56 protein-coding genes (2 of these 56 only partly in view) are annotated in these 56233 nt (G+C 62.5%); 29 read left to right on the top strand and 27 right to left on the bottom strand.

What is annotated here, in order from left to right:
- Positions 1-185, top strand: partial view of a universal stress protein gene (locus KHO33_RS06635; RefSeq protein ID WP_054034575.1) — the 3' end only. 283 nt of this gene lie to the left of the window's left edge; only the last 185 of its 468 coding nucleotides appear in the window; its start codon lies beyond the left edge, outside the window; the stop codon is at positions 183-185.
- Positions 186-318: 133 nt separating this feature from the next.
- Here the strand turns inward: KHO33_RS06635 and KHO33_RS06630 are convergent, their stop codons facing one another.
- The 3 genes from KHO33_RS06630 to lexA all read right to left on the bottom strand — a co-directional run bounded on the left by KHO33_RS06630 (position 319) and on the right by lexA (position 2183).
- Positions 319-960: a DUF2939 domain-containing protein gene (locus KHO33_RS06630; protein WP_200564495.1), complete on the bottom strand. Its 642-nt coding sequence runs from the start codon at positions 958-960 to the stop codon at positions 319-321.
- A 162-nt stretch (positions 961-1122) separates the two neighbouring features.
- A complete protein-coding gene (locus KHO33_RS06625; protein ID WP_054034574.1) occupies positions 1123-1473 on the bottom strand; it encodes a hypothetical protein in 351 nt (116 codons plus the stop codon).
- 59 nt (positions 1474-1532) lie between these two features.
- Positions 1533-2183 (bottom strand): transcriptional repressor LexA, encoded by a 651-nt coding sequence (gene lexA / locus KHO33_RS06620; protein WP_054034573.1) that lies wholly within the window; start codon positions 2181-2183, stop codon positions 1533-1535.
- Positions 2184-2498: 315 nt separating this feature from the next.
- Between lexA and KHO33_RS06615 the strand changes: the two genes are divergently transcribed.
- The 7 genes from KHO33_RS06615 to KHO33_RS06585 all read left to right on the top strand — a co-directional run bounded on the left by KHO33_RS06615 (position 2499) and on the right by KHO33_RS06585 (position 9969).
- A complete protein-coding gene (locus tag KHO33_RS06615; protein WP_054034572.1) occupies positions 2499-3548 on the top strand; it encodes a sulfate ABC transporter substrate-binding protein in 1050 nt (349 codons plus the stop codon).
- 152 nt (positions 3549-3700) lie between these two features.
- Positions 3701-4603, top strand: coding sequence for a sulfate ABC transporter permease subunit CysT (gene cysT, locus KHO33_RS06610; protein WP_093632607.1), 903 nt, complete (start codon positions 3701-3703; stop codon positions 4601-4603).
- Complete coding sequence (cysW, locus tag KHO33_RS06605) at positions 4600-5637, top strand: sulfate ABC transporter permease subunit CysW (protein WP_200564496.1); 1038 nt, start codon at positions 4600-4602, stop codon at positions 5635-5637. The genes cysT and cysW overlap by 4 nt, the downstream gene beginning before the upstream one ends.
- Positions 5637-6695 (top strand): sulfate/molybdate ABC transporter ATP-binding protein, encoded by a 1059-nt coding sequence (locus tag KHO33_RS06600; RefSeq protein WP_054034571.1) that lies wholly within the window; start codon positions 5637-5639, stop codon positions 6693-6695. The genes cysW and KHO33_RS06600 overlap by 1 nt, the downstream gene beginning before the upstream one ends.
- A 107-nt stretch (positions 6696-6802) precedes the next feature.
- Entirely contained in the window at positions 6803-7729 is a 927-nt protein-coding gene (locus KHO33_RS06595) for a CysB family HTH-type transcriptional regulator (RefSeq protein ID WP_093632609.1), read from the top strand.
- Positions 7730-7953: 224 nt separating this feature from the next.
- The gene (locus KHO33_RS06590) at positions 7954-8997 is read left to right on the top strand and encodes an asparaginase (RefSeq protein WP_054034690.1); all 1044 of its coding nucleotides are present in this window, start codon (positions 7954-7956) and stop codon (positions 8995-8997) included.
- 159 nt (positions 8998-9156) lie between these two features.
- On the top strand, positions 9157-9969 hold the full coding sequence (locus KHO33_RS06585; protein ID WP_054043730.1) for an IS5 family transposase: 813 nt from the start codon (positions 9157-9159) through the stop codon (positions 9967-9969).
- A 52-nt stretch (positions 9970-10021) separates the two neighbouring features.
- Here KHO33_RS06585 and KHO33_RS06580 read toward each other — a convergent pair whose 3' ends face one another.
- The 4 genes from KHO33_RS06580 to gcl form a co-directional block, all read right to left on the bottom strand.
- Positions 10022-10423, bottom strand: coding sequence for a DUF3597 domain-containing protein (locus tag KHO33_RS06580; protein WP_054034570.1), 402 nt, complete (start codon positions 10421-10423; stop codon positions 10022-10024).
- Between the two features lie 549 nt (positions 10424-10972).
- Positions 10973-11881: a 2-hydroxy-3-oxopropionate reductase gene (locus tag KHO33_RS06575; protein ID WP_054034569.1), complete on the bottom strand. Its 909-nt coding sequence runs from the start codon at positions 11879-11881 to the stop codon at positions 10973-10975.
- 68 nt (positions 11882-11949) lie between these two features.
- Positions 11950-12759 carry a hydroxypyruvate isomerase gene (hyi, locus tag KHO33_RS06570; protein WP_200564497.1) on the bottom strand — a complete coding sequence of 270 codons (810 nt, stop codon included), beginning with the start codon at positions 12757-12759 and terminating at the stop codon, positions 11950-11952.
- 110 nt (positions 12760-12869) lie between these two features.
- Positions 12870-14645 carry a glyoxylate carboligase gene (gene gcl, locus KHO33_RS06565; RefSeq protein ID WP_054034568.1) on the bottom strand — a complete coding sequence of 592 codons (1776 nt, stop codon included), beginning with the start codon at positions 14643-14645 and terminating at the stop codon, positions 12870-12872.
- Between the two features lie 187 nt (positions 14646-14832).
- Between gcl and KHO33_RS06560 the strand changes: the two genes are divergently transcribed.
- From KHO33_RS06560 to KHO33_RS06515, 10 genes are all read left to right on the top strand, one after another.
- A complete protein-coding gene (locus KHO33_RS06560; protein WP_054034567.1) occupies positions 14833-15747 on the top strand; it encodes a LysR family transcriptional regulator in 915 nt (304 codons plus the stop codon).
- A gap of 119 nt (positions 15748-15866) precedes the next feature.
- Complete coding sequence (locus KHO33_RS06555) at positions 15867-16601, top strand: RNA polymerase sigma factor (protein ID WP_054034566.1); 735 nt, start codon at positions 15867-15869, stop codon at positions 16599-16601.
- Entirely contained in the window at positions 16591-17523 is a 933-nt protein-coding gene (locus tag KHO33_RS06550; protein ID WP_054034565.1) for an anti-sigma factor family protein, read from the top strand. The genes KHO33_RS06555 and KHO33_RS06550 overlap by 11 nt, the downstream gene beginning before the upstream one ends.
- A gap of 236 nt (positions 17524-17759) precedes the next feature.
- On the top strand, positions 17760-18134 hold the full coding sequence (gene rpsF, locus KHO33_RS06545) for a 30S ribosomal protein S6 (RefSeq protein WP_006048823.1): 375 nt from the start codon (positions 17760-17762) through the stop codon (positions 18132-18134).
- Positions 18135-18185: 51 nt separating this feature from the next.
- Entirely contained in the window at positions 18186-18485 is a 300-nt protein-coding gene (gene priB, locus KHO33_RS06540) for a primosomal replication protein N (RefSeq protein ID WP_054034564.1), read from the top strand.
- A 2-nt stretch (positions 18486-18487) separates the two neighbouring features.
- Complete coding sequence (gene rpsR / locus KHO33_RS06535) at positions 18488-18763, top strand: 30S ribosomal protein S18 (protein WP_007182109.1); 276 nt, start codon at positions 18488-18490, stop codon at positions 18761-18763.
- 27 nt (positions 18764-18790) lie between these two features.
- On the top strand, positions 18791-19243 hold the full coding sequence (rplI, locus tag KHO33_RS06530; RefSeq protein ID WP_054034563.1) for a 50S ribosomal protein L9: 453 nt from the start codon (positions 18791-18793) through the stop codon (positions 19241-19243).
- Positions 19244-19390: 147 nt separating this feature from the next.
- A complete protein-coding gene (locus KHO33_RS06525) occupies positions 19391-20776 on the top strand; it encodes a replicative DNA helicase (RefSeq protein ID WP_063495982.1) in 1386 nt (461 codons plus the stop codon).
- Between the two features lie 116 nt (positions 20777-20892).
- Positions 20893-21519 carry a DUF47 domain-containing protein gene (locus KHO33_RS06520; protein WP_012432805.1) on the top strand — a complete coding sequence of 209 codons (627 nt, stop codon included), beginning with the start codon at positions 20893-20895 and terminating at the stop codon, positions 21517-21519.
- Entirely contained in the window at positions 21519-22529 is a 1011-nt protein-coding gene (locus KHO33_RS06515) for an inorganic phosphate transporter (RefSeq protein ID WP_200564498.1), read from the top strand. The genes KHO33_RS06520 and KHO33_RS06515 overlap by 1 nt, the downstream gene beginning before the upstream one ends.
- Positions 22530-22650: 121 nt before the next feature.
- Here the strand turns inward: KHO33_RS06515 and KHO33_RS06510 are convergent, their stop codons facing one another.
- The 12 genes from KHO33_RS06510 to KHO33_RS06455 all read right to left on the bottom strand — a co-directional run bounded on the left by KHO33_RS06510 (position 22651) and on the right by KHO33_RS06455 (position 36059).
- Positions 22651-23457, bottom strand: a complete 807-nt coding sequence (locus KHO33_RS06510; protein WP_054034537.1) for an SDR family oxidoreductase — start codon at positions 23455-23457, stop codon at positions 22651-22653.
- A 165-nt stretch (positions 23458-23622) separates the two neighbouring features.
- On the bottom strand, positions 23623-24903 hold the full coding sequence (locus tag KHO33_RS06505; protein WP_200564499.1) for an NlpC/P60 family protein: 1281 nt from the start codon (positions 24901-24903) through the stop codon (positions 23623-23625).
- A 205-nt stretch (positions 24904-25108) separates the two neighbouring features.
- Complete coding sequence (locus KHO33_RS06500) at positions 25109-26998, bottom strand: PhoH family protein (RefSeq protein WP_200564500.1); 1890 nt, start codon at positions 26996-26998, stop codon at positions 25109-25111.
- A gap of 347 nt (positions 26999-27345) precedes the next feature.
- Entirely contained in the window at positions 27346-27807 is a 462-nt protein-coding gene (locus KHO33_RS06495; RefSeq protein ID WP_054034536.1) for a peroxiredoxin, read from the bottom strand.
- Positions 27808-27963: 156 nt separating this feature from the next.
- Positions 27964-28857, bottom strand: coding sequence for a polysaccharide deacetylase family protein (locus tag KHO33_RS06490; protein WP_054034535.1), 894 nt, complete (start codon positions 28855-28857; stop codon positions 27964-27966).
- 10 nt (positions 28858-28867) lie between these two features.
- Positions 28868-29914 carry a bifunctional UDP-4-keto-pentose/UDP-xylose synthase gene (locus KHO33_RS06485; RefSeq protein ID WP_093632622.1) on the bottom strand — a complete coding sequence of 349 codons (1047 nt, stop codon included), beginning with the start codon at positions 29912-29914 and terminating at the stop codon, positions 28868-28870.
- Complete coding sequence (locus KHO33_RS06480) at positions 29911-30858, bottom strand: formyltransferase (protein ID WP_200564501.1); 948 nt, start codon at positions 30856-30858, stop codon at positions 29911-29913. The genes KHO33_RS06485 and KHO33_RS06480 overlap by 4 nt, the downstream gene beginning before the upstream one ends.
- Positions 30855-31898, bottom strand: coding sequence for a glycosyltransferase (locus tag KHO33_RS06475; protein ID WP_054034532.1), 1044 nt, complete (start codon positions 31896-31898; stop codon positions 30855-30857). Before KHO33_RS06475 ends, KHO33_RS06480 begins: the two co-directional genes overlap by 4 nt.
- A 6-nt stretch (positions 31899-31904) precedes the next feature.
- A complete protein-coding gene (locus KHO33_RS06470) occupies positions 31905-33056 on the bottom strand; it encodes a DegT/DnrJ/EryC1/StrS family aminotransferase (RefSeq protein ID WP_054034686.1) in 1152 nt (383 codons plus the stop codon).
- Positions 33057-33312: 256 nt separating this feature from the next.
- On the bottom strand, positions 33313-33684 hold the full coding sequence (locus KHO33_RS06465; RefSeq protein ID WP_054034531.1) for an SMR family transporter: 372 nt from the start codon (positions 33682-33684) through the stop codon (positions 33313-33315).
- Between the two features lie 25 nt (positions 33685-33709).
- A complete protein-coding gene (locus KHO33_RS06460) occupies positions 33710-35473 on the bottom strand; it encodes an ArnT family glycosyltransferase (protein ID WP_054034530.1) in 1764 nt (587 codons plus the stop codon).
- A gap of 211 nt (positions 35474-35684) precedes the next feature.
- Positions 35685-36059: an Mth938-like domain-containing protein gene (locus KHO33_RS06455; RefSeq protein WP_093632627.1), complete on the bottom strand. Its 375-nt coding sequence runs from the start codon at positions 36057-36059 to the stop codon at positions 35685-35687.
- A gap of 422 nt (positions 36060-36481) precedes the next feature.
- Here KHO33_RS06455 and KHO33_RS06450 point away from each other — a divergent pair, with 422 nt between their 5' ends.
- The 6 genes from KHO33_RS06450 (at position 36482) to moaE (ending at position 43147) form a co-directional block, all read left to right on the top strand.
- A complete protein-coding gene (locus tag KHO33_RS06450; protein WP_054034685.1) occupies positions 36482-37729 on the top strand; it encodes a pyridoxal phosphate-dependent aminotransferase in 1248 nt (415 codons plus the stop codon).
- Between the two features lie 76 nt (positions 37730-37805).
- Positions 37806-39137 carry a homoserine dehydrogenase gene (locus tag KHO33_RS06445; RefSeq protein ID WP_200564502.1) on the top strand — a complete coding sequence of 444 codons (1332 nt, stop codon included), beginning with the start codon at positions 37806-37808 and terminating at the stop codon, positions 39135-39137.
- Positions 39138-39144: 7 nt separating this feature from the next.
- Positions 39145-40596, top strand: coding sequence for a threonine synthase (gene thrC, locus KHO33_RS06440; protein WP_200564503.1), 1452 nt, complete (start codon positions 39145-39147; stop codon positions 40594-40596).
- A gap of 482 nt (positions 40597-41078) precedes the next feature.
- The gene (locus tag KHO33_RS06435; protein ID WP_200564588.1) at positions 41079-42317 is read left to right on the top strand and encodes a molybdopterin molybdotransferase MoeA; all 1239 of its coding nucleotides are present in this window, start codon (positions 41079-41081) and stop codon (positions 42315-42317) included.
- A 26-nt stretch (positions 42318-42343) separates the two neighbouring features.
- Positions 42344-42601 carry a molybdopterin converting factor subunit 1 gene (gene moaD / locus KHO33_RS06430; RefSeq protein ID WP_054039444.1) on the top strand — a complete coding sequence of 86 codons (258 nt, stop codon included), beginning with the start codon at positions 42344-42346 and terminating at the stop codon, positions 42599-42601.
- Between the two features lie 69 nt (positions 42602-42670).
- A complete protein-coding gene (gene moaE, locus KHO33_RS06425) occupies positions 42671-43147 on the top strand; it encodes a molybdopterin synthase catalytic subunit MoaE (protein WP_054039446.1) in 477 nt (158 codons plus the stop codon).
- A 150-nt stretch (positions 43148-43297) separates the two neighbouring features.
- On the opposite strand, the gene KHO33_RS06420 is transcribed toward moaE, so the two are convergent.
- Positions 43298-43855 carry a group III truncated hemoglobin gene (locus tag KHO33_RS06420; protein WP_054039448.1) on the bottom strand — a complete coding sequence of 186 codons (558 nt, stop codon included), beginning with the start codon at positions 43853-43855 and terminating at the stop codon, positions 43298-43300.
- Positions 43856-44159: 304 nt separating this feature from the next.
- Here KHO33_RS06420 and KHO33_RS06415 point away from each other — a divergent pair, with 304 nt between their 5' ends.
- Positions 44160-44657, top strand: coding sequence for an Rrf2 family transcriptional regulator (locus KHO33_RS06415; protein ID WP_054039450.1), 498 nt, complete (start codon positions 44160-44162; stop codon positions 44655-44657).
- A 119-nt stretch (positions 44658-44776) separates the two neighbouring features.
- The gene (clpB, locus tag KHO33_RS06410) at positions 44777-47374 is read left to right on the top strand and encodes an ATP-dependent chaperone ClpB (RefSeq protein ID WP_093632636.1); all 2598 of its coding nucleotides are present in this window, start codon (positions 44777-44779) and stop codon (positions 47372-47374) included.
- Positions 47375-47516: 142 nt separating this feature from the next.
- Here clpB and KHO33_RS06405 read toward each other — a convergent pair whose 3' ends face one another.
- Together KHO33_RS06405 and KHO33_RS06400 are read right to left on the bottom strand one after the other, a co-directional pair.
- Positions 47517-48080, bottom strand: coding sequence for a YidB family protein (locus tag KHO33_RS06405; protein ID WP_407946164.1), 564 nt, complete (start codon positions 48078-48080; stop codon positions 47517-47519).
- Positions 48081-48121: 41 nt separating this feature from the next.
- Positions 48122-48715 (bottom strand): ComEA family DNA-binding protein, encoded by a 594-nt coding sequence (locus KHO33_RS06400; protein WP_200564504.1) that lies wholly within the window; start codon positions 48713-48715, stop codon positions 48122-48124.
- On the opposite strand from KHO33_RS06400, the gene KHO33_RS06395 reads away from it, so the two are divergent.
- The 3 genes from KHO33_RS06395 to KHO33_RS06385 all read left to right on the top strand — a co-directional run bounded on the left by KHO33_RS06395 (position 48714) and on the right by KHO33_RS06385 (position 49875).
- Positions 48714-48941: a hypothetical protein gene (locus KHO33_RS06395; RefSeq protein WP_200564505.1), complete on the top strand. Its 228-nt coding sequence runs from the start codon at positions 48714-48716 to the stop codon at positions 48939-48941. The two genes, KHO33_RS06400 and KHO33_RS06395, sit on opposite strands and share 2 nt — an antisense overlap.
- Before the next feature lie 77 nt (positions 48942-49018).
- Positions 49019-49513, top strand: a complete 495-nt coding sequence (locus tag KHO33_RS06390) for a MerR family transcriptional regulator (RefSeq protein ID WP_054039456.1) — start codon at positions 49019-49021, stop codon at positions 49511-49513.
- Positions 49465-49875 (top strand): carboxymuconolactone decarboxylase family protein, encoded by a 411-nt coding sequence (locus KHO33_RS06385; RefSeq protein WP_054039458.1) that lies wholly within the window; start codon positions 49465-49467, stop codon positions 49873-49875. Before KHO33_RS06390 ends, KHO33_RS06385 begins: the two co-directional genes overlap by 49 nt.
- Before the next feature lie 273 nt (positions 49876-50148).
- Here KHO33_RS06385 and KHO33_RS06380 read toward each other — a convergent pair whose 3' ends face one another.
- From KHO33_RS06380 to KHO33_RS06360, 5 genes are all read right to left on the bottom strand, one after another.
- Positions 50149-51528, bottom strand: a complete 1380-nt coding sequence (locus KHO33_RS06380; protein ID WP_200564506.1) for an MATE family efflux transporter — start codon at positions 51526-51528, stop codon at positions 50149-50151.
- A 2-nt stretch (positions 51529-51530) separates the two neighbouring features.
- Positions 51531-53288, bottom strand: coding sequence for an ArnT family glycosyltransferase (locus KHO33_RS06375; RefSeq protein ID WP_200564507.1), 1758 nt, complete (start codon positions 53286-53288; stop codon positions 51531-51533).
- A 317-nt stretch (positions 53289-53605) separates the two neighbouring features.
- Positions 53606-53872, bottom strand: a complete 267-nt coding sequence (locus KHO33_RS06370) for a type B 50S ribosomal protein L31 (protein ID WP_054039460.1) — start codon at positions 53870-53872, stop codon at positions 53606-53608.
- Between the two features lie 260 nt (positions 53873-54132).
- Positions 54133-54966 (bottom strand): M90 family metallopeptidase, encoded by an 834-nt coding sequence (locus KHO33_RS06365; protein ID WP_054039462.1) that lies wholly within the window; start codon positions 54964-54966, stop codon positions 54133-54135.
- Positions 54967-54981: 15 nt separating this feature from the next.
- Positions 54982-56233, bottom strand: partial view of an MFS transporter gene (locus tag KHO33_RS06360; RefSeq protein ID WP_054039464.1) — the 3' portion only. Its footprint extends 305 nt past the window's final position; 1252 of the gene's 1557 nt are visible here — the last part of the coding sequence; its start codon lies off the right edge, out of view; its stop codon occupies positions 54982-54984.

Below are 56233 nucleotides of genomic sequence, written 5' to 3'. Positions count from 1 at the left end.
ACGAGATCGCCAATCTCGCTAACGAATTGCATGTCGACCTCGTGGTGGTCGGCCATCGTTGCCGCACCGGGCTATCACGATGGTGGATGGGCGCGGGCAATACCCCGCTGCTCGATCGGGTCTCGTGCAGCATTCTGGTGGCGTGCTCTTCCGCGCAGGAGCAGCAGCAAGCGGCGGCGGCCTGACGCACGGCGGGGCGAAGCGCGTGGACTGGATTGAATGAGTTGAATGAGCCATGTGGCCGAAGCGATCGCCGCGTTCGCTTCGGCCAAACTGTGATTCGCTCATACGCTCAAGTCGATAGCGAGCGCCGGGCGATCACTCGTTCAGATTAACCGCCGCCAGCTTCCATGTGAACAAGCCTTCGCGCCGCAAGATCGCCGAGTAACGCGCGTCACCAGCACCATGCTGATAGCTGACGACGAACTCATTAAGGCCGCGGTAGCCCGCCGTGGTTTGCGGCGGTTGTGGCGGCGTGGCGCTGTTTCCGTTGTTGCCCGCAACAGCGGGCGCCGGTTCGGGTGCCGCCGCGGTGGCGGCCGGCGGATTTCCGGCGCCAGCCGGAACAGGAGGGCGCTCGCCCGGGTTGCCGCGCGGCGGCATGCCGTTCAGCAATGCCGCGACACCGTCGGGTGTTGCATAAGCGTCGACCAGCGGACCGATCAAGGCCACGCCGATCATCGCGCCAATCGCCGCGAGCGGATTGCCGTTGCCTTGCCCGTCGAGCCGGCGCGTCAGCAGGCCGGTGACCTGCTGCTTCAGGCTCTCGCGCAACGCGGGAAAGTCGACGTATTCATTGACGGTTTGCGCATCACGCGCATCCGCCGCGCGTTTGAGGGTATTCAGCGCCATATAAGGCGACGCGTAACAGAACCCCAACGCGGCAATCACCACAATCACAATCAAGGTGACGATCAGTGGCCGGGCGGCGCTGCGTTTCGTGCGTGTTGAAACTGCCATCGAGTGGGACTCTCCATCAGGTGTGATCTAACGTGGACCGCGGCCACGCAAAAACGATCCCAGGCGATGCGATATCCGAAACGGCGTTAGCGGGTGAACAACATACGCCGGGTGTCGCGCGTCGTGCAGCCGCAATGGAATGCGGTGCACGCGCAATGCAGCTTATGACTCGAACACCGCGCCGTGCACGTTGGCTTCATCGGCGATGCAACGATCGATCATGCGGCACACCGCGTCTACCGTGCCGACCATGATCAGCCGCGACGGTCCGTGATACACGCGTACCGGCGCACGGCGTGCGGGTTCAGCCGTATTCAGCCCCGAATTCAACGACACGCGAGCAAAAGCCGGCAACGAGGACGGCAAGCCCGATACGCCGGCGGCCGCGTCGAACAGCGATAGCGATGGAGTACTGGCGGAGGACGCCTCGATCAGCGAACACGGCACCAGCTTGCGCAGATGACGCAAACGACCGAACTGGCGAAAAGGCAGCAGGCGGGCAAGGCGTTCCATGAGTCTCTCCAGGCGATTCAACGTTGGGGCAGCTTTGGGTTTGGCGTACGAGTGGGCAGTTAGAACTCGCCCGGGCGGATCAGCCCGACGGCGATGCCCTCGAGCGCAAATTCCGCGCTGCCGGTTTCAACGAAGATGTTGTCGTAATCAGGGTTCTCGGCGATCAGCTCGATACCGTTCGGGCGGCGCTTCAAGCGCTTGACCGTCACGTCGTCGCCAAGCCGCGCGATGATGATCTGGCCGTCTTTGGCTTCGCTTTTCTTCTGCACGGCGAGCAGGTCGCCGTCGAAGATGCCCGCGTCGCGCATGGACAGCCCACGTACCTTCAGCAGGTAGTCCGGCTTGCTCGAGAACAGTGCCGGATCGCACGCGTAGTGCTGCGAGATATGTTCCTGCGCGAGGATCGGGCTACCCGCGGCAACGCGGCCGATCAGCGGCAACGACAGTTGCATGATGCTGGCGTGCGGCAGCGTGAACTGGTACGGAGAATCTTCCGATCCGCCCAGCAGGCGAATACCACGCGATGCGCCGGCCGCCAGTTCGATCACGCCCTTGCGGGCGAGGGCGCGCAGATGCTCTTCTGCCGAGTTGGCCGAGCTGAAACCCAGCTCGGCGGCGATCTCCGCGCGGGTGGGCGGAAAGCCGGTGCGTTCGATGGCCCGGCGGATCAGATCGAAAACCTGCTGCTGTCGTGCGGTGAGTTTGGTCATGGCGCCACTGTATGTATGAACAGGTGCCTGTATTTTTATACAGTATTCCGCGCAATTCAAGCTTTACTTTAAGTTCGTGTCCTGGGGTGGCGTTCCAGCGTCGTAAATGGACGCTTTAACACCCGTTTGCGTGCCGCAACGCCTTATCCGGCCGTCATTACCACTTTTGCGTATTAAAGAATGAAGAAACATTATTTTTAATGATGAAAGCTCTTCGATAGACTGCCCTTCGAGTTGGCGCTCATGTGCACGTGACCGCGACGCAAAACAACACCACACGCTGTTTCAGCGGACAACAACGCGGAGAAAGTTGGAATGAACCATCAGGGCACGGGGCTGGCAGGCAAGACCAGAAAACTTATCGCGGCGCTCGCATTCGGCGCAGTCGGTACGATCGCCGCGGTCGGCGTCACGGTTCAGGCACAGGCAGCCGACACGACGCTGCTGAACGTGTCGTACGACCCGACACGCGAGCTGTACCAGGACGTCAACCAGGCATTCGGCAAGGAATGGAAGGCGAAAACGGGCGAGACGATCACCTTCAAGCAGTCGCACGGCGGCTCGGGTGCGCAAGCACGCTCGGTGCTGGACGGTTTGCAGGCGGACGTCGTGACCTTGGCGCTTGCCTATGATATCGACGCGCTGGCCAACAAGGGTTTGCTCGACAAGGGCTGGCAAAAACGTTTGCCGGACAACGCGTCGCCGTACACGTCGACGATCGTGTTTCTGGTACGCAAGGGTAATCCGAAGCACATCAAGGATTGGGACGATCTGATCAAGCCGGGTGTGTCGATCGTGACGCCGAATCCGAAGACGTCGGGTGGCGCGCGCTGGAACTACCTGGCCGCATGGGCCTATGCTGAACATCAGCCGGGCGGCAATGACCAGAAGGCCAAGGAGTTCGTCGGCAAGCTCTATAAGAATGCCGGCGTGCTGGATTCGGGCGCGCGTGGCGCGACCACCAGCTTCGTGCAACGCGGTATCGGCGACGTGCTGATCGCGTGGGAAAACGAGGCGTTCCTCTCCCTGAAGGAATTCGGTCCGGAGAAGTTTGAAATCGTCGTGCCGTCGGTGAGCATTCTGGCCGAGCCGCCGGTTGCGGTGGTGGACAAGGTGGTCGACAAGCACGGCACGCGCAAGGTAGCGGAAGCGTATCTGAACTTCCTGTACAGCGAGGAAGGTCAGGAAATCGCCGCGAAGAACTTCTACCGTCCGCGTTCGAGCAAGGTGCCGGCCGAGCTGACCTCGAAGTTCCCGAAGCTGAAGTTGTACACGGTGGACGATTCGTTCGGCGGCTGGGCGAACGCGCAGAAGACGCACTTTGCCGACGGCGGTGTGTTCGATTCGATCTACTCGCCGCAGTAACGGGTAGTCAGCCGGACCAGATGCACAGTTAGACGCCGCAGTTGAGCGCGTAGTCACACTTCGCCAGAAAGCGCGCCCGCGAGGCGCGCTTTTTGGCCAGCCAGGCGGCCGGAAAAAGAGCCGCCGGCCTCAACCCTGAAAGAGTACTGAGCATGACGACGTTGACCTTCCGAAAACCGAGCGCCTTGCCCGGTTTTGGCCTGACACTCGGCATCACGGTGGCTTATCTGAGCCTCGTGGTGCTGATTCCGCTTGCGGCGACCTTTCTCAAGACCGCGACGCTTGACTGGCCTCAGTTCGTGCGCGCGGTGAGTTCGCCGCGCGTGCTCGCGTCGTATCGCCTGACGTTTTTCTCGGCCCTCGGCGGCGCGCTGATCAACGCGGTGTTCGGCTTTCTGGTCGCGTGGGTGCTGGTGCGTTATACGTTCCCGTTCAAACGTATCGTCGACGCGGTGGTTGATCTGCCGTTCGCCTTGCCGACCTCCGTGGCCGGTATTTCGCTTGCGGCGGTGTATGCGGGCAACGGCTGGATCGGACAGTTTCTCGAACCGCTCGGCATCAAGATCGCTTTCACGCCGGCCGGTGTGCTGATCGCGCTGACCTTTATCGGTTTGCCGTTCGTGGTGCGGACCGTGCAGCCGGTGCTCGAAGAGTTCGAGCGCGAACAGGAAGAGGCGGCTGCGTGCCTCGGCGCGTCGCGTTGGCTGACGTTTCGGCGCGTGGTGTTGCCTGCGGTGTTCCCGGCTTTGCTCACGGGTTTCGCGCTGGCGTTCGCGCGGGCGCTCGGCGAATACGGCTCGGTGATTTTCATCGCCGGTAACGTGCCGATGAAATCGGAAATCACGTCGCTGCTGATCATTACCAAACTCGAACAATACGATTACGCCGGCGCCACCGCGATTGCGGTCGTGATGCTGGTGGTGTCGTTCCTGATGCTGTTGTTGATCAATACGCTGCAGTGGTATCTGCAGCGCCGGACAGGGCGTGGCGGCGCAGGCCCGGCGCCTGCCGCCGCGAGTGTGGCGGCGATCGGCGTCGGCGGAGGTGTGCAATGAGCCGCAACTCTCTGAATGGCGCGGATGCCACGACCGTCGCCGTGGCGCCACGCGCGCCGCTCAATATCGCGCGCCGGCCCGATCCGGTTACTGAACCCCCCGTCGTGCGCTGGATTCTGACCGGCATCGCGTTGCTGTTTCTCGCGCTGTTCCTCGTCGTGCCGCTCGTCGCCGTGTTCTATCAGGCCTTGAGCAAGGGCATTGGCTTCTATCTGGAATCGCTGGTCGATCCGGATGCGTTGTCGGCCATCAAGCTCACCGTGATCACGGCTGCGATCGCCGTGCCGCTGAATCTCGTGTTCGGCCTCGCGGCGTCATGGTGTATCGCCAAGTTCGAGTTCCGTGGCAAGGCATTGTTGACCACGTTGATCGATCTGCCGTTCTCGGTCTCGCCGGTGATCTCCGGTTTGATCTACGTGCTGATGTTCGGCGCGCAAGGCTGGTTCGGCCCGTGGCTGCAGGACCACAACGTGCAGATCATCTTCGCGGTGCCGGGCATCGTGCTGGCGACGATCTTCGTCACGTTCCCATTCGTCGCGCGTGAACTGATTCCGCTGATGCAGGCGCAAGGCAACGACGAAGAAGAAGCTGCGCACGTGCTCGGCGCTTCGGGCTGGCAGATCTTCCGGCGCGTCACGCTGCCGAACGTGAAATGGGGCCTGCTGTACGGCGTGATTCTGTGCAACGCGCGGGCGATGGGCGAGTTCGGCGCGGTGTCGGTGGTGTCCGGCCACATTCGCGGCCAGACCGACACGATGCCGCTGCACGTCGAAATTCTCTATAACGAATACAACTTCTCGGCGGCGTTTGCCGTGGCGTCGGTGCTGGCCTTGCTCGCACTCGTCACGCTCGGCCTGAAGCTGCTCGCCGAGCGCCATATGTCGGCGGAACTGTCGGCCGCGCGCGATGTGCCGGCGTATGCAGGGCCGGTCACGCCGCCGTCCGCTTCACAGTCTGCTTCACAGTCCGCTTCACAGTCCGTCAATGCAACGCATGCATCGCATCAACACGCGCTCAAGCAAGGAGAGCTGTAATGGGTATCACCGTTCGTAACCTGCAAAAGCGCTTTGGCGATTTCGTCGCGCTCGATAACGTATCGCTCGACTTTCCCCCGGGCGAACTGGTTGCGCTGCTCGGGCCTTCGGGTTGTGGCAAGACCACCTTGCTGCGTGTGATTGCCGGCCTCGAATATGCGGATGCCGGCCAGGTCGTGCTGCAAGGCCAGGACGTGGCGACGGTTGGTGCGCGCGAGCGTGAAGTCGGCTTCGTGTTCCAGCATTACGCGCTGTTCCGTCATATGACGGTGTTCGAGAACGTGGCGTTCGGCTTGCGTGTGAAGCCCCGCAAGGAACGGCCTTCGGAAGCGGTGATTCGCGAGAAGGTGCATGAACTGCTGAAGCTCGTGCAACTCGACTGGCTCGCGCAACGCTACCCGTCGGAACTGTCGGGTGGCCAGCGCCAGCGGATTGCGTTGGCGCGTGCGCTGGCTGTCGAACCGAAAGTGCTGCTGCTCGACGAACCGTTCGGCGCGCTGGACGCGAAGGTGCGCAAGGAGTTGCGCAGCTGGCTGCGTCGTTTGCATGACGATCTGCATATCTCGACGATCTTCGTCACGCACGATCAGGAAGAGGCGCTCGAAGTGGCCGACCGTATCGTCGTGTTGAATCGTGGACATGTGGAGCAGGTGGGCAGTCCGCAGGACGTGTACGACCATCCGCAAACTTCGTTCGTCTACGAGTTTCTCGGCGCGGCGAACCGTCTGCATGGCAATGTGGACGCAAGCGGCTTCGTGGTCGACGGCGCGGCGTTGCCGGTCGCGATCACGGCTGGTTTCAGCGGACCGGCGTTCGCGTATGTACGTCCGCACGATCTGCAGTTGTATCCGCAAGCGTCCGGCCATCGCGAAGGCATTGTGGTCGACGTGCGGCGCGTGGTGACGCTCGGCGGCTCGGTGCGTGTCGAACTGGCCGGCCGTGAAGGCAATGTGCTCGAGGCGGAACTCGATCGCGAATCGTGGCGCGATCTGCAACTGTCGATCGGCGACGGCGTGACGGCGGTGCCGCGCGCGTTGCGCGTATTTCCGGCGCAATAGGCGGCGCCACGAGCAGCAACGCAAGCGGCAACACAGGCAGCGCAACAACACTCGGCGTTTCAATCAAACTCTAATAACTCAACTCTGGCTCAACCGGAGACATACAGATGAACTTTCAGCAATTGCGCTTTGTGCGCGAGGCCGTGCGTCAGAACATGAATCTGACTGAGGTGGCGAACGTGTTGTACACGTCGCAGTCGGGTGTGTCGAAACAGATCAAGGATCTGGAAGACGAGCTCGGCGTCGATATTTTCATCCGGCGCGGCAAGCGTCTGACGGGCCTCACCGAGCCGGGCAAGGCGGTGCATCAGTTGATCGAGCGGATGTTGCTCGATGCGGAGAATCTGCGCCGCGTCGCGCGTCAATATGCCGATCAGGACAGCGGCCACCTCGTCGTGGCGACGACTCACACCCAGGCGCGTTACGCGCTGCCGAAGGTGATCCGTCAATTCACCGAGGTGTTCCCGAAGGTGCATCTGGCGCTGCGCCAGGGCAGCCCGCAACAGATTGCGCAGATGATCATCAACGGCGAAGCGGACATCGGTATTTCGACGGAAGCGCTCGACCGCTTTCCCGATATCGTCACGTTCCCGTGCTATTCGTGGCATCACGTCGTGGTCGTGCCGAAGGGGCATCCGCTGGTGGGCCGCGAAAATCTGACGCTCGACGAGATTGCCGAATTCCCGATCGTCACGTACGACCAGGACTTCACGGGCCGCTCGCACATCGACCAGGCGTTCGCGAAAGCGGGTGCGTTGCCTGACGTCGTGTTGACCGCCATCGATGCCGACGTGATCAAGACGTACGTCGAACTCGGCATGGGCATCGGCGTGGTTGCCGCGATGGCCTACGATCCGAAGCGCGACACAGAACTGGTCGCGCTGGATACGCAGCATCTGTTCGAAGCGAGCACGACGCGGGTCGGCCTGCGCAAGGGCGCGTTCCTGCGCGCATACGCGTACCGGCTGATCGAAATGTTCGCGCCGCAGTTGAATGAAGCGGAAATCGCTGCACAGTTGCGCGAAGCGGTTTGAGGGATGCGCCGGATCGTCACGGTTCGGCGCAGGGCACGCGCGGCGCCTCGTGAATTCATTGCGGCACCAAACGTGCGATTTTCAAGCGGGCTGCGGGCGGCCTTGATGTAAACGCCGCGCAAACGCGTGGCGCACGGAGCGCCGGCCTCACCCAGCTCCGAAACGAACGGGTATCCGTTTTTTCACGCATGGCGGCGCGCGGCGCATCGCTTACAATCGCCGCCATGAATACTTTGACTTCTTCCCCCGCCACACCTTCAGGCGAAGGCGCTACGCCGCTGCTGCCGCGCATCGCCGTGCTGGCGACCGGCGGCACGATCGCCGGCGCGGCCGCGGACGCCACCAACACATCAGGCTACCAGGCCGGTGTGGTCGGCGTCGAGCAATTGCTGGCCGTGGTGCCGGCCTTGTCCACGGTGGCGCGCATCGCGCCCGAGCAGATTGCCAGCGTCGACAGTAAAGACATGGAAATGTCACTGTGGACCACGCTCGCGCAGCGCATCAACACGCTGCTCGCCGACGATGACGTCGACGGAGTGGTGGTCACACATGGCACCGATACACTCGAAGAAACCGCCTATCTGCTGCATCTGACGGTCAAGTCGGACAAGCCGGTCGTGCTGACGGCAGCCATGCGCCCGGCGTCGGCGCTGTCCGCCGATGGCCCGCTGAATCTGCTGAACGCCGTGACGGTCGCGGCGCACGCGGGTTCGCGTGGGCAGGGCGTGCTGGTGGCGTTCAACAACAAGATTCACAGCGCACGCGACGTGGTCAAGACGAGCACGTACGCGGTTGACGCCTTCCAGTCTCCGGATATCGGCGCGCTCGGCTGGGTGCAGGACGGCCGCGTCGAATTCCAGCGCAGCGTGGTGCGTCCGCATACGCTCGCGACCGAATTCGTGATCGGCGCGAAGTGGCCGCATGTGGAGATCGTCGTGAGCTACGCGGGCGTTTCGCGCATTGCCGTGGACGCGCTGGTCGCCGCTGGTGTGCGCGGTATTGTCGTGGCGGGCACAGGCAACGGCTCGATTCACGCTTCGGTGCAGCAGGCGCTGGCCGATGCCGCTTCGCAAGGCGTCGTGGTGGTGCGTGCGTCGCGCGTGGGTTCAGGGCATGTGATGCGCAACGGCGCGGCCGCCGACGACGCACTCGGTTTCGTCAGCGCGGGTTCGCTGAATCCGTACAAGGCGCGCGTGCTGCTGATGCTGGCATTGGCCGCGGGCGGCACAGGGCCGGTGGCGTTGCAGAAGACTTTCGATATGTACTGATTGATTGAGCGCGGGCAGCCTGGTTCAAAGTCAGAACCGTGTCCCGCACATGAAGCTTGAATGACAACGCGGCGCCCAGGTCATCGACCCGAGCGCCGCGTTGCCGTTTCAGCTTAGAGCGTGTTAGGCACTTTGTGTGAGACCTGGTATCCTGGCGGGATGAAAAGAGCAGACCGCAAAGGGTATCCGACCGATGTGTCCGACGAAGAATGGAGCTTCGCGGCACCTTATCTGACGCTGATGGACGTCACCGCGCCGCAGCGCAAATACGAACTGCGCGACATGTTTGATGCATTGCGCTGGATGGCTCGGGCCGGCGCGCCCTGGAGGATGCTACCCAATGATTTTCCACCTTGGGAGTTGGTGTATCAGCAGACGCAACGCTGGTTGCAGGCAGGCTGTTTTGAGCACATGGTCAGCGACCTGCGCTCGGTGATACGCGTGGCACAGGGACGGCAGGGACAGCCCAGCGCCGTCATCCTGGATGGCCGCACGATACAGTCGACCTGCGAGAGCGGGCCACGCGCGGGCTATGACGGTTATAAGCGCAAGCGCGGCAGCAAGGTTCACATTGCGGTGGACACCCTGGGACAGTTGCTGGCGGTACATGTGACACCTGCCAATGAACAGGAGCGCGCACAGGTAGCAGAGCTTGCGCGTCAGGTCCAGCAGGTAACGGGACACACGGTCAAGGTGGCATTTGCCGATCAGGGATACACAGGCAAAGAGCCAGCGCAGGCCGCACTCGATGAAGGCATTGAACTGCAGGTGATCAAACTGGAAGAAGCGAAAAAGGGCTTTGTACTGCTGCCCCGGCGGTGGGTGGTCGAGCGCAGCTTTGGCTGGCTCAACCGTTTCCGCCGTCTCGCACGTGATTACGAACGACTACCCGAAACGCTTGCCGGGCTTCATTTCGTGGTCTTCGCAATGCTTATGCTCGTTCACGCAGTGCCAGTTCTTCAAAGTGCCTAACACGCTCTAAGGTTGATCGCTATCGCCGGAAACAGGCGGCGCGGGCAAGCATTTAGGACGCCAGATCCGGAGGCAACTTCCCGCCGTTCGCCGCCAGTGCTTGCATTACCTGTTTGTGCAGCCAGATGTTCATGCTTGCCGAATCGTTCGTGTCGCCGCTGTACTTCAGTTCCTGGGCGAGTTGCTTGCGATGCTCGAGGCTGCTGTCGACGCCGAGCGCTTTCAGCGTGTCGACGATCGACGTGCGCCAGTTCAACGTTTGCCCACTCTCGCTCACGAACTGGTCCATGACGACCGCGACGTCGACGTCAGTCAGCGGCGGCGGTGCCGGCGCAGCGTCTGGTGCGGCAGCTTGTGCCGCTGCCGGATCCGGTGTCGGCTCAACCGCAGGCGCAGGCTGGTCGGGCTTCGCTTTGCCGAAGAGCTTGTTTACGATGTCACCAAAAATGCTCATGCTGAATCCTTTGCAGAGGGGTTACCGGCGCAAGCACATTCCGCTCACGGGTTGAACTCTGGTTGCGAATCGGGCGAATGAAACGAAGCACATGTGCCGCGATGATCGGCAAGCCGCACGTGAACGCTGATACGCCAGCAACCAGACTCAACGAGTGTAGGAGAAAAGCGGGGAGGGATGTGTCAAAAAAGGTCGTGCCGCGGGCGCGGAGTTGCAAGCAAATGCAAGCGGACTTGCGAGCACACGTGGGAGGAGACCTGCAAGGAGAGGTACTGGCAGGCGGCATGCATGATGCAGCCGCTGCGAGAGATTGGCGGAAAACGCATAAATTTGAAATCCGACAGCCGGACACCCGACGACGACGTCTGACCGACCAAGGCTTCCCCGGCGCCGCCGGGTGCCGCTGCGGACCCCACTTGCCGCTCTCAGCCCAGAGCGGCACGATTTGCCCGTTTCGCCATGCATGCCGCACGACGAACCGGGCGCCCCACCTGCGTTGCCACGACGGTCACGTTGAAACCGCAACCGTCACGGCAACCTTGTTGTTGCTTAAGCTGCCTTGGCTTCGCTACCCGGCGCTTGCGCGACTTCGTAGTTCGCCATGATTTCGAGCGCGCGCACCATGGCCGAGTGATCCCATGCCTTGCCGCCATTCGCCGCGCATACGCTGAACAGTTGCTGCGCGCTTGCCGTGTGCGGCAGGGCGATGCCGAGCTTGCGTGCGCCGTCGAGGGCGAGGTTCAGATCCTTCTGGTGCAGTTCGATGCGGAAACCCGGATCGAACTTGCGCTTGGTCATACGCTCGCCATGCACTTCGAGAATGCGCGACGAAGCGAAACCGCCCATCAATGCCTTGCGCACACGCTCCGGATCGGCGCCCGAGCGCGACGCGAACAGCAGGGCTTCGGCCACCGCTTCGATGTTCAGCGCGACGATGATCTGGTTCGCGACCTTGCAGGTTTGACCCGCGCCGTTGTCGCCGATCAGCGAGATATTCTTGCCCATCAGTTCGAACAGCGGCTTAGCCAATGCGAACGCTTTTTCCGGACCGCCGACCATGATCGTCAGCGACGCTTCACGCGCGCCGACTTCGCCCCCCGAAACCGGTGCATCCAGGTAGTCGACGCCCAGCGCGTTGATCTTCTTCGCGAAGGCTTGCGTGTCGAGCGGCGAGATCGAGCTCATGTCGATCACCAGCTTGCCCTGCGTGAGGCCCGCGGCGACGCCGTCGTCCGCGAACAGCACGTTGGCGACGTCAGGCGTGTCCGGCACCATGATGATGACGATGTCGGCAGCTTGTGCGACAGCGGTCGAATTCGCGACCACGGTGGTCGTCTTGCTCAGATCTTCCGGCACCGGATAAGCGCCATTCACGAACAGCGAATGACCGCCCTTGATGAGGTTGCGCGCCATGTGCGCGCCCATGATGCCGAGGCCGATGAAACCGATCTTTGCCATGTGTCTAAATCTCCAGTGTTGTTTGGGGTGATGTGCCTGAGTGATCAATGAGCCGATCGTTAAGTCGATCAGGCAGCGGCGTGGGCTGCGCCGCGGGTTTGCCCGGCCACGCTCTGCACCCAGCCGAGGCCGGCGGCGGTGGTCGTGCGCGGCTTGTATTCGCAACCGACGTAGCCTTCATAGCCGAGCGAGTCGAGCAGGTCGAACAGGAACGGGTAGTTGATTTCGCCGGTGCCCGGTTCGTTGCGGCCGGGGTTGTCGGCGAGCTGGACGTGCGCGATCTGCGGCAGATTCTTCTTGATCGTTGCCGCGAGTTCCCCTTCCATCCGTTGCATGTGATAGATGTCGTATTGCAGGAACAGATTGTCCGAACCCACCGCGCGAATTACGTCGAGGCCTTCGCCCGAACGGTTCAGCGCGAAGCCGGGGATGTCGTACGAATTGCACGGCTCGACCAGCAGCTTGATGCCGGCTTTTTTCAGTTCGCCCGCGGCGAAGCGCAGATTGTCGACGATCGTCGAGCGCGCCTTGTCCGCATCGACGCCTGCAGTCGGAATGCCGACGAGGCAGTTCAGTTGCGGCACCTTCAGGGCCTTCGCGTATTCGATCGCACGGCCGACACCTTCCTGAAACTCGCCTACGCGATCCGGCAGGCACGCGATGCCGCGTTCGCCCGCTTCCCAGTTGCCCGCGGGCAGGTTGTGCAACACGAGTTTCAAACGGTTCTGCTGCAGACGTTCGCTCAATTCAGCGATCTGATACGGATACGGAAACAGGAATTCGACGGCGTTGAAGCCCGCGTCCGCTGCTGCCGCAAAGCGGTCGAGGAACGGGACTTCGTTGAACAGCATGGTGAGATTCGCTGCAAATTTCGGCATGGTGCTTTTTGTCTCGCTGGTCGGTCAGTGGAATAACTTCATGAGGCGATTCAGTGGCGTTGAATGGCTACGCTGCTGAATCGCGCTCATCTACTGCAAAGTCGGAGAGCTCAGTCGAGCATGCTGATTGCCGTCGGCGCGTCTTCGCGCTTCTCGGCCAGATCTTCGAACTCGTTGATCGCGTCGATTTCGGTGCCCATCGAAATGTTGGTCACACGTTCGAGGATCACTTCGACGATCACCGGCACGTTGAACTCGGAGAGCATCGATTGCGCTTTCAGCAGGGCCGGCTTGAGTTCTTCCGGCTTGAACACGCGGATCGCCTTGCAACCGAGGCCTTCGGCAACGGCGACGTGGTCCACACCGTAGCCATTCGTTTCCGGCGAGTTGATGTTCTCGAAGCCGAGCTGCACGCAGAAGTCCATATCGAATGCGCGCTGCGCCTGGCGAATCAAACCGAGGTACGAGTTGTTTACCACCACGTGCACATACGGCAGCTTGAATTGCGCGCCGGCTGCCAGCTCTTCGATCATGAACTGGAAGTCGTAGTCGCCCGAGAGTGCGACGATCGGACGTTGCGGGTCTGCTGCGCGCACGCCGAGCGCTGCCGGAATCGTCCAGCCGAGCGGGCCTGCCTGGCCGCAGTTGATCCAGTTACGCGCCTTGTAGACGTGCAGGAATTGCGCGCCGGCGATCTGCGACAAACCGATCGTGCTCACGTAGCACGTATCGCGGCCGAACACCTGGTTCATTTCTTCGTACACGCGCTGCGGCTTCATCGGCACGTTGTCGAAGTGCGTCTTGCGATGCATCGTCCGCTTGCGTTGCTGGCAATCGGCGACCCATGCGCTGCGATCCTTCAGCTTGCCGGCAGCCTTCCATTCCTTCGCCACTTCAACGAACAGTTCGAGCGCGAACTTCGCATCCGAGACGATACCGAGGTCCGGACCGAACACGCGGCCGATCTGCGTCGGCTCGATGTCCACATGCACGAACTTACGGCCCTTGGTGTAAACCTCGACGCTGCCCGTGTGACGGTTCGCCCAGCGGTTGCCGATGCCGAGCACGAAGTCGGAGGCGAGCATCGTCGCGTTGCCGTAGCGGTGCGAGGTTTGCAAGCCGACCATGCCGGCCATCAGCGGATGGTCATCGGGAATCGCGCCCCAGGACATCAAGGTCGGGATCACCGGCACGCCGACGGTTTCGGCGAATTCGACCAGCAGGTCTTCAGCGGCTGCGTTCAGCACGCCGCCACCCGAGACGATCAACGGCTTTTCAGCGTCATTCAAAAGCTTCAACGCGGCTTCGATCTGTTTGCGGGTCGCTTTCGGCTTGTAGACCGGCAGCGGCTCGTAGGTGTCGATGTCGAATTCGATTTCGGCGAGCTGCACGTCGATCGGCAGGTCGACCAGTACCGGACCCGGACGGCCCGAGCGCATCAGGTGGAAAGCCTGCTGGAACACGCGCGGCACCAACGCCGGCTCGCGCACGGTGACGGCCCACTTGGTGACGGGCTTGGCGATCGATTCGATATCGACGGCCTGGAAGTCTTCCTTGTACAGACGCGCACGCGGCGCCTGGCCCGTGATAGCCAGAATAGGAATCGAATCGGCCTGAGCGGAGTACAAACCGGTGATCATGTCGGTGCCGGCGGGGCCCGAGGTGCCGATACACACGCCGATGTTGCCCGGCTGGGCGCGCGTATAGCCTTCGGCCATGTGCGACGCACCTTCGACGTGACGCGCCAGCACGTGGCTGATGCTGCCTGCCTTGCGCATGGCCGAGTAGAACGGGTTGATTGCTGCGCCCGGAACGCCGAATGCGGTGTTGATGCCTTCTTTTTCGAGCACCAGCACGGCTGCGTCGACGGCTCTCATCTTGGCCATGAATGTCTCCTGAATGTCTGGGGTGGGCGAATAAGTTGGCTGACGAATTCGCTGACGGATATGCAAACCAAAGGTGTTGATCGAACTGTAGGCTTCACCTAAAGGTTTGATAAGATCAGTCCGGGTCGCTTATTTCGAAACAAAAAGTATGGAATGGGCCTGGTGGTAGGAGAGGGGGGAGACAAAAATGGACCGCTTCAAACAAATCGAAACTTTCGTGCGCGTCGCCGATGCGGGCAGTCTCGCGGCCGCCGCGCTGGAGGAGGGGGTGTCGCCGGTGATTCTCGGGCGCCGCATCGACGCGCTCGAAAAGCGCCTCGGCGTGAAGCTGATGTATCGCTCGACGCGGCGTCTCGTGGTCAGTGAGGAAGGCGCGGCGTTTCTCGAGCGCTGCCGCGGCCTGCTCACCGAGTGGGACCAGGCGGAAAACGAACTGAGCGCTGGACGGCGCGCGGTGAACGGCCATCTGATCGTGTCGGCGCCGGCCGCGTTCGGGCGCAAGCACGTCGCACCGCTTGCACCGCCTTTTCTCGCCGACAAGCCCGAATTGCAGGTGTCGTTCAACCTGACCGACCGGGTCGTGGACCTGGTGCGCGAGGGGTACGACCTGTCGATCCGGATCGGCGGCGCGGTCGATCCGAATTTCGTCGCGGTGAAACTGGCGTCGAACCGGCGCGTGGTGTGCGGCACACCGGAATATTTCCGCAAATACGGCAAGCCGAAAACGCTCGAAGATCTGCCGCAGCACAATTGCCTTGCGTTCAATCTGCAAGGCGGGCAGAACCGCGGCTGGTACTTCCGCCGCAACGGCAAACTGGCGACGGTGCGGGTGGGCGGCACGCTCGACTGTAACGATGGTGAGTTGCTGCATCGTTGGGTGTCGGAAGGGCTCGGGCTCGGCTGGCGCTCCACGTGGGAAATCCAGCAGCAACTGGCGCGTGGCGAGCTGGAAACCGTGCTGGATGAATTCGCGCTGCCCGACTACGACATTCTGGCGGTCTATCCGCAGCAGCGTTACGTGCCGGCCAAGGTGCGCTACTTCATCGACTATCTGAAAGAGGTGTATGCCAGCGAGGATTACTGGAATCGTCCGACTTATTGAGTGCGGGGTGACGGTAATTTTTCGCGGATTTCACGCGAAGCCGGGAATAAACTCGGTATGCGGCCGGTCATGTTGGATGACGAGTCAATAGCTTAGCCGCAATGCCCCGGAGGGCCGAGGTGGGTCAACCCGATTCAAATGCCGCCCGCGCGCACGACGCCGATGCAGCGAGGAACCGCCGTTTTCAGGAACTGGCGCTCCCGCATCTCGACGCCGCGTACAACCTTGCGCGCTGGCTGTGCGGTAACGCCAACGATGCCGACGACGTCGTGCAGGAAGCATTCATGCGCGCGTTTCGTTTCTTCGACACGTTCCGTGGCGACTCCGCACGGCCGTGGCTGCTGGCGATCGTGCGCCGCACCTGGTACACGGAATGGCGGCGGCGGGCATCGTCGCATGAGGTGGTCGAGTTCGACGACACCATGGACGAGGCGACCTTCGACGGCTGGAGCGCGGGCGGCGCGGATCCGCAGACGCTCCTGATCCGCGACGAAGACACGAAGCTCGTGCATGAGGCGCTGGCGCAGTTGCCGGTCGAGTATCGGGAGGTGCTGATCCTGCGGGAGCTTGAAGAAATGGGTTACCGGGAGATCGCGATGGTGGCCGATGTGCCGATTGGCACGGTGATGTCGCGGCTCGCCCGGGGCAGGCGCAAGCTGGCCACGTTGCTGATGGCGAAGCAGGGGGCCGGCCATCCGGGAGGTGGAAGTCCGCCACGAGCCACGGCGCCGGGTGCCGGCGCGGCGCCCACGGCTTCTGTCACACCACTCCGGGCGGCCTCCAACGGCCGTCCATCCAACAACCCCGGCGGGAGTGCTGCCGGCTTAGCCCAGGAGACGCCAGATGGACTGTAACGAAGCGCGGCCGCTCCTCGATGCGAACGCCGACCACGAATTGCCCGCGCCGGATGCGCAGCGCGTCCAGCAGCACATCGAGAGCTGCGACGCCTGCCGACGCGAAAGCGAAAACCTGCACACGTTGAGCGCTTCGCTGCGCGCACAGCCTTATTACCGGGCGCCGGATGCCCTGCGGGCGCGGATTCTTGCTGCCCTCCCGGAGAGTGACGCGGCCGCTGACGAGCCTGTAGAAGCCCCGCGGGCCGCTGCACAGCCGAGGCCGAAGCGGAGTTGGCTGCGTAACTGGCTGAACGACTGGCTGCGTCCGCAAGGTGCGATGGGGCGCCCAGCCGGTGCGGGCTCAGGCGTAGGTTCAGGCGCAACGATCGGGCAGGGCTGGCTCGTCGCGCTGGTGGTCGCGCTCGGTGCGGTGGCGGTGGGCGTGACAATGAACCAGCATCGTTCGGCGCAAGGCGGCGGGTTCTCCGATGAACTGGTCGAAAGCCATGTGCGGGCGCAAATGTCCGGCCACGACATCGACGTCATTTCGACTGATCGGCACACGGTCAAGCCATGGTTCAACGGCCGGATCGACTATTCGCCGCCGGTCGAGGACCTCGCGGCGAACGGTTTTCCGCTTGAAGGCGGCCGCCTGGATTACATCGCGCATCAGCGGGTGGCGGTGCTGGTGTACCGTTATCAGAAGCACATCATCGACGTCTACGTGTTTCCGGAAGCGCGCTCCGCCGATGCTGGACCGGAAGCCGCCGCCGGGCTTTCGATGGCGCAGACCCGCGAGGGTTACTCGCTTGCGCACTGGAATGCGCAGGGGATGACCTGGTGGGCCGTCACCGACGCCGCGCCGGACGCGCTCAGCGGCCTCGAAAAGGCGCTGAAAGCCCGTCTGGCGGGCGGCAGCGAGCAGACCGAGGGGGGCTGAGCGGGCTTCGTGTGCGCGCTCCGGGCGTGATTTTCCCGGACGCACACTCGCGGCGGCCGCTTGTCCCGGTTTATCCGCTTCGTCCTAAACCCTTGAAAACACACCCGATTCGGGCGCCGCATTAACGGGATATCTTGCAACCCGGCCCTAATCGGGTTACACTCTTTGGCTTCTCACTTGCCACACCGGTTCAGACGCCCGGGTGGCTCTAATCCACAAGTCCACAAGGAGTGTGTATGCGTCATTATGAAATCGTCTTTATTGTGCACCCCGATCAGAGCGAGCAAGTGCCCGCCATGATCGAGCGTTACAAGAGCACGATCACCTCGCACGGTGGCCAGATCCACCGCATCGAAGACTGGGGCCGTCGCCAACTGGCCTACATGATCGAGAAACTCGCGAAGGCTCACTACGTCTGCATGAACATCGAATGCGACCAAACCACGCTCGACGAGCTGGAACACGCATTCAAGTTCAATGACGCGGTTCTGCGTCACCTGATCGTCAAGATGAAGAAGGCCGAAACCGGCCCGTCGCCGATGATGAAGGAAGTGCAGCGCGAAGAAGCCAAGAAGTCGGCTGCTACGCAACCGTCCGAAGCGCAGGCTTAAGACACACTATTTAAGCTACCAGACGAAAGCGTCGCTCTCGCCAAAGGCTACATGAATCGGCTGCAACTTACGGCCAGCGTCGTTGAACGAGAAGCGGTGCGGTATACCCCCGCCGGCGTTCCGATTGCAGGCTGCACGTTGCACCACCGCACGGAAGTCGTCGAAGCCGGCATTGCCCGGCAAGTCGAACTGACCATGCAGGCGGTAGCCGCAGGTGAGGCGAGCGGTAAGCTGGAGGGCTGTCAGATGGGCGTAGAAACGCTCTTCACAGGCTTTCTGGCGAAAAAGCACCGCAACGCAAGAACTCTGGTATTTCACATCACAGAATTGCAGGACATTGGAAAGGACTGAACATGCCCCGCCCGACTGGTAAGAAATTCGACAAGCGTCGTCAGCAACAAAATCCGCTCTTCAAGCGCAAGAAGTTCTGCCGTTTCACGGCCGCTGGCGTCGATCACATCGACTACAAGGACCTCGAAACGCTGAAGGACTTCATCGGCGAAAACGGCAAGATCACGCCGGCGCGTCTCACGGGTACGAAGTCGCACTATCAACGCCAGCTGGACACGGCAATCAAGCGCGCACGTTTCCTCGCGCTGGTGCCGTACACCGACCAGCACAAGGCCTAACCCGACGACGCGATAAGGAGTATCCGAATGCAAATTATTCTTCTGGAAAAAGTCGTCAATCTGGGCAACCTGGGCGATATCGTGAAGGTCAAGGACGGTTACGCACGTAACTTCCTGATCCCGAACAAGCAAGCTCGCCGTGCAACGAAGGAAGCCCTGGCTGAATTCGAAGTTCGCCGTGCAGAACTGGAAAAGATCGCCGCTGAAAAGCTGGCTGCCGCTCAAGCTCAAGGCGAAAAGCTGGCAGGCTCGACGGTTCAGATCAATCAGAAGGCTGGCGTCGACGGCCGTCTGTTCGGTTCGGTGACGAACGCGGACATCGCTGACGCACTGGTTAAGCAAGGCTTCGCAGTGGAAAAGGCGCAAGTGCGCCTGCCGGAAGGCCCGCTGAAGCTGGTTGGCGACCACGCTGTTCAGATCTCGCTGCACACCGACGTTCTCGTCGATGTCAACGTGGCTGTGATCGGCGAACACGTCTAAGCATCAGATAGCATCTGCCAGGTTGTTGCTGGCAAAAGGCAGGGGCCGGGTGACCGGCCCCTGCCTTTTTTGTTGCCCGTTTTCGATGCATTGAAGTATCGGTTTTTGATTTCCCTCCGCGCGCATTTACCCCGATAATTCCTCTCCATGAACGCACCGTCCAAAGATCCCCAAATCGAGTCGCTGAAGGTCCCGCCGCATTCGATCGAAGCCGAGCAGTCGGTGCTGGGCGGCCTGCTGCTCGACAACGCGGCATGGGACCGCATCGCCGACTTCCTGTCGCAGAGCGATTTTTACCGATACGACCACCGCATCATTTTCGAGCACATCGGCAAGCTGATCGCGGCGACGCGTCCGGCCGACGTGATTACCGTGTACGAGGCGCTCGGCACCTCGGGCAAGGCGGAAGAGGTCGGTGGTCTCGCGTACCTGAACGCGCTGGCGCAGAACACGCCGAGCGCTGCCAATATCCGCCGCTATGCGGAAATCGTGCGCGATCGCGCGGTGCTGCGCCGTCTCGTATCCGTGGCCGACGAAATTTCTGCCGACGCTTTCAACCCGCAGGGCAAGGAAGTCCGCCAGCTGCTGGACGAGGCCGAATCGAAGGTGTTTTCGATTGCTGAAGACGGCGCGCGTGGCACGCAGGGCTTCCTGGAAATCGGGCCCCTTTTGACCGAGGTGGTCGAGCGCATCGACACGCTGTATCACACCGCCAATCCGAGCGATGTGACGGGCACGCCGACGGGCTTCGTCGATCTGGATCGCATGACTTCGGGCATGCACGGCGGTGAGCTGATCATCGTGGCAGGGCGCCCGTCGATGGGTAAGACGGCGTTTTCGATGAACGTCGGCGAATACGTGGCGGTCGAGTATGGCCTGCCGGTCGCCGTGTTCTCCATGGAAATGCCAGGCTCGCAGCTCACCATGCGTATGCTGGGCTCGGTCGGTCGGCTTGACCAGCACCGCATGCGGACTGGGCGCCTGACCGACGAGGATTGGCCGAAGCTCACGCACGCGGTGCAGAAAATGAGCGAGGCGCAGATTTTCATCGACGAAACCGGCGGCCTGAATCCGATGGAACTGCGCTCCCGCGCGCGTCGGCTGTCGCGCCAGTGCGGCAAGCTGGGCCTGATCATCATCGACTATTTGCAGCTGATGAGCGGTTCGTCGTCGGGGGAAAACCGTGCGACCGAAATCTCGGAAATCTCGCGTTCGCTGAAGAGTCTCGCCAAAGAACTCGACGTACCCGTGATCGCCTTGTCGCAGCTCAACCGGGGTCTCGAACAGCGCCCGAACAAGCGGCCGATCATGTCCGACTTGCGTGAATCCGGCGCTATCGAGCAGGATGCGGACGTCATCCTGTTCATTTACCGCGATGAGGTCTACAACCCGGACAGCCCGGACAAGGGCACGGCGGAGATTATCATCGGTAAACAGCGGAATGGTCCGATCGGCCCTGTTCGGCTCACGTTCCACGGACAATTCACGAAGTTTGATAACTTTGCCGGCGCGCAGAATTTCTACAGTGAGTAAAGAAGTAACTGTTGGGCCTGTTGTAACGACGCTTTCAAAAGTGCGGCATCGATCCCGGAACGGTACAATGTGGCGGTTTTATGTCAGCCATAATGTGACCAATTTTCGGGATCCCAATGTTCGGTCGATTCATGCCCACCGAGGGCAAGTTCTTTGAAATTTTCAATGCGCACGCAACGTGCATCGTCTCGGCAAGCCGTGAACTCGAGCTGCTGATCGACAACCTTCAGGACGCCGAGACCCACAAGCAAAACGTGCAGAAGGCCGAAAAGGCCGCTGACAAGCTCACGCACGAAACCATCGACCTGCTGCACAAGACCTTCATCACGCCGCTCGACCGCGACGAGATCCACAAGCTGATCACCACGATGGACGACATCCTCGATCTGATGGAGGACGTCGCGACCGCTATCTCGCTGTACGACGTGCAGGCGGTGACCTCCGAAGCGAGCCAGTTGGCGCATATCTGCACGGCTACCTCCGAGCGTGTGCAGTTCGCCGTCAGCCTGCTGTCGGACATGAAGCAGGCGAGCCAGATCCTGAAGGCGTGCGAGGACATCGACCGTCTGGAATCGGAAGCCGACCGCGTGCTGCGCTCGGCGATGTCGAAGCTTTTCCGCGAAGAAGACAACGTCAAGACGCTGATCAAGCTGAAGGCGATTTACGAACTGCTCGAAACGATCACCGACAAGTGTGAGGACGTGGCGAACATCATCGAAGGCATCGTGCTGGAAAACGCATAATGCAATCGATACAACTCGCTATCTGGGTCGTTGCCGGCCTGGTTGCCGTCGCGCTGATTTTCGACTTCATGAACGGCTTCCACGACGCGGCGAATTCGATCGCCACGGTCGTGTCGACCGGCGTACTGAAGCCGCAGCAGGCGGTGGCTTTCGCGGCGGCATTCAACGTTATCGCGTATTTCGTGTTCCACCTGAAGGTGGCGCAGACAGTCGGCAAGGGCACGATCGATCCGAATATCGTCGACCACTACGTCATTTTCGGCGCGCTGGTCGGGGCGATCGGCTGGAACATCATCACGTGGCATTACGGTATTCCGTCCAGCTCGTCGCATGCGCTGATCGGCGGACTGGTGGGCGCGGCGCTCGCCAAGTCGGGCTGGGGTTCGCTCAACTTCGATGGGTTGATGAAGACGGTTGCCTTCATTTTCATCTCCCCGCTGCTTGGCTTCGTGCTTGGCTCGTTCTTCATGCTGGCGGTGTCGTGGATTTATTTCCGCACGCCGCCGAGCAAGGTCGACCGGCGCTTCCGGCGTCTGCAACTGGTGTCCGCAGGCTTGTACAGCCTCGGCCACGGCGGTAACGACGCACAGAAGACCATCGGCATTATCTGGATGCTGCTGATCGCGACCGGCTACGCCTCGTCGATCGCGGATGCACCGCCGCTGTGGGTGATCGGTGGCTGCTATCTGTCGATGGGTATCGGCACGTTGTTCGGCGGCTGGCGGATTGTCCGCACGATGGGCCAGAAGATTACCAAGCTGAAGCCGGTCGGCGGTTTTTGCGCCGAGGCGGGCGGGGCGATTACGCTGTTCACCGCGTCGTGGCTCGGCATTCCGGTGTCCACCACGCATACGATTACCGGCGCGATCGTCGGTGTCGGCGCGACGCAGAAGCTGAGCGCGGTGCGTTGGGGGGTAGCGGGCAACATCGTCTGGGCGTGGATTCTGACGATTCCGGCCTCCGCAGCGCTCTCCGCGGCTGCCTGGTGGCTCGGCCACCGCTTCCTGTAAATGCACAGAGCGGACGGCCAAGGCCGTCCGCGCGTTTTCAGGCTTCAAATCTCTGTCTCGGAGCCCGGCGCCAAAAGCACCGGGCCTCACACCCCGTAAAGCCACAAATAAAGCGCGCCGCTCAGATCAGCGGCGTGCTGCCTCCATCCATCGGGACGATTGCGCCCGTCACGTAGCTCGCGCGGCGGCTCGCCAGAAACAGCGCGACGTCAGCGATTTCCTCCGGTTTTGCATAGCGCCCGAGCGGCACCTTGGCCTGCCCGCGCGCCAGCGCGTCCGCGTTTTCAATGCCTTGCTGCGACGCTTCCAGCTTGACCGCTTCCTCGACGCGCTCGGTCAGCGTCGAACCCGGATTGATTGCGTTGATGCGGATGCCGTAGCGCGCATAGTAGTGGGCGAGGCCGACGGTGGCCAGCATCAGCGCAGCATTGGCGGCACCACCGGCGATATGGATATCGCTAGCGATTTTGCCGCCCATGCCGATGATGTTGACGATCGTGCCGGGTGCGGTGCCGTCGCCGGCCTTGACGCGCTCGGCCATGCGCCGCAGCACTTCCTGCTGCGGGTAGATGTAGGGGAAATACTTGGCTTCCATGGTCGCGCGGAACGCCTCGGCGTCCAGCGTTTCCGGATCATAGCGACGAGCTGCGCCGGCGCTGTTGATCAACACGTCGATGGGGCCGACGGCGGTGCTGACTTCTTCGACGATGTCCGCAGCACTGTGCGGTTCGTGCAGGTCGGCGCGAGTGCGATGCACGTGCAGACCCTCCTGCTTTAACTGTTCGTACGCGCGCGCGAGATTGGCGGGGTCGCGCGAAACGATCGCGACTTTTGCGCCCTCGAGGGCGAACGCCCGGGCGCAGGCGAACCCGATCCCTTTGCTGCCGCCCGTGATTAACACCACCTTGTCATTCAGCCCGAGATCCATCGTTATCACCCGCTGTCGGAAGAATATCGATGACGATAGCAGATCGGCAGCGCAGCGGGGATGGGCAGGGTCGAGGTCTGGAGCGTGGGCGCTACCGGGAGACTGAATTCGGGCTGCACGGCCATCGCTATGAGTGACGAGCCATGAGCTACGGAGGCTAGGTCGTTAGTAACTGCCGTTGGCGAAGCGTGCAATCGGATCGTCGGTTGTTTGCGTGGGGGCAGGGATGCCGCGCGATGCTGTCGAGGCGCGCATGATCTGCACGCCTGCGTTCCCATCCACTTGCTGCGCCTGCCGAGCCTGGCGCACGGCGACGGAAGCCGGTGGAGGCGGCTCGAACGCATCGGCAGCGGCGTCGATCGGATCAGGCGCGCGAGCCGTAACCGTTGGCGGTTCAGCACGCACAGCCGCCGCCGTTTGCTGATTTGCGGAGCCGGCAGCAGCGTCATACGCACTCGCCTGAGCGGTCGGCACGGACCCTGGAGACACTGCACCTGCCGCGCGCGCTTGCATCTGCGCGGCGCTCATACCGGGCGGTGGGGGTTCGAACGGATCAGCTTGCGGTGCCGCAGCCGCGGCTATGGCAGGTTGGCCGGTTGCAGTCAGCGGCGGACGAGTGGTCGCCGCGACACGCGCCGTTTGCTGTGGCGCCACAGGGTTCGAGGCATAGCCCGAAGCTTCCGCAGCAGCAGGGACTCCCGCATAGCCCGACGCTTGCGGCGCAACGGAGGTTGCCGCATAGCCCGAAGGCCGCGTCGCCGCAGAATTCGCCGAGTAGCTCGACGCTTGCGCCGCCACCGCGACACCCGCATAAGCCGGTGCCTGAGCCTGAGCCACCGGCGCGACACGCTCGGGTTGAGGCGCCGTGGCCTGATAGCTCGGCGTATCGAACGGTGCCGGCGTCGCAGCCGGCGCTGCCACCCGACGAATACCGTCAAAGCGCTTGGCCCAGTACGGATTGGTCAGGTAGTCGAGCCGCACGGTGCCGCCCGTCGACGGCGCGTTGACGAAGCGCAGCTTGCCTACATAAATGCCGACGTGCGAATGTGCGCGTCCGGTGGTATTGAAGAAAATCAGATCGCCCGGCGCAATTTCATCCGGTTCGACGGATTCGCCGCGGCCGCTCATATCCGCAGTAGTCCGAGGCAGATTCACGGAAGCGGCGCGCGCTACCACATAGCGAACCAATCCACTGCAATCAAAGCCGCTATCGGGCGTATTCCCACCCCAGCGGTATGGAATGCCGACCAGACTCATCGCCTGAATCGAGATTTCCTCGCGCCCGATGCTGTGGTCGACGAAATTCGGGAAGCCCGGCGGCGGCGCATGATAGGCGCCGTTCGTGACAACGACCGACGAACCCGGCCCGCGCGACGTCTTTTGCGGCGCGCCGGCGCAAGCGGCGAGCAGCAAAACGGTCAGCAGCGAAAAGGCGAGTCGGCGCATGAAGACGAAGGGAGCGGTAAACGCTCGTTTAATGGCGGACGATTTCCGGATGGTAGCCCGTCGAACCTGGCTCAGGCAAGAATTCTTGACAACTTACTTGAAGTTTGTGCGCTAAGTGTTGCCCATCGGGAACGCGCGCCCAATAAAAAAGCCGCGTCCGGGCTGACCCGGACGCGGCTTCTAGCCGAAGCTAAAGCATTGAAACTTAAAGGATCTCCGACGCGTAATCCGCGAGACGCGAACGCTCGCCGCGCGCCAGCGTGACATGCCCGCTGTGCGCCCAGCCCTTGAAGCGGTCGACCACGTACGTCAGGCCTGAACTGCCTTCCGTCAGGTAAGGCGTATCGATCTGCGCGATATTGCCGAGACAGATGATCTTCGTGCCCGGACCCGCGCGCGTGACCAGCGTCTTCATCTGCTTCGGCGTCAGGTTTTGCGCCTCGTCGATGATCAGATACTTGTCCACGAACGTACGGCCGCGCATGAAGTTCATGCTCTTGACCTTCAGGCGCGAGCGGATCAGCTCCTGAGTCGCGGCGCGGCCCCATTCGCCGGCGGCGTCGTCGGTTTTCTGCAGGACTTCGAGGTTGTCGTCGAATGCACCCATCCACGGCTGCATTTTTTCCTCTTCCGTACCCGGCAGGAAGCCGATGTCTTCACCGACCGGCACCGTGGCGCGCGTCACGATGATCTCGTTGTAGCGCTTGTCGTCGAGCACCTGGGCAAGACCGGCCGCGAGCGCGACCAGCGTCTTGCCGGTACCGGCTTGACCCAGCAGCGTGACGAAGTCGATCTCCGGATTCATCAACAGGTTCAGCGCGAAGTTCTGCTCGCGATTGCGCGCCGTGATGCCCCACACGTTGTTCTTGTGGTGGCCGTAGTCGCGCAAGGTTTGCAGCAGCGCCGTCTTGCCGTTCAGCTCGCGCACCAGCGCATGAAACGTCGGCTCGCCGTTCTGCGGCTCCAGATAGACGAATTCGTTGACCAGCATCGAAGCGCACAGCGGACCCGTCACGCGGTAATACGTCGTGCCGGTTTTAGTGTCCTGCCAGCTCTCCATACCCTTCGCGTGCTTGGTCCAGAAATCCTGCGGCAGCGCGCGGATGCCCGAGTACAGCAGATCGCTGTCTTCGAGCACCTGGTCGTTGAAGTAGTCTTCGGCGGGCAGGCCGAGCGCATGCGCCTTGATGCGCATGTTGATGTCTTTCGACACCAGCACGACCTGGCGATCCATCCGGTCGCGCTGCAACGCGCGCACCACGCCGAGAATCTGGTTGTCGGCCTTGCCTTCCGGCAGGCCTTCGACCGGCTCGATGGCGTTGAGCTTGGTCTGGAAGTACAGGCGCCCGGACGCCTCACGGCTGCCGAGACGCGCAAGTGAAATGCCGTCCGAGATGTTGCCGGCGTTCGCCACCAACGCATCCAGCGTACGGCTCACCTGCCGCGCGTTGCGCGCGACTTCCGACATGCCCTTCTTGTGGTTGTCGAGTTCTTCCAACGTCATCATCGGCAGATAGACGTCGTGTTCCTCGAAACGGAACAGGCAGCTTGGATCGTGCATCAGCACGTTCGTGTCGAGCACGAAAAGCTTCTGCATTTCGAGCGGATCTGCGGCTGCGCCGCGTTTCTTGCTGGTGCCGCGCGTGCTGGGTGCTGCGGCTGCGGGCGTGCTGGCGGCCGGGTCCTTCGCGCTTGGCGCGCGCGCGACGACCGGCTGGGATTTGGCAGCGGGCGTGGAAACAACCGCCGGCTCGGTTTGCGGACGGGCGGCGGGAACCGGTTGCAGTAATGCGGCGGTCTGCTTCGATTTGCGACCGCGCGCGCCTGCGTCGCGCGCCGGTGCAGCTTGCTCGGCGGATGGGGACGCAGCAGGGGAGGCCGACGATGCCGGCACGGGCCGCAACGTGGTCGCGGCATTGGCGGCGTGCGCCATCGGTGTGGCGACGTTTGCGCGGCCGTAATCGGCCGACTCTGCTGATTCCCCTCCGACTGCCTGTTTCTTCGCGGCGGAGCGCGCCGGCGTGGCGGCTTTGGCCTTGTATTCGTCAGGCGGCAGGAGATTGCCGAGCTTGCTGGGGGGGGTAGGCAAAGGCATGGTTTCCCTCGAATTAATCGGGTCACATTTCGTGCGCCGCCTGTCGCATTCTGCCGGTGCCAGTGAGTGCGCACGCAGTTTGCGCCCGGAGGCGCGCATTCGGTCTAGAGATGCCGGTTCGCCTGGTTTTCGATCGGCTCCTTAACGGAAGCGCGTGGCCGAGTGAACGCACGGCCGCGCGCAATTAAAAAAGCCGCCGCCCCGGCGTACGGGACAAGCGGCTCGCCTTCGGTTATCGCGTTGCGCCTCATGACTTCGACAGAGCCGACAAAACGGCCGTCAAGTCCGGCGCAGCAACGAAAAGTGTGGGGTGGACAGGCACTCATTGGAACCCAATATAACGCGCCTCAAAGCGCTTGTACAGCCTCCAGAATGTCATCGACATGCCCTGGCACTTTCACGCCACGCCACTCCTGGCGAAGCACGCCTTCGGCGTCGATCAGGAACGTGGAGCGTTCGATCCCACGCACTTCTTTGCCATACATTTTCTTCAATTTCATGACGCCGAAGAGCGCACACAAGGTTTCTTCAGGGTCCGAGATCAACGGAAACGGCAGTTCGAGCTTTGCCTTGAAATTGTCATGGGAGCGCAGGCTGTCGCGCGATACGCCGAGGATTTCCGCGCCGGCCTTCTTGAACTTCGGGTACAGGTCGCGGAATTGCAGACCTTCGGTCGTGCAGCCCGGCGTGTTGTCCTTCGGGTAGAAATACAGCACCACCTTCTTGCCCCGCAGCTTGGACAGCGTGATCTCGCCACCGGTAGCGGGGGCGGTAAAGTCGGGGATGGGTTGGTCGACTGCGATGGGCACGAGGTTCTCCGGTTGTTATGGCCGACGCCGCGGCATTTGCACTTGCAACTGCTGCGGCGTCGGCCTGGCATCGAGGCTTTCGGGGAGGGCGACTGGCGCGTGTGGTGGTCGCTCGCGCGGCGGCCTGGTCGTCAGTGCCGGCGAGAGACGGGCCAGTCAGGGCTGGACAATCAATTCGCCGGAGCGACCTGGAATTTCGCCCCACGTAACAGGGTACGATGGCAGCGTGCTGCGGTCTAGCGTGGCGTAGTAATCACCCATAGTCGCGAAGGTATGGCCTTGCGCCCGCCAGCCCTCCAGCAACTGTTCGAAAATCGGCGCGAGCTTTTGTCCTTCGAGCTCAGCGTGCAGCGTGAACACCTGATCGTGCGGATTGTTCTCGGTGTGCTTCAACATCCACGCGGCGACGGTGTGCTCGTCGACCCCATCCACGCCGAGCACTTCGTCGAGCGTGGGTAGCGTGGTGGGCATCTGCACGTGCGACAGTTGCCGGCCGTCCATCACCGGCAGATACGGCGAGTGGCCGCGCCCGTCGGACGCGTAGTGCATGCCCCACGCGTCGATCTGCTCGAACGCATGCCCGTTCATCTGCCAGCCCGCCGCACCGTGCGTGACAGGCGGCGCGCCGAAGATCGCGACGAAGCGGTTGAAGCTCTTCTGCATCTGCTTCTCAGTCCACTCCTGATCTTGCGAACGCACGTTGTCCTGCCAGTACACGTGGTCCCAGGTGTGGATGCCGCATTCGAAACCGGCCTCGTGAATCGCGCGCATTTCCGCGGCTGTCTTCACGCCGATATCCGGCCCCGGCAGCAGCACGCCGTACATCAATTGCTTGATGCCGTAATGTTCGACCACCGAGGTACGCGACACCTTCTTCAGAAAGCCCGGCCGCAACACGCGGCGCATCGCCCAACCGGTGTGGTCGGGCCCGAGGCTGAAGAGGAAAGTGGCGCGCGCCTTGAAGCGGTCGAAGATGCGCGCAAGATTCGGTACGCCTTCGCGGGTACCGCGCAGCGTGTCGACGTCGATCTTCAGGACGATACGAGCCAAGGATCAGGCCTTATTGTTGTTCGACGAGGGCGCGCGCTTCGGCGACGTGGCCGCGATACGCTTCGAAAATCTTGCGCAGCGCTTCGTCGAAGGTCGACTTCGGCGCCCAGCCGAGTTCCTGCATCGTGTTGTCGATCTTCGGCACGCGGTTCTGCACGTCCTGGTAACCCGCACCGTAGTACGCGCCCGAAGACGTTTCGACCAGCTGCACCTTCTTGGCCAGCTCGGCGTATTCCGGGAATTCGGCGGCCAGCGTCAGCATCTTGTGCGCGAGCTCGCGCACCGAGAAGTTGTTGGTTGGGTTGCCGATGTTGTAGATCTTGCCCGTGGCGACGCCGTCCTTGTTTTCGATGATCTTCATCAGCGCGCCGATGCCGTCGTCGATATCCGTGAACGCGCGCTTCTGTGCGCCACCGTCCACGAGGCTGATGTTCTCGCCGCGCACGATATGGCCGAGGAACTGCGTGACCACACGCGAGCTGCCTTCCTTCGGTGTGTAGATCGAATCGAGGCCCGGGCCGATCCAGTTGAACGGACGGAACAGCGTGAAGTTCAGGCCTTCCATGCCGTAACCCCAGATCACGCGGTCCATCAGCTGCTTCGAGCACGCGTAGATCCAGCGCGGCTTGTTGATCGGGCCGTACGACAGTTGCGACTCTTCCGGGTCGAACTGCTCGTCCGTGCACATGCCGTAGACCTCGGAGGTCGACGGGAACACGAGGTGCTTGCCGTACTTGACGGCCGAACGCACGATCGGCAGGTTCGCTTCGAAATCCAGCTCGAACACGCGCAGCGGCTGCTTCACGTACGTGGCGGGCGTGGCGATCGCGACCAGCGGCAGGATCACGTCGCACTTCTTGATGTGATACTCGACCCACTCCTTGTTGATCGTGATGTCGCCTTCGAAGAAGTGCATCCGCTCATGGTTGATCAGGTCACCCAGACGTTCGGTCTGCATGTCCATCCCGAAGACTTCCCAATCGGTCGTTTCGAGAATGCGTTTGGACAGGTGATGGCCGATGAAGCCGTTCACACCCAGAATCAGGACTTTTTTCATGAGTAACGGGGAGTTTCGAGGGGAGTTTGGATGAGCCGGGCGAATTCGGCGGGGGTCACGACGGTTTCGCTGCCGTCGCGCTGGTGCCGCAATTCGTGGATGGCGATCGAGCGACCGTCGCCGCATATCGCAAAAACGGCATTATCGCTTACGTGCAGGCCCGGGGGCAAATCCGAGCGAAGCGCGCCGGGCTGAGCCAGACGCGCACGGGCGATGATGAAACGGTGGCCTTCGAGATCCGTAAACGCGCCGGGATAGGGCGGCGCAACCGCGCGGATCAGGTTGTAGACCTGCTGCGCGGCTTGCGTCCAGTCGATCCGGCCGTCTTCGGGCTTGCGCCCGCCGTAGTAGCTGCCGTGCGTCAGATCGTTCGGCAGATGCGGCGCTTCGCCCGCGAGCAGCGCCGGGAGCACGCGCCACAGCGTTTGTTCCGCGGCCACCGTGACCTTGTCGAACACTTGCGCGGCGGTGTCGTCGGGCAGGATCGGCACCGGCGTTTGCGCGATGATCGCGCCCGCGTCGGGCTTGGCGGCCATCTCGTGCAGCGTCGCGCCGGTTTCGGTTTCGCCGTGGATCACCGCCCAGTTGGTCGGCACGCGGCCGCGGTACTTCGGCAGAAGCGAGCCGTGCATGTTGTAAGCGCCCCGTGCGGCGAGCGCCAGCAGGTCGACGGGCAACATGTGGCGGTAGTAGAACGAGAAGATGAAGTCCGGGCGCGCGGCGCTTACCGCGGCGCGCAGTTCCGGGCTCTTCGGATCGGCCGGCGTGACGACGGGAATGCCGTGTTCGGCCGCAACCGAGGCGACACTGCCGAACCAGATGTTTTCGGTCGGGCTGTCCTCATGTGTGACGACCAGCGCCACGTCGACGCCACGCGCGAGCAGCACCTGCAGGCAGCGCACGCCGACGTTGTGATACGCGAAAACGACGGCGCGCGGCTTCATGGATTTGGGTCCTGATCGATCAGCGGCGCGGCCTGCACGGCCTGCACGACCGCCTGACGCGGCGCTTCGGTCACGGTTGTGCCGTCGCGCTGCTCGAGAATCGTCTGCACCAGATAGCGCGGACGCGCACGCACCTGCTGATAAATCCGGCCGATGTATTCACCCAGCAGGCCCAACGCGAAGATGATCACGCCAAGCAGGAAGAAGATCACAGCAAACAGCGTGAACACACCTTGCACTTCCGCGCCGATGATGAAGCGGCGAATCAGCAGCAGCACGAACAGCGCCGCGGACCCGAGCGACAGGATCACGCCGATGAACGACAGCCATTGCAGCGGCACCACCGAGAAGCCGGTGACGAGGTCGAAATTCAAACGGATCAGCGAATACAGCGAGTACTTCGACTCGCCGGCAAAACGCTCTTCGTGCGCGACTTCGATCTCCACCGGATTCTGCGCGAAGGTGTAGGCGAGCGCCGGAATGAAGGTGTTGATTTCACCGCAGCGATTGATCGTGTCGATGATGTGCCGGCTGTACGCGCGCAGCATGCAGCCCTGGTCGGTCATCTTGATGCGGGTGATGCGCTCGCGCAGACGGTTCATCGCGCGCGAGGCTTTGCGGCGCCACAAGCTGTCCTGGCGTTGCAGACGGATCGTGCCGACGTAGTCGTAGCCTTCGCGCATCTTGTTGACCAGCTTGCTGATTTCTTCCGGCGGATTCTGCAGGTCGGCGTCGAGCGTGATCACGATCTCGCCGCGCGACTGCTCGAAGCCCGCCAGAATCGCCATGTGCTGGCCGTAGTTGCCGTTCAGCAGGATCACGCGGGTCGTGTCGGGCCGGGCGCGGAACTGATCGGCGAGCAGGGCAGCGGATTTGTCGCGGCTGCCGTCGTTGATGAAGATCACTTCATAGCCGGTGCCGAGCGCGTCGAGCGCCGGGTAGAGGCGCGCGAACAGCGCGGCCAGCCCGGCTTCCTCGTTGTACACCGGGATGATGATCGACACTTCCGGTGCGACGGCGCGATGTTCCGAATAAATCATTTCCGCTTATTTTCCGTATTGTTCGCAAATTTCATTGACCGCACGGCAGACCCGCTCCACGTCGCCCTCGTTCATCAGCGTGAACAGCGGCAGCGTGACCGTGCTGGCGCCATAGCGCTCCGCGTGCGGGAACATGCCTTCCTTGAAGCCCTTCGCGCGGTACAGCGAGAACAGGTGAATCGCCGGGTAGTGCACGCCCGAACCGATGCCGCGCTCCTTCAACTGACCCATGAAGCCGGCGCGGTCGATCGAGAGTTTTTCGAGCGGCAGCGTGATCAGGAACATGTGCCAGTTGCTGTTTTCAAAATCCGCCAGCGGCAGGCCGACGCCCAGTTTGGCCGCCGCGCCGCCTTCGAAGCCCGCGAAGTACGCGCGCGCCAGTTTCTTGCGCTGCGCAATGAAGCGTTCGAGATGCGGCAGCTGGCCAAGGCCGACGCGCGCGGCAACGTCCGTCAGGTTGTACTTGCCGCCCAGCAGGTCGCAGTCCATGCCGTCAAAGCCGGTGCGGGTGATGCCTTGCAGGCGGTACTTCTGCGCGAGGATGGCTTCTTCCTCATTGTTCAGCACCAGTGCGCCGCCTTCGACCGAGGTCAGATTCTTGTTCGCGTGAAAGCTGAACGAGACGATATCGCCGAGTTTGCCGATGCGCTCGCCTTTCCACGTCGAGCCGAACGCCTGCGCGGCGTCTTCGATCACGCGCAGCTTGTGGGCGCGGGCAATCTCGTACAGCCGGTCCATGTCGACCGGCAGGCCCGACAGGTACACCGGAATGATCGCCTTGGTGCGCGGCGTGATGGCCTTTTCCAGCAGATCGAGGTCGATGTTGCGGGTGACCGGATCGATGTCGACGAACACCGGCGTCGCGCCGACTTCGTAGACCACATTGCTGGTCGCGACCCACGAGGCAGGGGTGGTGATGACTTCGTCGCCTTCGCTCACACCGGCGATGCGCAGGCCGATTTCGAGCGTCGCGGTGCCGGAATTGAACGTGCGCACCGGACGGCCGCCACAGAACTCGGACAACGCCGCTTCGAACTTCTGGTTCTGCGGGCCGGTCGTGATCCAACCGGAGCGGAGCACGTCGGCGACGCCCTGAATCGTCTCTTCATCGATCTCGGGTTTGACAAACGGCAAAAACGGGACTGTTGACTGGCTCATGAATGCTTCGCTCGATTGAAAGGGGCGCAACCCGAAGGGCGCGAAGTAGATCACAAACTACGCGCAAACCCAAGGCCACGACTAAAAAAGGGCGCAACCGCCAAGCTTACCGCGGTCAAGCTTACGTTTTGCTTGGCCGGCGGCGGTGTCCGGCTTTCCGTATCTTTTTCCGCCGGGATTTTCTCGGCGCGCGCATCAGCGCCGGCAATAAACGGTAATAAATCGTGCCCGGCACAGCCCGCCGGGGCCATGCCGCCTAGCTGCGCGCCAGGACGACCACGCCGATCAGGATGACGCCGATCCCTACCAGCTTCTGCACCGACATCACTTCGCCGAATAGATACCACGCCGCGAACGCGTTGACGACGTATCCGAGCGACAACATCGGATAGGCGATCGACACGTCTACCCGCGAGAGTCCGATCACCCATACGCCCACGCTGATCACATAACAAGCCAGCCCGCCGATGATCGGTGGTTGGGTCGCGAGGCGAAAGGCGATGGGCAGGATGTTCGCACGGGTGAATTCGAAGTGTCCAACGGCATTCGTTCCGGCTTTGAGCAGCAACTGCGCACCGGCGTTCAACGTGACGCCTGCGAGGATACAAAAGAGCGAAATCGGGTTCATCGAACGGTCAGTTCCTGAGATGGGGTCATTGTTGTGGTTTTTCCACTGGCGCGGGGGTGTCGGGCGCCGGTGTGGTCTGCGTGGCTGCGCCGGATGCGGGCGTGGGCGCCGCCGCGGGCTTCGTCACCACCACCCGGCGGGAGTCGCGCGCGATCACCTGCATCGGCAGGCCTTCTTTGAGCAGCTTGTCGTAAGTTGACGGCGGGATCAGCGCGAGCGCATAGCGATCGGCCTTCCAGCGCTCGACCCACGCGTCGACCGTCGGCACCCATTTCTGCGGTTCGACGGATATGCCGAACGCCAGTTCGTCCGGATGTTCGACCATGATCATCGTGTGGTCGACGTAGAACGGCATCGTATGGTCGAGCACGCCGACCGAATAGAACGGCGTATCGGCCGGCAACTTCGCGATTTCGGCCTTGATGGCGGGCGCGAGCGGCGCGCCGGAGCTCAGGCGGCCGAACACGTCGTGCCCCGTGCCTGCGATCGTGCCGAGCAGCAGCCACGCCGCGCCAAAGCTCGCGACGGCGCCAAGCGTGCCGGCGCGGCTGCGGCGGTTCAGCCACAGCGCGAACAGCGTGAGCACGAAGGCAACGCCAAGTGCCGCCAGCACCCAGGTGCGGTATTCGACGTACAGTTCGGTCGGGTTGCGCGCGTTGCCGAAGCGCGCCATGAACAGCGCGGCAAACGCGGCCACGACGAGAAACAGCGCATAGCCGGCCAGATGGCGGCGCAACTGGTCACGGGTGACGAGCGGCAGGTACATGCCGATAACCAGGGCAATCGGCGGCGCGATCGGCAGCGTGTACGAAAGCAGCTTGGAGTGGGAAGCGCTGAAGAACAGAAAGATGAACGCGGTCCACACCAGCATCAGCGTGACCGGCGCGAAGCCGTTCGGCTGGCGCGGCAGGCGCCACGCATGGCGCACGCTCTGGAAGGTCGCCGACAACCACGGCAGGAAGCCGACCAGCAGCACCGGCACGAAATAGTAGAACGGCCCCGGGCGGTTCTGTTCAGGCGTCAGATAGCGCTTGAACTGTTGAACGATGAAGAAGAAGTTGAGGAATTCCGGGTTGCGCTGCTGCACCAGCACGAACCACGGCGTGACGATCGCGAAGAACACGATCAGGCCGCCGATCATATGCAGGCGCTTCCATACGGCCCAGTCGCGTGCGACGAGGGTGTACAGCACCAGGACCGCACCTGGCAGGATCACGCCGACGAGGCCCTTGGACAGTACCGCCAGCGCCATCGCCCCCCAGCACACCCACATCCATGCCCGCACGTTGGCCGTCGGCAGGTTGGGGCGCTGCGCCAGCAGCAGCGCGCAGAGCGTCAGCTCCATCCAGAACGACAGGCCCATGTCGAGCGTGTTGAAGTGGCCCATCAGGTTCCAGTACGGCGAGGTGGCCAGCACGATCGCCGCGCACACGCCGGTCGCCGCATTGAACACGCGCGCACCGGTGAAACCGATCAACAGCACGCCGGCAAAGCCGGTCAGCGCGGTGTAGAGGCGCGCCTGCCATTCGCCGATGCCGAACCACGCGAACGTGAGCGCGTTGAGCCACGTTTGCAGCGGCGGCTTCTCAAAATACTTGTAGCCGTTGTAGCGCGGCGTGATCCAGTCGCCGGTGACGAACATTTCGCGCGCCATTTCGGCGTAGCGGCCTTCGTCGCTCGGCAGCAGATGCCGCCAGCCGAGCGGCACGAACCAGATTACGGCGAGGGCCAGCACCAGCAGCAGGATCGTGGTGCGGTTGAGCGGTAGCCTCGTCGGCGTATCGTTCATGAATTTCAACCTTTTTGGCGACGCCGCGTGGGCAGCGAGGCAGTGTTATCTGAAAATGGCGATCGCCAGCATGGCGCCAATGGCGCGCAGTGTACGTTATCGGCCGTGGCGCGGCCAGGGCGCGCGGCCGGTCCGGCGATGCGCACGCGGCGGCTGCCATGCCTCGCGGCCGGTGTCGGCACGTCAGGCAAACGCCCGCTGCCCGCCGCCTCTAGCCTTCGATCAGCAACGCGGCCGCGACCTTGCGGCCCTCGGCCATCAGAATGTTGTAGGTGCGACAGGCGGCCTTGAAGTCCATCGTTTCGACGCCGATGCGTTTGGCGGTGAGCGCGGCCGTCAGGCGCGGATGGGGGAAGCGCAGGCGCTCACCGCTGCCGAATATGACCACTTCGGGCGCGGCGTCCACCAGCATGGCGAAGTGCTCGGCGCTCAGGTCTTCGAACGAGGAGACGGGCCAGGGGATGACCGGGGCTTCCGGCAGCAGGAGAATGCTGCCGGCGTGGCGCACCAGATTGATTTCGACATAGCCGGCGCCGTAACCGGTGACGGTGTTGAGGGCGCCGCTGGAATCCTGATGTAATTTCAAATTCGTTTTCCGAAGTCGTCGTGAGACATCATGCGTGTTGGCGGCCTGACCTGGCAGAACGGAAGCAGGGCGGTTTGACGCGAGTGGGACACGCGAGTGGCACAGCGAGTGACACAGAAGCGGCCGAAAAGGCTTGCCGTTGCGGTTGGTGCATTGCGGAAGTCGGCCAAAATCCGCTAAATTATAACTTTTTAGCCGCCTTGCGGCGCCCCTCGCTCAAGTGCCCCCTCATGTGCTGTCATAAGCCGCCCTGAGAGCACGGGCGCGGCCCATCGGCTACCTGCCCTGGTTTTGCCCGCATTTCGTCTGCTTTTCTCGTCTCTGGCGAGCGTGCCGCGTCATAATTCCCCGTATCGGCGGACTTGCCCGGGTCCCGGTTTTTCCGCCCCCGCTTGTTCGCCCAAGCCCATCAACAGGATGAAGTGCCCGCCGTGAAACCGATTCTCAAATCCAACAAGTTGTTGAATGTCTGCTACGACATTCGCGGGCCCGTCCTCGAACATGCGAAGCGCCTCGAAGAAGAGGGCCACCGCATCATCAAGCTGAACATCGGCAATCTCGCGCCGTTCGGCTTCGACGCGCCGGATGAAATCATCCAGGACATGATCCTGAATCTGCCGGGTTCGTCCGGCTACTCGGATTCCAAGGGTGTGTTCGCCGCGCGCAAGGCGATCATGCATTACACGCAGCAAAAGGGCGTGCATGGCGTCGAACTGGACGACATCTACATCGGCAATGGCGCCTCCGAGCTGATCGTGATGGCGCTGCAGGGTCTCTTGAACGACGGCGACGAAGTGTTGCTGCCCGCGCCGGACTACCCGCTGTGGACCGCCGGCGTCAGCCTGTCGGGCGGCACACCCGTGCATTACATCTGCGACGAATCGAACAGCTGGATGCCCGATCTGGACGACATTCGCGCAAAAATCACGCCGAATACGCGTGCGCTCGTCGTCATCAATCCGAACAACCCCACCGGTGCGCTCTACTCGGACGAACTGCTGCTCGGCCTGATCGAGATCGCCCGCCAGCATGGCCTCGTGATCTTCGCCGACGAGGTCTACGACAAGATCGTCTATGACGGCAAGAAGCACACGTCGATGGCCGCGCTCTCGGAAGACGTGCTCACCGTCACGTTCAACAGCCTCTCGAAGAGCTACCGTTCGTGCGGCTACCGCGCCGGCTGGATGTTCATCTCGGGCCTGACTGGCGAGAACCGCCGCAATGCCAAAGACTACTTCGAAGGACTCGGCATTCTGGCCTCGATGCGCCTGTGCCCGAACGTGCCCGGCCAGTACGCGATCCAGACCGCGCTCGGCGGCTATCAGAGCATCAACGACCTGATCGTGCCGAGCGGGCGCCTGTACAAACAGCGCGAACTCGCGTATGACATGCTGACGGCCATCCCCGGCGTGAGTTGCGTGAAGCCCGAGGCGGCGCTGTATATGTTCCCGCGCCTCGATCCGAAGATTTATCCGATCCAGGACGACCAGCAGTTCATCCTCGACCTCCTGCTGGAAGAGCGCGTGCTGCTGGTTCAAGGCACCGGTTTCAACTGGAAGACGCCGGATCACTTCCGCGTCGTGTTCCTGCCGAACGTGGACGACCTCGCGGATTCGATCAACCGGATCGCGCGCTTCCTCGACGGCTATCGCAAACGCCATACGGCTTGAGATGGACGGCGCGCCCGGCGCGCGCCGCTGCCAGCCCCAGTTTCCTTTTAATCCCTTACTCGAAAACACACGCTGCATGGAACCGATCAAAGTTGGACTGCTGGGCTTCGGCACGGTAGGCAGCGGCACCTTCACGGTACTGCGCCGCAATCAGGAAGAAATCAAACGCCGCGCGGGCCGCGGCATTGAGATTGCGCGCATTGCCGTGCGCAATCCCGCCAAGGCGACCGCCGTGCTTGGCAGCGAAGCCGGCACCGTGGCGCTGACCGATGACTTCAACGCGGTGGTGGACGATCCGTCGATCGATATCATCGCGGAAATGATCGGCGGCACGGGCGTGGCGCGCGACCTCGTCCTGCGCGCGATCAAGAACCGCAAGCATGTGGTCACCGCCAACAAGGCGCTGCTCGCCGTGCACGGTACGGAGATTTTCGAAGCGGCGCGCGCCAACGGCGTGATGGTGGCGTTCGAGGCGGCGGTGGCGGGTGGCATTCCGATCATCAAGGCGTTGCGCGAAGGGCTTACGGCCAATCGTATCCAGTACATCGCCGGCATCATCAACGGCACGACGAACTACATCCTCTCGGAGATGCGCGACCGCGGGCTCGATTTCGCGACTGCGCTGAAAGCCGCGCAGGAGCTGGGTTATGCCGAAGCCGATCCGACCTTCGACATCGAAGGCGTGGACGCCGCCCACAAGGCGACGATCATGAGCGCGATCGCGTTCGGCGTGCCGGTGCAGTTCGACAAGGCGTACGTCGAAGGCATCAGCAAACTGGCGGCAATCGACATCAAATACGCTGAAGAACTTGGCTACCGCATCAAGCTGCTTGGCATCTCGCGCCGTACGGACAAGGGCATCGAATTGCGCGTGCATCCCACGCTGATTCCGGAAAAACGCCTGCTGGCGAACGTGGAAGGGGCGATGAACGCGGTCGTCGTGCACGGCGACGCGGTGGGCTCCACGCTTTACTACGGCAAGGGCGCGGGCGCGGAGCCGACGGCTTCAGCCGTGGTGGCCGATCTGGTCGACGTGACGCGTCTGCATACGGCGGATCCGGAGCATCGCGTGCCGCATCTGGCGTTCCAGCCCGACAGCCTTTCGAGCACGCCGATCCTGCCGATCGACGAAGTGACGAGCGGCTACTACCTGCGCCTGCGCGTGGCCGACGTGACGGGCGTGCTGGCCGACATCACGCGCATCCTGGCGGACCGGGGCATTTCGATCGACGCGCTGCTGCAGAAGGAATCGGAGCAGGTCGACGCGAACGGCAAGGGCGAAACCGACATCATCCTGATTACGCACGAAACGGTTGAAAAGAACGTCAACGCGGCGATCAAGACGATCGAAGCGCTGAAGACCGTTGTCTCGCAAGTCACGAAGCTGCGCATGGAAGCGCTGAACTAGGCCGAATATGAACTACCTCTCTACGCGCGGCGCCGGAGCCGGTGAGCGCCATACGTTTTCCGACATTCTGCTGGGCGGTCTTGCGAAAGACGGCGGCCTGTACCTGCCGGCGGAATATCCGCGCGTCACGGCTGACGAGCTGGCGCGCTGGCGCACGCTGCCTTACGCGGATCTCGCGTTCGAAATCCTGTCGAAATTCAGCGACGACATCCCCGCCGAAGACCTGCGCGCCCTGACGCGCAAGACCTACACGGCCGAGACGTATTGCCACGTGCGCGACGACGAAAGCGCCGCGCAGATCACGCCGTTGAAGACGCTGGGCGTCGAGAACGGCGCGCCGCTGTCGCTGCTGGAACTGTCGAACGGTCCGACGCTCGCGTTCAAGGACATGGCGATGCAGCTGATCGGCAACCTGTTCGAGTACGCGCTGGCCAGACACGGCGAAACGCTGAACATTCTGGGCGCAACCTCGGGCGACACCGGCAGCGCAGCGGAATACGCGATGCGCGGCAAGAAGGGCATCAGCGTCTTCATGCTCTCGCCGCATAAGAAAATGAGCGCGTTCCAGACTGCACAGATGTACAGCCTGCAGGACCCGAACATTTTCAACATCGCGGTCGAAGGCGTATTCGACGACGCCCAGGACATCGTAAAGGCGGTCTCGAACGATCACGCGTTCAAGGCGAAGTACAAGATCGGCACGGTCAACTCGATTAACTGGGCGCGTGTGGTGGCGCAAGTCGTGTACTACTTCAAGGGCTACTTTGCCGCGACGAAGTCGAACGACGAGCGCGTCTCGTTCACGGTGCCGTCGGGCAATTTCGGCAACGTGTGCGCGGGTCACATCGCACGCATGATGGGTCTGCCGATCGAGAAGCTGGTGGTCGCGACGAACGAAAACGACGTGTTGGACGAGTTCTTCCGCACCGGCATTTACCGCGTGCGCAAGGCGGCTGAGACGTACCACACGAGCAGCCCGAGCATGGACATTTCGAAGGCATCGAACTTCGAGCGTTTCGTGTTCGACCTGCTGGGCCGCGACCCGGCGCGCGTGCTGCAGCTGTTCCGCGACGTCGAAGAGAAGGGCGGTTTCGACCTGGCGGCGAGCGGTGATTTTGCGCGCGTGAAGGAGTTCGGATTCGTATCTGGCCGCAGCAGCCACGAGGACCGCGTGGACGCGATCCGCGACGTCTTCGAGCGTTACGACACGATGATCGACACGCACACGGCAGACGGCCTGAAGGTGGCACGCGAGCATTTGCAGGCCGGCATCCCAATGATCGTGCTGGAGACGGCGCAACCGATCAAGTTCGGCGAAACGATCCGCGAAGCGCTGCTACGCGAACCGGAGCGCCCAGCCGCATTCTCGGGCCTGGAATCGCTACCGCAGCGATTCGAAGTACTGCCGGCGGACGCGCAGCGCGTGAAGGACTACATCGTCGCAAACACGAGCGAGTAACACCGCGAGCATCGAGCGCGACGGAGTCGCGCTCGATGCGATGGGCGACGGGCGAGATTGGTTTGAAGATATACTCGTCGGCGCGCGCAGCGCCGCCGGAAGTATGACGCCCTTGTCACTGGCGCGTGCAGGTGCACGAACCCAGATTCCAGATGCACCACTACCCGTGGCAGACCACGGCGCCCACTTAGCAGGGGCTTCTAGCCGCTTTCTTTGCTTATCTTTCTTTGCGGCGGCAAAGAAAGTAAGTGCCGCCCCGCACAGGGGCAACGCTAATAGACCACTAACAATGCAAGGAAAGGCACCAAAGCCAGAACAAGGAAAGCCCAAAGCCCCAGGAACACGGACAAACAACCGCCGAGCAGGCAAAAAAACCACCATAACACCCACCCGCCACCGGCCCCCATGCTCGACCGCTACAATATTCCTTTAACCAGCGGCTTCGAGACCAAAAGATGTCCACCCCAACGCCCCGCGCCCCGATGCTCTCCACTGCCGAAGCGTTGGCGACCTTGCTCAGCGCAGCGAGCCCGATCCCCGGTACGGAATCGATCCCCACGCTAGACGCCCTCAACCGCGTGCTATCGGCAGACGTCACGTCACCGCTCGACGTCCCCCCCATGAACACCAGTTCAATGGACGGCTACGCGATCCGCACAGAAGATCTGGCAACCGACGGCAAGCGCCGCCTGCCGGTCTCGCAACGTATTCCAGCCGGCCACGCGCCCGAGCCGTTAAAACCCGGCACGGCAGCCCGCATCTTCACTGGCGCTACGGTGCCGCCGGGCGCCGACGCCATCGTGATGCAGGAGCAAACCGAGGCCACCGGCAACGAAGTCACGATCCTGCACAGCCCGGCACCTGGCGAATGGATCACGGCCCAAGGCGCGGACATCCGCAGCGGCTCGACCATCCTTCCAGCCGGCACACGCCTGACGCCGCAGGCATTGGGACTTGCAGCCTCAGTCGGCTGCGCCGAACTCAACGTGCGCCGCCGCGTAAAAGTCGCCGTGTTCTTCACCGGCGACGAACTGACCATGCCTGGCGAGCCGCTGAAACCCGGCGCGATCTACAACTCGAACCGTTTCACGCTGCGCGGCCTGCTGGAAAAGCTGGGCTGTGAGGTGACCGACTACGGCATCGTCTCCGACAAACTCGACGCGACCCGCGCAACGTTGCGCGAAGCCGCGCAAGCGCACGATCTGATCCTCACTTGCGGCGGCGTGTCGGTTGGCGAGGAAGATCACGTCAAGCCGGCAGTCGAGGCCGAAGGGCGCCTGTCGATGTGGCAGATCGCGATGAAACCCGGCAAGCCTCTCGCTTTCGGCGCGGTGCGCCGTGCCGCGCAGCAGGCAGACGCGGCTGCCTCAGCCTCAGCCGAAACCTTCTTCATCGGTCTGCCGGGCAATCCGGTTTCCAGCTTCGCGACCTTTTTGCTGTTCGTCCGCCCGTTCGTTCTGCTTCTGGCCGGCATGCAGACGGTGGCGCCGCGCGCGCTGTCGCTGCGCGCGGATTTCACGCAGAAGAAGGCCGACCGCCGCAACGAATTCCTGCGCGCGCGCATCAATCCGGCCGGCGGCCTCGATCTGTTTCCGAATCAGAGCTCGGCCGTCCTGACGTCGACCGTGTGGGGCGACGGCCTGATCGACAATCCACCGAACCACGCGATCAGCGCCGGCGAGACTGTGCGTTTCATCCCCTTTTCCGAATTGCTGAACTGAGGCCGGCGAACGCCGGCGGTTTCCCGATGAAGATTCAACTCCGATATTTTGCAAGCGTACGCGAAGCGCTCGAAACAGCCGACGAAACGGTTGATCTGCCGGACGGCATCGCGACCGTCGGCGACGTGCGCGCCTGGTTGCGCGTGCGCGGTGGCATCTGGGCCGATACCCTTGCCGAAGGCCGCGCGCTGCGCATGGCCTGCAATCACGTGATGACAGATGCCGGCACGCGCGTCACCGAAGGTTGCGAAGTCGCGTTCTTTCCGCCCGTCACGGGTGGTTAGGCGCGTCGAATTACCGCTAAGAACTCGCCAAATCACGCTAAACATCGTCTAACCGCCAAGGAGTCGAAGATGCCCGTTCGCGTCCAGACGGAAGATTTCGACCTCACTGCCGAGGTCGCCGCGTTGCGCGCACGCAATCCAAAAATCGGCGCAGTGGCCTGTTTTGTCGGCACCGTGCGCGACCTGAACGACGGCAGCACGGTTGAAACGATGGAGCTCGAGCACTATCCGGGCATGACGGAGAAATCGCTGGAAGCGATCGTCGTGAGCGCGCGCGAGCGTTGGCCGGGGATCGAGGTGCTGATCGTGCATCGGGTCGGCAAGCTCTATCCGCTCGACCAGATCGTGCTGGTGGCGACCACCGCCGCGCATCGGGGTGACGCCTTCGCGTCGTGCGAGTTCGTGATGGACTACCTGAAGACCCAGGCGCCGTTCTGGAAGAAAGAGAAAACCGAAGAGGGCGAGCGCTGGGTGGATGCCCGCGTCGCCGACGACGCGGCGCTGGCCCGGTGGGGTATCGAGTCGGGTAACCAGGAAGAGGATTAGGAGGGCGCCGGGTTTCAAGCCACGAAGCTGACTGGGCGGCGCGCCCAGGGCGCTTCGGCGCATCTTCGGTGCAAGTTCGGGTGCCTGCAAAGGCCCCTTCAACGCATCATGGCCGTCGTGCTGTCGTGAGCCACCGCTTGGGCATCTCCGTCAGTCAGGCTTCGCCTTGCCGATGATCCTCGTCGGGAACGGCTCCGCAGGTCGCCGCGCCGAGGCGCCCGGTGCATGCGCTTCGTGCGGGTCATCGCCGCGCGGACGTTTCGGCGCGACGCGCTCCAGCAACGCCTGCTGCTCCGCCGGAATCTTGTAATCCCAGCCGAAGCGGCTCAACTGCAAACTCTGCGCGATACGCAGCGCCGGCTCCATGAAGCGGACCGCGGCAGCCGGCTGATAGCGCGACTCCACCGTATCCAGAAACAGATACAGCCAGCGGCTGAAATGCTGCGGCTCGACGCCTTCGAGCGGCTGATGGGCCTGCTGTACGTTACCGCGGTATTGCTTCGCGCCCAGCACAAGACTGCCCCAGAACGTGCACATCTTGGGCAAGTGGTCGTCCCAACGGCCCGCCAGCGTCGCCTCGAACACGGGGCCCAGAAGCGGATCGGCGCGCACGCGGTCGTAAAAACCGTAGACGAGCTCGCGAATATTCGCCTCAGTGGGTTCGGCGTTGCGCTCGACAACCGGTGCGGCGGGAAAAGACGGATTCATGCAAATTCCAGAGAATGTCGTTATTCATTATGAATCGCCACATGGCGCCACAGACCGTCAGGAATGACCTCAAACTGTGTCCAAACAAAAGGAAGTAGGCCACGAATGCCCCGCTTTTCGTATGAATGGCCCGTGCGGGAAACGTTACCATTACTGCCGAAAGACAAACACCGACTGTCAGCGCAAAATAAGAAAACATGCGTATCGCCAGCATCTTATGGCGAAGCGACAGCCCCCGGCAACCCTTGCATCGACGCGGTTATCCCCCGGATCGCGGCTTGCGCTCATCGTGGCACCTGCACTTATGAGACTGACCGACTATACGGATTACTCACTGCGCGTCCTGCTGTACCTCACCGTCCGCGGTGAAGGCTTATCAACCATTCAGGACATCTCGGACGCGTACGGGATATCCAAGAACCATTTGATGAAGGTGGTGCAGCAACTCGGTGAACTCGGCTGGGTCGAGACCGTGCGAGGGCGAAACGGCGGCCTGCGGCTCGCCGAACAAACCAGCGCCTTGACCGTTGGCGAGATTGTGCGGGCCACGGAAAGTGACTTTGCGCTGGTCGGCTGCTTCCCGGACCAGCAAGGTGAGCGCCGCGCCTGTGTCATTACACCGCACTGCCGTCTGCGCGGCGCGCTCGAGGCGGCGCGCAACGCGTTCCTCGCCGAACTCGACCGTCACACCATCGGCGAGGTTGCAATGCCGCACGGCCCGCTGGCTGCGCTGCTTGGGTTAAGCACCGTCATCCCGATCGTGCCGGTCGCTTCTGCTGGCGGCGCCACGCCGGCCTCCTGAAACCTGCGGGCAAATTCTCGCGCGTCAAATGTTAAATAGTTGTTGCTGATTGCAAAAAAGCGCTTGAAACCTGCGTAAAACGCCTCAATTTGGTGGTAATTGAAATTGGAGGTCTCTTGATGAGAATCGACAAACTTACCACTAAATTCCAGGAAGCACTGGCCGACGCGCAGAGTCTGGCCGTCGGTCACGATAATCAATACATCGAACCAGTTCATGTCCTGTCGGCGCTCGTCGCCCAGCAGGATGGGTCGGCGCGTTCGCTGCTCTCGCGTGCCGGCGTGCACGTCCAGGCGCTGCAAACCGCGCTGAACGACGCGATCACGCGCCTGCCGCAAGTGCAGGGCACCGACGGCAACGTACAGATCGGCCGCGAGCTGACCGGCTTGCTGAACCAGGCGGACAAGGAAGCACAAAAACTCAACGACACGTTCATCGCGAGCGAGATGTTCCTGCTCGCGGTCGCCGACGATAAAGGCGAGGCCGGCCGTCTCGCGCGTCAGCACGGTCTGTCGCGCAAGTCGCTGGAAAGCGCGATCGCGGCGGTGCGCGGCGGCTCGCAAGTGCATAGCCAGGACGCCGAAAGCCAGCGTGAAGCGCTGAAAAAGTACACCGTCGACCTGACCGAGCGTGCGCGGGCCGGCAAGCTCGACCCCGTCATCGGCCGCGACGACGAAATTCGCCGCTCGATCCAGATCCTGCAGCGTCGCACCAAGAACAATCCGGTGCTGATCGGTGAGCCGGGCGTGGGCAAGACCGCGATCGTCGAAGGCCTCGCGCAGCGTATCGTCAACGGCGAAGTGCCGGAAACGCTGAAAGGAAAGCGCGTGCTGTCCTTGGACATGGCGGCATTGCTGGCCGGCGCGAAATACCGCGGCGAGTTCGAAGAACGCCTGAAGGCCGTGCTGAGCGACATTGCGAAAGACGAAGGCCAGACCATCGTCTTCATCGACGAAATTCACACGATGGTCGGTGCGGGCAAGGCCGAAGGCGCAATGGATGCCGGCAACATGCTCAAGCCGGCGCTTTCGCGCGGCGAACTGCATTGCGTTGGCGCCACCACGCTCGATGAATATCGCAAGTACATCGAAAAAGATGCCGCGCTCGAGCGCCGTTTCCAGAAGGTGCTGGTCGACGAACCGTCGGTCGAAGCCACCATCGCGATCCTGCGCGGTTTGCAGGAAAAGTACGAGCTGCATCATGGCGTCGACATCACCGATCCGGCGATCGTCGCGGCAGCCGAACTGTCGCATCGCTACATCACGGATCGTTTTTTGCCGGACAAGGCCATCGACCTGATCGACGAAGCCGCTTCGAAGATCAAGATGGAAATCGACTCGAAGCCGGAAGAGATGGATCGGCTCGACCGTCGTTTGATCCAGTTGAAGATCGAGCGCGAAGCCGTCAAGAAGGAAAAGGACGAAGCGTCGCAAAAGCGTCTGCAACTGATCGAAGAAGAAATCGAGCGGCTGGATCGCGAATATTCGGACCTCGAAGAAATCTGGACCGCGGAAAAAGCGGCGGTGCAGGGCAGCGCGCAGTTGAAGGAAGACATTGAAAAAACGCGCGCGGAAATCGTTCGCCTGCAGCGTGAAGGCAAGCTGGAAAAAGTCGCCGAGTTGCAGTACGGCAAGCTGCCGGGTCTTGAAGCGCAGTTGAAGGAAGTGACCCAGGCCGAAGCGAAAGAGCAGAACAATCCGACGCGTCCGCGCCTGTTGCGCACGCAGGTCGGCGCGGAAGAAATCGCTGAAGTCGTCTCGCGTTCCACCGGCATTCCGGTGTCGCGCATGATGCAGGGCGAGCGCGAAAAGCTGCTGCAGATCGAAGAGAAACTGCATGACCGCGTGGTCGGTCAGGACGAAGCGATCACCGCGGTGGCCGATGCGATTCGCCGTTCACGCGCGGGTCTCGCGGATCCGAACCGGCCGTATGGCTCGTTCCTGTTCCTTGGCCCGACCGGCGTGGGCAAGACCGAGTTGTGCAAGGCGCTGGCGTCGTTCCTGTTCGATTCGGAAGATCATCTGATCCGTATCGACATGAGCGAATTCATGGAGAAGCATAGCGTCGCGCGTTTGATTGGCGCGCCGCCGGGCTACGTCGGCTATGAGGAAGGGGGTTACCTGACCGAAGCCGTGCGCCGCAAGCCGTACAGCGTGATTCTGCTGGACGAAATCGAGAAGGCGCATCCGGACGTGTTCAACGTCCTGCTGCAAGTGCTCGACGACGGCCGCATGACCGACGGACAAGGTCGTACCGTGGACTTCAAGAACACGGTGATCGTGATGACGTCGAACCTCGGTTCGCAGGTGATCCAGGCGATGGTCGGCGAGCCGCAGGAAGCGGTGAAGGACGCGGTCTGGGAAGAAGTGAAGCTGCACTTCCGGCCCGAGTTCCTGAACCGGATCGACGACGTCGTGGTGTTCCATGCGCTCGACCGTTCGAACATCCAGTCGATCGCGCGGATTCAGCTGCAACGTCTGCATGAACGGCTTGCCAAGCTCGACATGCAACTGGTGGTGTCGGACGCGGCGCTCGAGCACGTCGGCAAGGTCGGCTACGATCCGTTGTTCGGGGCACGGCCGTTGAAGCGCGCAATCCAGCAGGAGATTGAGAACCCGGTCGCCAAGCTGATACTCGCCGGCAAGTTCGGTCCGAAGGATGTGATTCCGGTCGAAGTGGAAGACGGCAAGCTGGTGTTCGACCGCGTCGTGCACTAAGCGAGACGCGTTAGGCCAAGGATGGAACGGCAGTGGCTGGGCCGTTCCAGCCAACGTCAAAAAGCGGCAACGAAGGTGACTTCGTTGCCGCTTTTTTTTCGCCTGCTTTCGTCTGCTACAGGGCGATGACGGGTGACGCAGCTTACGCGTTGCCCTTGCCAAACAGCGCCGACAGGCCGCCGAGCGCGCCTAGCACCGTCGTCGAATTGAGCTTGCCTTCAGCGGGGACTTCGCCGTCGGGCGTCGCCGCGTTGACGACGTGCGGCAGAATCTGCGAGAGCAGACCGGTGACCTGATCCGGTTGCACGCCGGCCTTCGCCGCGAGGTTGGTGACGACGTCCGACCCAAGCACGCTGTGCAGGGCGTCGGGCGAGATCGCCTGGTTCTCGCCGTTGCTAACCCACGACGACACGACGTCGCCGAGGCCCTTTTCCTTGAAGCTGCTGATCAGGCCATTCAGGCCGCCCGGCTGGTTGTTGACGAATTCCAGCGCGGCTGAAATGAGGGCTTGCTGGCCACCGCCTTCAGGCGATTTGCCAACCAGGGAACCGATAGTGTCGAGTAGGCTCATGACGGTCTCTCTTGAATGCCGACCCGTGTTTGACGAGCCAGCGGGTGAAAACGCCGCGCGGTCGCGCGGCGCCGGTGGAAGGAAGGTAGACGGGAGCGGGGCCGCGCTTATGTATGCATCACGCGCGTATCGCACGTGACCAGCGTGGCCGCCATGCGGCCGGTACTCAACCCGATTTACGCCCCGCCAGAGGCTGCCGCAGCCGATGCAGCCTTGCTCTTCTTTGCCTTCTTCTTCGAAGCCTTGGTGCCGGATGCGTCGGCCGGCGCGCTGGCAGCGGCCGCTGTAGCCGGCGCGGAAGCAGCCGCTGCGTCGGACGCCGCGGCCTTGCTCTTCTTCGACTTCGACGCTTTGGTGCCGGATGCCTCCGTAGGCGCAGCCGTTGCCGCTGGAGTTGTTGTCGCGGCCGCGGTAGTCGCGGCAGGAGCGGCCGCCGGCGCCGCCTTGGTGCTGGCGGTGCTACTGGACTTCGCGGCAGCCTTGGCGCCCGTAGGCGGCGTGGACGAGCCGTTGATCGTCAGGCCGGCCGCTTCGAGATTGGTCACCGATTTGGTGCCGATGCCTTTGACGCGGGTGGCGAGATCATCGGCATCCTTGAACGGGCCGTTCTTGGTGCGTTCGTCGATGATCGCTTTCGCGTGCACCGGGCCGATACCCTTGACCGATTCGAGCGCCGCCTGATCGGCGGAATTCACTTCGACGGCCGCCGCAAATCCGGCCGACAGCGACAAAGCCAAAGCAACGCAAAGCATCAAAAGCTTCTTCAGCATGGCAAGCACTCCATTGAGGGCAAAAAAAGTTAGCCGCAAAGGGAAAACTCGGGACGACGCACCTTGTCAGCAGGCGCTGCGCTTAAGCATAGAACAAATTGCGCGCCCTTATTTGCGAACGCCGACGATTTATACCGATCGATTCATGACAAGTAAATCAGGCTGGACAATATTTGAAGCTTTTGCCTGGCGATTAAGCAGTTATGAGTTTATCGGTCCACCGTAAATAACGACAAGGCAGATAAATGACAGCGCCTTCTACTTGACTTAGAGTGCACTCGAAGTCCTAACCTGAGTTCCGTCATGTCGAAAATGTCAAAAGCACTCACCATCGGCGAGGTCGCCGCAACGATCGGCGTCTCTACTCACACGCTGCGTTATTACGAGCAGGCCGGCCTGATTCGGGCGGTCGGGCGCACGCAGGCGGGGCATCGCCTGTATTCGCCGGCCGATCTCGACTGGCTGCAGTTCGTGATGCGTCTGAAGGCGACCGGCATGCCGATCGCCGGGATGCAGGCGTTCGCGGCACTGCGGGCAGAAGGTCAGCCTACGGTGGGTGAGCGCCGCGACTTGCTGGTGGCGCATCGGGATGCGGTTTTGGCGCGGATCGCCGAGTTGCAGAGCAATCTCGGCGCGATCATCGACAAAATCGCCTATTACGAGACCGCTGAGCGGCAGCCCGCCGCGAGCACGCCGACACGACAGATCGACGAAACCCAATCACTTTCGCATTCGGACGAGGACTCACCATGGAACACGCACAAAACGATCGCTACACCCGGGGCTGGGACAAACTGAAGGAAATCGATGGCTCGACCGGCGAGCAGGTGATCGCCGCGCTTGCGCCGATCGCGCCGGATTTCGGACGCCTGCTGATCGAATTCGGCTTCGGCGATATTTACAGCCGGCCACAACTCGATTTGCGGGCGCGAGAAATCGCGACGATTGCCTCGCTGGCGACGCTCGGCTGCGCGCAACCGCAGTTGAAGGTTCATATCGAGGCGGCGTTGAACGTCGGCTGCACGCGCGAGGAGATCGTCGAGGTGTTCATGCAGATGGCACTCTATGCGGGCTTCCCGGCTGCGCTGAACGCGCTGTTCGCGGCAAGGGAGATTTTCGAACGGCGGGATCAGGCGCTGAAGGAAACACAAGCGGCTTGAGACAGGAGAGAAGGGCGGCTGCCAGGTGCGGCCGCTTTTTAGGGACTAAGACGCAACTAACGGTCAGCTATTGCGTGTCACTTCGACGTGGCGTGGGCGGTATGCCCTGAAAACCTGGCTAACATGGATGGGGCCGTTTCCTTCGGTATTGCGCGGCGGCTCCGAGAATCCGCTCGAACAATCCCGACAACCTGGCGGGCCCAGCAACTCCAGCAAGCTGATTGAGCCCAACAAGCCCCCAGGCCCCCAAGCCTCTCAAGCCTCTCAAGCCTCTCAAGCCGCCGAATCCACCCTGACCACCGCGTCGGCGCGCAAATACCGCTTGCTCACATCACGCCAATACAACAGCAATCCGATCCCGGCAATCGCCAGGCTCACCGTATTGGCGACCCAGAAACCGCGCGCGCCGGTCAGCCATTCCGGTGTGAAACCCGTGACATTGAAGCCAAGCAGATACCCGCCGCCCAGCCCCACGCCCCACAGCGCAACCGCATAGATAACGGTCGGCACGACCGCCACTTTGTACGCGCGCAGCACGAACGCGGTGGTGATCTGCAACGCATCGAACAGGTGATAGCACACGACGATCAGCACCAGCGGCATCGCCGCCGCCGCGACCTGCGCGTTCGGCGTATAGCCTTCGATCACATACGGCCGCAGCACCAGCACAATCGCGCCGTAACAGAAGGCGATTGCCACGGCCATCATGATGCCGTGCCGCGACAGCGTGCGCGCTGCTTGCGGGCGATGCGCGCCGAGCGCCTGGGCGACCAGCGTCGACGAGGCAATCCCGATTGCCAGCGGCGTCATATAGAGCACCGCACCGATGTTGCCGGCGATCTGGTGGCCGGCGAGCGTCGTCGTGCCGAAGCGCGCAATAAAGAGCGCCATGAACGTGTAGGAGGTGACTTCGATCAGGTACGACAGACCCATCGGAATGCCGAGGCGCAGCTGCGCCGCCTGCCGGCGCCAGACGGGCCAGCAGAAGTGCGCAAAGATCGCGAACGGCTTGAACACGTCGACGCGCGTCAACAGCAGCATCCCCACTACGGCCAGCCCCCAGTTGATCGTGGTGCTGGCAAGCGCGCAACCGGGTCCGCCGAGCGCCGGCACACCGAGTCCGCCAAAGATGAACCATGTGTTGAGCGGAACCTTGAGCAGCAGTGCGCCGATCTGCAGGATCATCACGAGCCGCGGTTTGCCGACGGCATTGGTGATCGAGCTATAGACGCGAAAGGCAAGGCCGGCCGGCAAGCCAAACGCCAGAATCTGCAGGTAGGCGACCGTGCGCTCATGCAGCGCTTCAGGCACGCGCGCGAGCTGCAGCACGCGCCCCGGAAAATAGAGAATCAGAAAGCCGATCACGGTCAACGCGAGCGCGAGCCACAAGGCCTGGCGCGCTTCCTCGCCGATCTCCGTGTAGCGGCGCGCGCCGTAGAGTTGCGCGGTGATCGGTTGCAGAGCCGTCAGGATGCCGGTCAGACCGATGTAGACGGAAATGTAGATCGACGAACCGAGGCCGAGCGCGGCGAGATCGACGGCCGAATAGCGCCCGACCATCGCCGTGTCGATCACGCCGAACGCGATGATCGCCAGTTGGCCGATCAGCACGGGCCATGCGAGCCCGGCGATTTTCCGTACGTCGGCGAACATGCTCAGTCCGGCTTCTTGTGCCAGCTGCGGCGTTTGACGACCGGCGGCTTCGGACGGTCGATCCGCACGTACAGGCGGAAGCGTTCGTCGCGGTCGGCCACGCGGCGGCCTTCCCACACCAGCTTCCACATGAAGTCCGACATCGCGCTCGGATCGCCGAAGTCCTGGGTGTCCTGACGCAGGATCACATCGCAATCCTGATTGAAGGAGAAATGCATGTCGCCGAAATAGGCGAAGGTCGCGATCTGCGCGTTACCGAGGCGCACCGGTGAGATGCAGGTGTAGTCCTCCGGCAAATGGCTCGCGATCTGTTCGGCGACGTCCTTATAGGTCCGGCTGTAGTTGACCACTGGCAGCCACAGCGTCATCAACAGCACCCACATCAGCGTCGTGCCGGCACTCGAGAGCACCACGCTGCGCCACAGGACTTTCGGATGACGAGCCAGACGCCATTGCACGAGGACGAACCAGCAGATCGTCACGGCGACCGCGCACACGAACGACAGAATCTTGAACTGCGGCGCGAAACCCGGGGCGAGACGCGCGAGGTTGCGCGCGAGCGGATGCGGGAAGCCGGTTAGCCCGGCCGCATACACCAGCCAGACGAAGCTGCCGAGAATCGTGAAGCTCAGCAGCGCGAACCAGTCGATTGCATTGATCGCGCCGCGCTTGAGCGTGGGCAGTGCGAAGGTGGCCAGCACCGCGAGCGGCGGCAACAGCAGCATGTAAAGCCGGTTTGACTGATGGCTCTGCAACACGACCAGCACGAGCAGCGGCCCGATCACCGACAGCGGCATCGCCACGTGCGGCGCGCGCCGCAGGCCCGACCAGCTGAACCATGCCCAAAGCGCCAGCGGCCAGGCCGGCCACGTGAAGAGCGGCAGGTTTTTGAGCGCGTAGGCGGCTACCGAGCCGGGCGGCCCGGCGAACGACGACAGGCTGACGTGCACCCATTGGTTCAGGTACCAGACGGCGTCGTCGGGAAAGGCGGCGAGCGCGGCGATCGGCCACGCTACCGACAGCACGAGCGCCACCGGCAAACCGGCCAGCAGCAGCCAGCGCGTACGCGCCTCGCGCACGACCAGCGCCATCGCCAGGGTCCCGAGCAAGAGCGCGCCGACCAGCACCGGGCTGCTTGCCAAGGTGACGAGGCCGAGCGCCAGGCCCCAGATCAGCGCGCCCTGAATGGGCTTGTCGATCATCCGCACGAGCCCGTACACGAGCATGGCGATGCCGAAGAACTGCGCGAGCTGCGGCGTGGTTTCGTGGCCACGTTCAGCAAGGCCGAAGCAGGCTAGCAGGATCAGCAGGGCGCCGTCGGCGAGGGTGCGGCCGTAGTCGCGCGGCTCCGGTTCGCCGCCGAATGCATATTTGAACGGCTGCACTTCGGCGCGCCGACCGAGCAGGTAGGCCGCATACCAGACGAACGCGCAGCCAGCGCAAAACAGCAGGCCCGTGAAGACGCGTGACGCGTTGCTCGCGTCGACCCACGGTGCGAGCGCGCGGATCGCACTGGCGCCGAGCCAGTAGCCGAGCGGGCCGTCTTCGGTCATGTATTTGCCGACCAGATTCGGCAGCAGCCAGTCGTGCGCGCTGCCGTTGGCCATCGTCCACATGACGCCAAAGCCGGCTGCGTCCTCGTTCTTCCACGGATCCCGGCCGAACAGGCCGAAAAATGCGTAGACGATACAGATGGTCAGCAGCAGCCAGCGCGGCAGTGCACTGGTCGCGGAGGCAGTGAGGCGAACGGCAGGTCTCATGCGGTGTGTGGATATCGGATAAGCGGTGCAGCCGGGACCGGATGGATTGTCCGGCGGGAATGGCCAATTTGGAGCATCCGGCATTGTAGTCGTGCCGTGCGATGCGCGTCACGGCTGGTAATGGCTCGCAACGTCATTGGGGTGCCTGTAACACGGCGCCGCGGTGGGCGACGAGGTGCGACGAGACGTCCGGGGTAAGAGGACAAAGAAGCGAGACAAGCAGGCGCGACGAACAAGCGGAGACAAAAAAGGGCAGCTCGCGCTGCCCTTTTTTGCTGCTGCTTCGTTGCGGGCCAAGGCCAGCGACGAGGCGGGTATTACTTCGCTGCTGCCTTGCCGGTAGCGCGCGAGCCGAACTTCTTGTTGAACTTCTCGACGCGGCCTGCCGTGTCCATGATCTTTTGTTGGCCGGTGTAGAACGGATGCGATTCCGACGATATTTCGATCTTGGCGAGCGGGTAAGTCTTGCCGTTGAATTCGGCGGTTTCACGCGTCTGGATGGTCGAGCGCGTCACAAACTTGAAGTCGATCGACATGTCGATGAACAGGACTTCGCGGTAATCCGGGTGAATGCCTTCTTTCATGGTCTTTCCTTTAATCTGGCGGTAGCCAACCCGCGAGCAGCCGCTACGAATGCGGACAGCATCTAGGCGCGAGCCACTTGCCTATGGTCGAAAAACGGCGATTATGCCAGAAAATCAGTCGCTTGACGACCTTTCTGCTAGCTTTTTGGCAGCCGCCTGCCTCGTTTTCGCCACGTTTCTGGTGCCGCCGCACGGGTTCGTACTGAGTGGGTAAATGGCGCGGCAGCCCTTATCCGGCGGGCGCTTGCGCGGCGGCGGCTTCAGGTCGGAGCGAATTCCAGCCCGATCCGCGCCGGATCCTGCCGGTAATACCGAGCCAGCAAGCGGTATAGCTCGGGATACTCCGCCTCGAGGGCCTGCGGCTGGACGAACAGCGCCTCGCTGCAAACGGCAAAAAATTCCGATGGATGGTCCGCCGCATACGGATCGATCAGCGAATCGCGTTCGAAGCGTGCCCAGCGGCGCTCCGGCACGGCGTCGACTTTGGCGCAGAAGTGGTCGTAGGCATGATCGAAAACGTCAGCCCACGCCTGTGAATCCAGCGGTGCATGCCAGCGCCGCATGAGCGGCGGATGGCCGTCCGCCTCGCCGGTCAGCATGTCGATCTTGTGCGCGAATTCGTGAATCACGACGTTGTAGGCGTCCGAGCCGTCCGTCATCTGCGCGTCTTCCCATGAGAGGATGACGGGGCCGCCTTCCCACGCTTCGCCGCTCGCGTCCTGCTCGACCTCGTGCACCACGCCGTCTTCGTCTTCGACCGTTTTGCGGATCACGAACTCGCCCGGATAGACGATCACGCCGACCCACCCGCGATACAGATCGAGGCTCAGGTTCAGCACCGGCAAACACGCTTGCGCGGCGATCGCCACGGTCATGGCGTCGGTCAACTCGAGCTCGTGCGCGGTCGAAAATTCTTTTTGCGCGATGAACAGGCTGGTCAGCTCGCGCAGACGCACGCGGTCCGGCGCCTCGAGGTGGGCGAGGAACGGCAGGCCGTCGAGCGTGGCCTGCCAAAGCGCGTCGTCGATCGCGTAGTCGCGCAGCGCGCGGTCGCGGCGGCGCGTGCCGAACCATTGGGTGAGTTTCGAGAGCATGGCCTGATGAAACCCTTAGTCGATCTGTTTTTGCCACGCGGCGAACAGGCCGCCGCATATCGCGATGCCAACCAGAAAGTAGAAGCCGTCCAGCGACGCCAGAAAACTGGCCTGTTGCGCAACCGCCCGGCTGATTTCCACTATCGCAAGCGAATGCGCCTCGGACGCCGAGCGGCCGGCGGCGCTGAAGCCGCTGGTCAGCGCCGCGAGCGAATTCTGGAACAACGGATTGTACGGATTCACGAACTCCGCGAGGCGAGCTTGATGCAGCGCCTGCCGATGTTGTTCGACGATGATTACCGAGGCCGTCGCGAACGAGATCGTCAGTTGCCGCACGATGTTTTTCAGCCGGTAGCCGTGCGTGAATTCTTCAATGGCGAAGATTCTAAACGTCAGATTGGCGACCGGCAGCACGATGAACAGTAACAGCAAGCCGCGCAGCAGCATCGGCACGACCAACGCGGCTTCGCCGACGCCTGGCGACATGCGCGTCATCCAGGCCGCGGCAAATGCGGCCACCGCGAAGCCCGGCACGATGATCCACTTCTTGCGCGGCAGGAGCTTCGCGTAGCGCAGGTAGACGAACAGGGCGCTCGCCGAAATCAGCGACGTCACGCCGACCAGTCGCCCGGCATTCTCGACCGGATAGCCGAGGCCGCTCTCGAGAAAGCGCGACGTCAGATAGCTGAACACCGTCGAGATGTAGTAGTAGAACATGTACAGCACGAGCCCGACCTGAAACACCTTTTCGCGCAGCGCGTGCAGACGCATCAGCGGCGCCGGATGGTGCCATTGCTGGTACGCGAACCAGCCGAGCGCGACGATGCCCGCGACCGTCAGCAGAATCAGTCCCGGTGAGGCGCTGAACAGTTGGAACCGCACTTGTTGCATGACGATTTGCAGCGCGCCTTGCGCGAACGCGAAGATCAGGTAAGGCCAGAAATGCGCCGCGCCGCGTTCTTCCGGCAAACGGTTGCCGGTGTCGGGCAGAGCGAGCAGGGCAAGGACGGCAAATAGGACGCCCACCGGGGCGGTGCAGGCGAACAGCGCACGCCAGTCGAAATGCGCGACCAGTTGACCGCCGATCAGCGGAGCGAGCGCACTGCTCAACACGATCAGCACCAGAAAAGCGCGCGTTGCGGCGGGTCGCTGCCGTGGCGTAAAGCTCATCTGGATCAGGATGCGGCAGGTGCCCATCATCGGGCCAATGAAGTAGCCCTGAAAGCCGCGGGCGAATGCGAGTTCGATCGACGACTCGCACAGCGTG

The organism is Paraburkholderia nemoris (assembly GCF_905221015.1).
Classification (GTDB): Bacteria; Pseudomonadota; Gammaproteobacteria; order Burkholderiales; family Burkholderiaceae; genus Paraburkholderia; species Paraburkholderia nemoris.
This window is presented reverse-complemented; position numbering and strand designations above follow the sequence as displayed.

Bases quoted from the DNA above. Each gene is read 5' to 3' on its own strand.
- hyi (WP_200564497.1), bottom strand. From the start codon at position 12,759: ATGCCGAAATTTGCAGCGAATCTCACCATGCTGTTCAACGAAGTCCCG.
- clpB (WP_093632636.1), top strand. From the start codon at position 44,777: ATGAGAATCGACAAACTTACCACTAAATTCCAGGAAGCACTGGCCGAC.
- KHO33_RS06510 (WP_054034537.1), bottom strand. From the start codon at position 23,457: ATGGATCTCGGGCTGAATGACAAGGTGGTGTTAATCACGGGCGGCAGC.
- KHO33_RS06625 (WP_054034574.1), bottom strand. From the start codon at position 1,473: ATGGAACGCCTTGCCCGCCTGCTGCCTTTTCGCCAGTTCGGTCGTTTG.
- moaE (WP_054039446.1), top strand. From the start codon at position 42,671: ATGCCCGTTCGCGTCCAGACGGAAGATTTCGACCTCACTGCCGAGGTC.
- cysW (WP_200564496.1), top strand. From the start codon at position 4,600: ATGAGCCGCAACTCTCTGAATGGCGCGGATGCCACGACCGTCGCCGTG.
- KHO33_RS06630 (WP_200564495.1), bottom strand. From the start codon at position 960: ATGGCAGTTTCAACACGCACGAAACGCAGCGCCGCCCGGCCACTGATC.
- KHO33_RS06435 (WP_200564588.1), top strand. From the start codon at position 41,079: ATGCTCTCCACTGCCGAAGCGTTGGCGACCTTGCTCAGCGCAGCGAGC.
- KHO33_RS06560 (WP_054034567.1), top strand. From the start codon at position 14,833: ATGGACCGCTTCAAACAAATCGAAACTTTCGTGCGCGTCGCCGATGCG.
- rpsF (WP_006048823.1), top strand. From the start codon at position 17,760: ATGCGTCATTATGAAATCGTCTTTATTGTGCACCCCGATCAGAGCGAG.
- KHO33_RS06480 (WP_200564501.1), bottom strand. From the start codon at position 30,858: ATGAAGCCGCGCGCCGTCGTTTTCGCGTATCACAACGTCGGCGTGCGC.
- KHO33_RS06485 (WP_093632622.1), bottom strand. From the start codon at position 29,914: ATGAAAAAAGTCCTGATTCTGGGTGTGAACGGCTTCATCGGCCATCAC.
- KHO33_RS06550 (WP_054034565.1), top strand. From the start codon at position 16,591: ATGGACTGTAACGAAGCGCGGCCGCTCCTCGATGCGAACGCCGACCAC.
- KHO33_RS06415 (WP_054039450.1), top strand. From the start codon at position 44,160: ATGAGACTGACCGACTATACGGATTACTCACTGCGCGTCCTGCTGTAC.
- KHO33_RS06505 (WP_200564499.1), bottom strand. From the start codon at position 24,903: ATGCGCCGACTCGCCTTTTCGCTGCTGACCGTTTTGCTGCTCGCCGCT.
- lexA (WP_054034573.1), bottom strand. From the start codon at position 2,183: ATGACCAAACTCACCGCACGACAGCAGCAGGTTTTCGATCTGATCCGC.
- moaD (WP_054039444.1), top strand. From the start codon at position 42,344: ATGAAGATTCAACTCCGATATTTTGCAAGCGTACGCGAAGCGCTCGAA.
- KHO33_RS06595 (WP_093632609.1), top strand. From the start codon at position 6,803: ATGAACTTTCAGCAATTGCGCTTTGTGCGCGAGGCCGTGCGTCAGAAC.
- KHO33_RS06520 (WP_012432805.1), top strand. From the start codon at position 20,893: ATGTTCGGTCGATTCATGCCCACCGAGGGCAAGTTCTTTGAAATTTTC.
- KHO33_RS06465 (WP_054034531.1), bottom strand. From the start codon at position 33,684: ATGAACCCGATTTCGCTCTTTTGTATCCTCGCAGGCGTCACGTTGAAC.
- KHO33_RS06375 (WP_200564507.1), bottom strand. From the start codon at position 53,288: ATGAGACCTGCCGTTCGCCTCACTGCCTCCGCGACCAGTGCACTGCCG.
- rpsR (WP_007182109.1), top strand. From the start codon at position 18,488: ATGCCCCGCCCGACTGGTAAGAAATTCGACAAGCGTCGTCAGCAACAA.
- KHO33_RS06400 (WP_200564504.1), bottom strand. From the start codon at position 48,715: ATGCTGAAGAAGCTTTTGATGCTTTGCGTTGCTTTGGCTTTGTCGCTG.
- KHO33_RS06590 (WP_054034690.1), top strand. From the start codon at position 7,954: ATGAATACTTTGACTTCTTCCCCCGCCACACCTTCAGGCGAAGGCGCT.
- KHO33_RS06445 (WP_200564502.1), top strand. From the start codon at position 37,806: ATGGAACCGATCAAAGTTGGACTGCTGGGCTTCGGCACGGTAGGCAGC.
- KHO33_RS06580 (WP_054034570.1), bottom strand. From the start codon at position 10,423: ATGAGCATTTTTGGTGACATCGTAAACAAGCTCTTCGGCAAAGCGAAG.
- KHO33_RS06395 (WP_200564505.1), top strand. From the start codon at position 48,714: ATGGCAAGCACTCCATTGAGGGCAAAAAAAGTTAGCCGCAAAGGGAAA.
- KHO33_RS06470 (WP_054034686.1), bottom strand. From the start codon at position 33,056: ATGAGCCAGTCAACAGTCCCGTTTTTGCCGTTTGTCAAACCCGAGATC.
- priB (WP_054034564.1), top strand. From the start codon at position 18,186: ATGAATCGGCTGCAACTTACGGCCAGCGTCGTTGAACGAGAAGCGGTG.
- KHO33_RS06585 (WP_054043730.1), top strand. From the start codon at position 9,157: ATGAAAAGAGCAGACCGCAAAGGGTATCCGACCGATGTGTCCGACGAA.
- KHO33_RS06420 (WP_054039448.1), bottom strand. From the start codon at position 43,855: ATGAATCCGTCTTTTCCCGCCGCACCGGTTGTCGAGCGCAACGCCGAA.
- gcl (WP_054034568.1), bottom strand. From the start codon at position 14,645: ATGGCCAAGATGAGAGCCGTCGACGCAGCCGTGCTGGTGCTCGAAAAA.
- KHO33_RS06475 (WP_054034532.1), bottom strand. From the start codon at position 31,898: ATGATTTATTCGGAACATCGCGCCGTCGCACCGGAAGTGTCGATCATC.
- cysT (WP_093632607.1), top strand. From the start codon at position 3,701: ATGACGACGTTGACCTTCCGAAAACCGAGCGCCTTGCCCGGTTTTGGC.
- KHO33_RS06365 (WP_054039462.1), bottom strand. From the start codon at position 54,966: ATGCTCTCGAAACTCACCCAATGGTTCGGCACGCGCCGCCGCGACCGC.
- KHO33_RS06575 (WP_054034569.1), bottom strand. From the start codon at position 11,881: ATGGCAAAGATCGGTTTCATCGGCCTCGGCATCATGGGCGCGCACATG.
- KHO33_RS06615 (WP_054034572.1), top strand. From the start codon at position 2,499: ATGAACCATCAGGGCACGGGGCTGGCAGGCAAGACCAGAAAACTTATC.
- KHO33_RS06390 (WP_054039456.1), top strand. From the start codon at position 49,019: ATGTCGAAAATGTCAAAAGCACTCACCATCGGCGAGGTCGCCGCAACG.
- KHO33_RS06500 (WP_200564500.1), bottom strand. From the start codon at position 26,998: ATGCCTTTGCCTACCCCCCCCAGCAAGCTCGGCAATCTCCTGCCGCCT.
- thrC (WP_200564503.1), top strand. From the start codon at position 39,145: ATGAACTACCTCTCTACGCGCGGCGCCGGAGCCGGTGAGCGCCATACG.
- KHO33_RS06460 (WP_054034530.1), bottom strand. From the start codon at position 35,473: ATGAACGATACGCCGACGAGGCTACCGCTCAACCGCACCACGATCCTG.
- KHO33_RS06515 (WP_200564498.1), top strand. From the start codon at position 21,519: ATGCAATCGATACAACTCGCTATCTGGGTCGTTGCCGGCCTGGTTGCC.
- KHO33_RS06525 (WP_063495982.1), top strand. From the start codon at position 19,391: ATGAACGCACCGTCCAAAGATCCCCAAATCGAGTCGCTGAAGGTCCCG.
- KHO33_RS06600 (WP_054034571.1), top strand. From the start codon at position 5,637: ATGGGTATCACCGTTCGTAACCTGCAAAAGCGCTTTGGCGATTTCGTC.
- KHO33_RS06370 (WP_054039460.1), bottom strand. From the start codon at position 53,872: ATGAAAGAAGGCATTCACCCGGATTACCGCGAAGTCCTGTTCATCGAC.
- KHO33_RS06380 (WP_200564506.1), bottom strand. From the start codon at position 51,528: ATGTTCGCCGACGTACGGAAAATCGCCGGGCTCGCATGGCCCGTGCTG.
- KHO33_RS06385 (WP_054039458.1), top strand. From the start codon at position 49,465: ATGGAACACGCACAAAACGATCGCTACACCCGGGGCTGGGACAAACTG.
- rplI (WP_054034563.1), top strand. From the start codon at position 18,791: ATGCAAATTATTCTTCTGGAAAAAGTCGTCAATCTGGGCAACCTGGGC.